We start from the raw sequence: 57,671 nt of genomic DNA on the forward strand, positions 1-57,671 counted from the left end.
GGCTTGCGTTTGCGTGGGCCGGTGGATCGCGCAGCATTGCGCGCGAGCTTCGAGGCGATCGTCGCGCGTCACGAGACGCTGCGCACGCGTTTCGTCGCGGATGTCAGTGGGCGCGTCGAGCAATGGGTCGATTCGCAGAGCGGGTTGGATTGGCGTGAAGCGACGATTTCGGATGCGGAGGTCGATGCAGCCGCGCGCGCATTTGCCGCCGAACCGTTCGATCTGCGCGAAGGCCCGCTGCTGCGCATCGCGTTGTTCAGCGCGAGTGAAGACGATCATCTGCTCGCGCTGGCGATGCATCACATCGTCTCGGATGGCTGGTCGATGCAGGTGCTGCTTGATGAACTGGTATCGCACTATCGCGCTCAGACCTTGGGTGAAGCATCGAAGCTCGCAGCATTGCCCGTTCAATACGCCGACTATGCCGCGTGGCAACGCGACTGGCTCGACGCGGGCGAGCGCGACCGGCAACTGAGCTACTGGCGCGCCACACTCGGCGATGAACATCCGGTGCTTGCTCTGCCCACCGATGCACCGCGTCCGGCGCAGGCGGCGTATCACGCGGGACGCTATCGGGTGAGCGTGCCCGCCGCGCTCGCCGAAGCGGTTCGCGTGCGCGCGCAGCAAAGCGCGATGACGCCGTTCATGGTGCTGCTCGCCGCCTTCCACGCGCTGCTTTATCGCTACACGGGACAGCAGACGGTGCGCGCGGGTGTGCCGGTGGCGAACCGTCATCGCGTGGAAACGGAAGGGCTGATCGGGTTCTTCGTGAACACGCAGGTGCTGCAAAGCCGTATCGATGCCGCGACAAGCACGGAGACGTTGCTCGCGCAAGTGCGTGAAGCGACCCTGGGCGCGCAGGCGCATCAGGACCTGCCCTTCGATGCGCTGATCGATGCACTGCGTCCCGAGCGAAGCCTTGCGCACACGCCGCTGTTCCAGGTGATGTTCAATCATCAGCGACGCGACTGGCGCGTGTTGCAGCGTCTGCCGTCGCTGGAGATCGAGCCGTATGCGCTGCCCGCGCAGATGGCGCAGTTCGAACTGCTGCTCGACACACGCGAGGAGAGCGACGGATCGATGTCGCTTGAATTGAGCTATGCGCGGGAGTTGTTCGAAGCAGATACGATCGCGCGCATGGCCGAGCACTATCAGGCGATGCTTCGTGCGGTTGTTCAAGGAACGCAGCCTGTAAGCGCCGTGCCGCTGCTAGGCGATGCGGAGCGCGACGAGATCGAAGGATGGAGTCGCAACGCGCAACGTTACGAACACGCGGAACCGGTGTTTCGCGGCTTCGAACGACACGCGGCGAGCTATCCCGATGACATTGCGCTGGTCTTCGGCGATACGCCGGTGAGCTATGGCGAACTCAATGCCCGCGCAAATGCACTCGCGCATTCGCTCATTGCACAAGGCGTAAGCGTCGAATCGAAGGTTGGCATCGCGGCTGAACGATCGATCGAACTCGTCGTCGCGCTGTTCGCGATCGCGAAAGCCGGTGCCGCGTATGTGCCGCTCGATCCTTCCTATCCGGCGGATCGGCTCGAAGCGATGCAGCAGGACGGCGGTATTCAACTCGCGCTGTGTCAGTCCGGAATCACCCTGCCTGAAGTCGAAGGCGTGAGACACGTCACGCTCGACGCAAGCCACGAAGACGCACGCAATCCCGGCGTCCGACTGCACGGCGCGAACCTCGCCTACGTGATCTTCACCTCAGGCTCGACGGGGCGTCCGAAGGGCGTGGGCAATCGTCACGATGCGCTGTTCAATCGTCTGACGTGGATGCAGCAGGCGTATCCATTGCAGCGCGGCGAAACCGTGTTGCAGAAGACGCCGTTCAGTTTCGACGTTTCGGTGTGGGAGTTCTTCTGGCCGCTGATGGTGGGCGCGCGTCTGGCGATCGCCGCACCGGGCGCGCATCGCGATCCGTTGCAACTGGCCGACACCATCGTGCGTCACGAGGTCAGCACGCTGCATTTCGTGCCGTCGATGCTGCAGGCGTTCATCGACAGCGAGCACGCGGCGCGATGCACGCTGCGCCAGATCATATGCAGCGGCGAGGCCTTGCCCGATGAACTGCAACGCAAGGTGTTCGAACGCTTGCCCAGCGTCGAGTTACACAACCTGTACGGTCCTACCGAAGCGGCGATCGATGTCACCGCATGGCGCTGTCGTGAAGAAGGGAAAGCGGTGCCGATCGGCGCGCCGATCGCGCACACCCAAACCTGGGTGCTCGATGAGCGCATGGAGCCGGTGCCGCGCGGGGTGGCAGGCGAGTTGTATCTGGGCGGTGCGGGCCTTGCACGCGGCTATCTTGGCCGACCCGGTTTGACGGCGGAGCGTTTCGTCGCCGATCCGTTCGCGCGTGAGCCAGGTGCGCGTCTGTATCGCACGGGCGATCTGGTGCGCTGGCGCGCGGATGGCGTGCTCGATTATCTGGGGCGTCTCGATCATCAGGTAAAGCTGCGCGGATTGCGCATCGAATTGGGCGAGATCGAAGCGCGGCTTGCGCAACTGGAGCACGTGCGAGAAGCCGTGGTGATAGCACGCGAGGGCAAGTTGATCGCTTACGTGACGAGCGACGCATCATTCGATGTGCAGCACGCGAAGGCGCAACTCGCGACGACGCTGCCGGACTACATGGTGCCGTGGCGCATCGTGGTGCTGGAAGCTTTACCGCTGAACGCGAACGGCAAGGTGGACCGCAAGACGCTGCCCGCACCGTCGGCGGAGGTGGATGAAGCGCAATGGGAAGCGCCGCAAGGCGCACTCGAAACGCAACTCGCGGCGATCTGGTCCGAGCTGCTCGGGGTCGAACGCATCGGCCGGAACGATAACTTCTTCGAGCTGGGCGGCAATTCGTTGATGGCCGTGCGGCTGAATGCGCGCATCGGTCTCGAATTGAACGCGAGCCTCGCGCTTGCCGTGCTGTTCGATGCGGCATCGCTGGGGGCGCTTGCGCAGGCGATCGAAAGCGCGCGCGACCGAAGCCCGGGCGATCAGGCGCTGGACGAACTCGACACCTTCCTCGACACCCTTTGAGCACGACTCATGGATAAGGACAAGGCTACGCGCATCGCGCGCCGCTTCATCGAACTCCCGCAGGACAAGCGCCGGCTCTTCTGGCAAAAGATGGTCGAGGAGGGCGTTACGCCCGCGCAACTACCGATTCTCGCGCGCGAAAGAGCGGCCCCCGACGCGCTTCCGGTTTCGTTCGCGCAGCAGCGTCAATGGTTCCTGTGGCAGTTGTCGCCCGAGAGCAGCGCGTATCACGTGGCGGGTGGCTTGCGTTTGCGTGGGCCGGTGGATCGCGCAGCATTGCGCGCGAGCTTCGAGGCGATCGTCGCGCGTCACGAGACGCTGCGCACGCGTTTCGTCGCGGATGTCAGTGGGCGCGTCGAGCAATGGGTCGATTCGCAGAGCGGGTTGGATTGGCGTGAAGCGACGATTTCGGATGCGGAGGTCGATGCAGCCGCGCGCGCATTTGCCGCCGAACCGTTCGATCTGCGCGAAGGCCCGCTGCTGCGCATCGCGTTGTTCAGCGCGAGTGAAGACGATCATCTGCTCGCGCTGGCGATGCATCACATCGTCTCGGATGGCTGGTCGATGCAGGTGCTGCTTGATGAACTGGTATCGCACTATCGCGCTCAGACCTTGGGTGAAGCATCGAAGCTCGCAGCATTGCCCGTTCAATACGCCGACTATGCCGCGTGGCAACGCGACTGGCTCGACGCGGGCGAGCGCGACCGGCAACTGAGCTACTGGCGCGCCACACTCGGCGATGAACATCCGGTGCTTGCTCTGCCCACCGATGCACCGCGTCCGGCGCAGGCGGCGTATCACGCGGGACGCTATCGGGTGAGCGTGCCCGCCGCGCTCGCCGAAGCGGTTCGCGTGCGCGCGCAGCAAAGCGCGATGACGCCGTTCATGGTGCTGCTCGCCGCCTTCCACGCGCTGCTTTATCGCTACACGGGACAGCAGACGGTGCGCGCGGGTGTGCCGGTGGCGAACCGTCATCGCGTGGAAACGGAAGGGCTGATCGGGTTCTTCGTGAACACGCAGGTGCTGCAAAGCCGTATCGATGCCGCGACAAGCACGGAGACGTTGCTCGCGCAAGTGCGTGAAGCGACCCTGGGCGCGCAGGCGCATCAGGACCTGCCCTTCGATGCGCTGATCGATGCACTGCGTCCCGAGCGAAGCCTTGCGCACACGCCGCTGTTCCAGGTGATGTTCAATCATCAGCGACGCGACTGGCGCGTGTTGCAGCGTCTGCCGTCGCTGGAGATCGAGCCGTATGCGCTGCCCGCGCAGATGGCGCAGTTCGAACTGCTGCTCGACACACGCGAGGAGAGCGACGGATCGATGTCGCTTGAATTGAGCTATGCGCGGGAGTTGTTCGAAGCAGATACGATCGCGCGCATGGCCGAGCACTATCAGGCGATGCTTCGTGCGGTTGTTCAAGGAACGCAGCCTGTAAGCGCCGTGCCGCTGCTAGGCGATGCGGAGCGCGACGAGATCGAAGGATGGAGTCGCAACGCGCAACGTTACGAACACGCGGAACCGGTGTTTCGCGGCTTCGAACGACACGCGGCGAGCTATCCCGATGACATTGCGCTGGTCTTCGGCGATACGCCGGTGAGCTATGGCGAACTCAATGCCCGCGCAAATGCACTCGCGCATTCGCTCATTGCACAAGGCGTAAGCGTCGAATCGAAGGTTGGCATCGCGGCTGAACGATCGATCGAACTCGTCGTCGCGCTGTTCGCGATCGCGAAAGCCGGTGCCGCGTATGTGCCGCTCGATCCTTCCTATCCGGCGGATCGGCTCGAAGCGATGCAGCAGGACGGCGGTATTCAACTCGCGCTGTGTCAGTCCGGAATCACCCTGCCTGAAGTCGAAGGCGTGAGACACGTCACGCTCGACGCAAGCCACGAAGACGCACGCAATCCCGGCGTCCGACTGCACGGCGCGAACCTCGCCTACGTGATCTTCACCTCAGGCTCGACGGGGCGTCCGAAGGGCGTGGGCAATCGTCACGATGCGCTGTTCAATCGTCTGACGTGGATGCAGCAGGCGTATCCATTGCAGCGCGGCGAAACCGTGTTGCAGAAGACGCCGTTCAGTTTCGACGTTTCGGTGTGGGAGTTCTTCTGGCCGCTGATGGTGGGCGCGCGTCTGGCGATCGCCGCACCGGGCGCGCATCGCGATCCGTTGCAACTGGCCGACACCATCGTGCGTCACGAGGTCAGCACGCTGCATTTCGTGCCGTCGATGCTGCAGGCGTTCATCGACAGCGAGCACGCGGCGCGATGCACGCTGCGCCAGATCATATGCAGCGGCGAGGCCTTGCCCGATGAACTGCAACGCAAGGTGTTCGAACGCTTGCCCAGCGTCGAGTTACACAACCTGTACGGTCCTACCGAAGCGGCGATCGATGTCACCGCATGGCGCTGTCGTGAAGAAGGGAAAGCGGTGCCGATCGGCGCGCCGATCGCGCACACCCAAACCTGGGTGCTCGATGAGCGCATGGAGCCGGTGCCGCGCGGGGTGGCAGGCGAGTTGTATCTGGGCGGTGCGGGCCTTGCACGCGGCTATCTTGGCCGACCCGGTTTGACGGCGGAGCGTTTCGTCGCCGATCCGTTCGCGCGTGAGCCAGGTGCGCGTCTGTATCGCACGGGCGATCTGGTGCGCTGGCGCGCGGATGGCGTGCTCGATTATCTGGGGCGTCTCGATCATCAGGTAAAGCTGCGCGGATTGCGCATCGAATTGGGCGAGATCGAAGCGCGGCTTGCGCAACTGGAGCACGTGCGAGAAGCCGTGGTGATAGCACGCGAGGGCAAGTTGATCGCTTACGTGACGAGCGACGCATCATTCGATGTGCAGCACGCGAAGGCGCAACTCGCGACGACGCTGCCGGACTACATGGTGCCGTGGCGCATCGTGGTGCTGGAAGCTTTACCGCTGAACGCGAACGGCAAGGTGGACCGCAAGACGCTGCCCGCACCGTCGGCGGAGGTGGATGAAGCGCAATGGGAAGCGCCGCAAGGCGCACTCGAAACGCAACTCGCGGCGATCTGGTCCGAGTTGCTCGGGGTCGAACGCATCGGCCGGAACGATAACTTCTTCGAGCTGGGCGGCGATTCGATTCTCGGTTTGCAGATCGTGGCGCGCGCGCGTCAGGCTGGATGGATGCTGAGCGCGCGTCAGGTCTTCGAGCATCAGACGGTCGCGCAACTAGCCGCCGTCGCGAGCGAATTACCGCAGGAACAAACACAGCAAACCGACGACACCGACGGGCCGTTCGCGCTCCTGCCGATCCAGTCGTGGTTCTTCGATCAGTCGATGCCTTCGCGACAGCACTGGAACCAGTCGGTGTTGCTGGAACGCGCGGCGAAGCCCGATCTCGCGCATCTCGAGGCGGCGCTTCGAGCGCTCGTCGTGCATCACGACAGCCTTCGGCTGCGCTTCGAGCACACGCGCGCGGGTACTTGGCTTCAGCGCCATACTGAGTCCGAATCCGTGTCGATACTCTGCATCGCCGATGCGGTCCGCAAGCGTGATATCGAACGCCTGTGCGACGAGGCGCAACGAAGCCTCGACCTCGAAGAGGGCCCGCTGATTCGCGCTGTCGTCATGTCGATCGATGACGGCACGTGGCGACTCTTCGTCGTCATCCATCACCTGGCGGTGGATGGCGTCTCGTGGCGCATCCTGCTCGACGATCTTCAGCTCGCCTGCGCCCAGTTGGCAGCCGGCCGGGCGATCGCGTTGCCGCCGCGCACCACTTCATACCGCGCGTTCGCGCGCACTGTGCAAGCGGCCGCGCGCTGGCCGTCATTCGCTGCACAGCTCGACTACTGGCGCGATGTGACAGGCGTTCCCGCAACGCTGCCGCGCGCAGGGAACGATGCGCCCGCGTCCGTGCGCGCAACCGCAACGCTGGACCGCGACATGACCCGCCGCCTGCAGCAGGACGCGCACGCCGCCTACCGCACGCAGATCAACGACCTGCTGCTCGCGGCGACGGCGCGCGTGCTGTGCCGCTTCGCCGCCGTCGATGCGCTGCGCATCGACCTCGAAGGCCACGGACGCCAGGCGCATCTTGGCGATGCCGACCTGAGCCGCACCGTCGGCTGGTTCACGTCGCTCTATCCGGTCGTGTTGCGCACCGCCGCCGATCCGGCATCCACGATCAAGCGCGTGAAGGAAACCTTGCGCGCCGTGCCCGACGCGGGCCTAGGCTTCGGCATGTTGAAGTATCTCGGCGATGACGCTCAACGGGCAGCACTCGGCGATGCGGGCAATAGCGACGTCGTCTTCAACTATCTGGGTCAGTTCGGCGGTGCACTCAGCGCTGAATCGCAATGGCGCCGCGCGTGCGAACAGACGGGCGCGTCGCAGAGCGAGCAGGCCGTGCCTGCTCACGCGCTCGAAATCCTCGCGCAGGTGATGGACGGGGAGCTGTCGATGACCTTGCTGCATCGCGAGGGCAATCGTTACGATGCGGCGACGCTCGAACGCCTCGCGCGCGACTTCGAAACCGAGTTGCACGCGTTGATCGCGCATTGCACCAGCGGCGCGCGCGGCATCACGTCTTCCGACGTGCCGCTCGCCGCGCTCGATCAGGCCACGCTCGATGCATTGCCGCTCGATCCGGCGAACATCGCCGATGTCTATCCGCTCGCGCCGATGCAGACGGGCATCGTATTCCACAGCCTCCTCGGCGCGCAGGCGCACGCGTATGTAAATCAGTTGCGCGTCGATATCGACGGCCTCGTTTGCGCGCGCTTCCTCGCCGCGTGGGAGACGGTCGTCGCGCGCCACGACGCGCTGCGCACGGGCTTCATCCAGCTCGATGACGCGCCGCGCCAATGGGTCGCGCGCGCTGCGAGCCTGCCCGTCATCGAAGAAGACTGGCGCGGTCGCGAAGCGCTGGAGGCCGCACTCGATGCGCTGGCACATGCGCAACTCGCTCAGGGCTTCGATATCGTGCGGCCGCCGCTCATGCGCATCGCACTGGTGCGCACGGGCGAGCGCCGGCATCACCTGGTGTGGACGTTTCATCATGCGCTGCTCGACGGCTGGAGCATGGCGCAGGTGCTCGCCGACGTGCTGCGCCTCTACGAAGGCGCAAGCGTCGATGCGAAGCCGCGCCGGTATCGCGACTTCATTGCGTGGCTGCAAGCGCGGGATGCGGCGCGAGCGGAAGCGGACGGCTGGTGGCATACGCTGCTTGCGCCGCTCGAAGGACCGACGCATCTGGCCGCGTCGCTGCCGCGTCCGCCGGCGAGTGCCGATGCGTCCTTCGGCGATCTGCCGTTGACGCTCGACGCCGCACGTACCGCGCGTCTCACGCGCTTCGCGATGCGTCAGCGCGTAACGCTGAACACGCTCGTGCAGGCCGCATGGCTCATGCTGTTGCAGCGCTATACCGGCGCGCGCACCGTGAGCTTCGGCGCGACCGTGGCGGGTCGGCCCGAAGCGCTCGAAGGCGTCGAAAAGATGGTCGGGCTTTTCATCAACACGGTTCCCGTGGTCGCATCGCCGGAGCCGAACGTGAGCGTCGCGCAGTGGCTCGACGCGATTCAGCGCCAGAGTCTCGCATCGCGCGAGCACGAACATGTCGCGTTGTACGAGATCCAGCGTCTCGCGCGGCTGGAGGGCGGCCAGGCGCTGTTCGACACCATCCTGGTGTTCGAGAACTATCCGCTCGACGACGCCTTGCGTGGCGCAGCGCACGGCGGCCTCGCGTTCTCGGGAATCCGCGCGCGCGAGCAGACGAGCTATCCGCTCACGGTATCCATCACGCAGCGTGCCGGCACGTCCGATGCCGGATTGCGCATCGACTTTTCCTTCGCGCACGATGCATTCGATGAAGCGAGCATCGCCGGTATCGCGCGGCATCTGTCGAATCTGCTCGACGCACTCGCGTTCGACCCGTCGCGCGCGCTCGCCGATGTTCCGATGCTCCATGCAAGCGAACTCACGCAATTGCAGCGCATCGGGCAAGGCAGCGCGCAAGCGCTCGACGCGACGCCGGTGCATGAACGCATCGCGGCCATCGCGCGGATATACCCCGACGCCTGCGCACTGGTGGCGGGCGCGGAATCGATCAGCTACGGCGAACTCGAAGCTCGCGCGAATCGCGTCGCGCATGCGCTGCACGCGCATGACGCCGGTGCGGAATCGCGCGTCGGCATCGCGCTCGCCCGTTCCATCGACATGATCGTCGCGCTGCTCGGCGTGTTGAAGTCCGGCGCCGCCTATGTGCCGCTCGATCCTTCGTATCCGGCCGACCGGCTGGCCTACATGGTGCGCGATAGCGGCGTGCGCATCGTGCTGACATCAGCGTCAGCGATGGCGACAGGGGCGGCGTCGCTCGACGGGCTCATCGCGCTCGATGTCGCGCGCTGCGGCGAGCGCTTTCCCGACGCGGCTCCCGCCATCGCCGTGAACGGGACGCAGCTCGCGTACGTCATCTACACGTCGGGATCGACCGGCGAGCCGAAGGGCGTCGAGATATCGCACGCGGCGCTCGCGCAGCACACGCAGGCCGCGACGAAGCTGTCGCGCATACAGTGCGACGACCGCGTGCTGCAGTTCTCGACCTTCAGCTTCGACGCGTTCGTCGATCAGCTTTTCCCCGCGCTGTGCGCGGGCGCGGCAGTCGTGCTGCGCGACGACGCATTGTGGGACAGCGCGCGCTTTCTGCGCGAGGTCGAGGCCCATCGCATCACGATCGCCGATCTCACGACCGCGTATTGGAGCACGCTCGCGCTCGATTTCGCGAACGACGCGCGCGCACGCGATGCGCTGGCGACGCTGCGACGCGTTCAGGTGGGCGGTGAAGCGATGTACGGCGACGGCGTGCGCGCATGGAAGGCGGCGGGGCTCGGGCACATCGAACTGGTCAACATGTACGGCCCGAGCGAAGCCACCGTCACCGCGATTGCATTCGATTGCGCGCCGTATCTGCGCGAGATCGCCGATGCGCCTGCACGCATACCGATCGGCACGCCGCTCGACGGCCGCCGCGTCGCCGTGCTCGATGCAGGACTCGCACCGGTACCTGTCGGCGTCGCGGGCGAGCTTCACATCGGCGGCGAATTGCTCGCGCGCGGCTATTGCGGCAGACCCGCGACGACCGCCGAGCGCTTTATTCCCGATCCCTTCTCGGCGTGTGGCGGCCGGCTGTATCGGACGGGCGACATCGTGCGCTGGAACGCGCGCGGCGAGCTCGACTATCTCGGACGCGTCGATCATCAGGTCAAGGTACGCGGCTATCGCGTGGAGCCGGGCGAAATCGAGGCGCATCTGCTGCGCATGCCCGACGTTCAGGAAGCCGTGGTGGTCGCGCATGCGACGGCGGGCATGACGCGGCTCGCCGCCTTCGTCAAGGCCGATGCCAGCGCGACCGATCTGCGCGCGCGTCTCGCGGCCGAGCTGCCCGATTACATGGTGCCCGCGACGCTCACGGTGCTTGACGCGATGCCGTTGAATCCCGCCGGCAAGATCGATCGGCAGCGCCTGCCGCTCGACGAGGCGCACGACGACGAACGCCCGTTCGAGCCGCCGGCAGGCGAATTCGAGCAGGCGCTCGCGCAGGCTTTGAGTGATGTTCTGCACGCGCCGCGCGTAGGTCGTCACGACACGTTCTTCACGCTGGGTGGCGATTCGCTTGCCGCAATGCAGGTGCAGGCCGCGCTTCGTCGTAGAGGCATCGAAGCGCCCTTGCCCGTGCTGATGAGCAATCGCCCGCTGCATGACGTGGCGAGGACGCTGCAGGACGCGCAAGGCACGAACGATCGGAATGCAGCTGATGCGGCCTCGATGCTCGACTTGATTTCGGCGCTTTGAGCGAAGTCATGAAGCAACAGATTCCTCGATTAAATGCGAATCATTTGCAAGTAAGGGCGCTCCTCGGTTATAGTCGCCGCGGGTGTTTTCCGAGCATTTCTATCCGTTTTCGCGGCACGTTAGCTTCCATTGAGGCCGCGATGACTTCATTAATGTAAGTTATTTGAAAAGAAAGGCTGGGCATGAAAGCGCGCAGGCATAAGAACGTCATGGCAAGAGGAGAGCGGGCCAATCAGGCGCACATCGCGCGAGGCTTGCGCAAGCGCAATATCACAATCGCCGCGCTCGTCCTGTTTGGCGGCGCCGCGCATGCGCAGAGCGCGGGTTCTGGCATCGATCCGGCAGCGCCTCAGACCGCGCAGCCCTCGAATCCTGGCGGTGCGAATCAGCAACTCAATCCGGTGATCGTCACGGGCGAGCGCGAGAACGAAACCGCGACGAGTCCCGTCGATGGCTACGTGGCGAGGCGCAGCGGCACGGGCACGAAGACCGATACGCCAATCGTCGAGACGCCGCAGTCGATATCGGTCATCACCGCGGACCAGATCCAGGCGCAAGCCGCGCAAACGGTGGGCGAAGCGCTGCGCTACACGCCCGGCGTGGTCGGCGAGCAGTTCGGCGGCCTGGACACAACGGTCGACTACTACACCGTGCGCGGCTTCCAGCAGACGATGCCTTTCGTCGACGGCCTTTCGACCCAGACTTTCTTCACTGTGCTCTCGCCGACCTACAACACGTACGGTCTCGAACGCATCGACGTGTTGCGCGGGCCTGCGTCCGTGCTGTACGGTCAGAACATTCCGGGCGGTATGGTGAACCTCGTCAGCAAGCGGCCGACCGCCGATCCGCTGCATGAAGCGTCCATCGAAGTGGGCAGCCGCGGGCTCATCGGCGGGCGCGTCGATCTATCCGGTCCAGTGAACAAGGACGGCACGCTGCTTTATCGCTTCACCGCCGATTCGAGCAGCGAAAGCACCCAGACCGCTTTCGTGCAGGACAAGCACATTTTCGTGGCGCCCGCGCTGACGTGGAAACCGAACGCCGACACGACCTTCACGCTGCTCTCGCACTTCAGCTATCGCGACACCGGGCGTCAGAACGTCGACTTGCCTGCCATCGGCACGCTGTACGGCAGTCCGTTCGGACGCATCGGCACGGGCACGTTCCTCGGCGAACCGCAGTTCAACGAATATCGCCGCACGGACGAGGCGATCGGCTACGAACTGGAACATCGCTTCAGCGATATCCTCACCGTGCGCCAGAATCTGCGTTACTCGCATACCCACCTCAACCAGAAGATCGTCGGCGATGCCGGCCTCGAAGACGATCTGCAGACGCTCGACCGCTATGCGTACGCGGCACGTGCCAGCTCCAACGTCTTCTCCGTCGACAACCAGGCGCAGTTCAAGTTCGGCACGGGGCCGGTCGAGCATACGGTGCTCGTAGGTCTCGACTACACGCGCTCGCTGGATAGCTGGGACGAGCTCGATGCGCTCGAAGTGCCGTCGATCAACGCCTACGCACCGGTGTATAGCGGCGCGAGCAGCATCGTGTTGCCGGATGCGCCGGACTTCAGCGTGCACGACACGCTAAATCAGGTCGGCCTTTATGCACAGGATCAGATCCGCTTCGGCAAGCTCGTGGCGACCCTCGGCGTGCGGCAGGACTGGACCAGCACGAAGCAGTACGACAACGTCGCCGGGACGAACACGCAGGACAACGACGCGAACCGCTTCACGTACCGCGCGGGTCTCGTCTATCTGTTCGACAGCGGCTTCGCGCCCTATGTGAACTACGCGACTTCGTTCCAGCCGGGCTTGGGCACGACCTTCGACGGTTCGGCGCTCAAGCCGACGACGGGGCAGAGCGTCGAAGTGGGCGTCAAGTTCCAGCCGAAGAACCAGAAGAGCTTCGCGATGCTGTCGCTGTACAACATCAAGCAGAAGAATGTCGTCGAGCCGGACTTCGATCACCCGGACGGCAACTTCGTCGTGCAAACGGGCGGCGTGCGCGTGCGCGGCGTCGAATTGTCGGGCGTCGCGGACCTCGGCAGCGGTCTTTCGCTCACCGCCGCCTATACGTACATGGACGGCAAGATCACCGACAGCGATCAGGGCTACGCGGGCAATCGTGCGGCGAACGTGCCGCACAACATGGCAAGCCTCTGGCTCGACAAGACCTTGCAGACGGGGCCGCTCAAAGGGCTTGGCTTCGGCGGCGGCATTCGTTATATCGGCTCGCAGTTCGGCGATCAGGCGAATACGCTGAAGCTCGCTTCGACCACGCTCGTCGATGCCGCGCTGCATTACGACATTCCGCACTGGCGTTTCTCGGTCAATGCGCAGAACCTGTTCGATCGTATCTATGTGAACTGTCAGAGTGATACGTACTGCAGCTATGGCCTGCGCCGCAGCGTGATCGGACGCGCGACGTATCAGTGGTAATCTGCGTGCTTCGCGCATGGCAGCCTCGCAGTTGAATACTCGAGGCCGGCGCAGGTTGCCGGCATCAGAAGGAGAGCATGGATGTCGCTAATCTGGTATTTGATCCGCAATTCGCGCTCGACCCTGCTTGTCGCGATGGTCACGAGCGTCATCAGCGGCCTCGCAAGCGCGGGGCTCGTCGCGCTCATCAATCAGGCGCTCGGCGCGTCGCGCGAGACGCTCGGCGAGCTCGGTCTGAAGTTCCTGGCGCTCAGCGTTCTGGTGCTCGTCACGCGAGCGGTGTCGTCGACACTCTTCATGAAGCTCGGCCAGAACGCCAAGGCGACGCTGCGCATGGGCACGATCCGGCGCATCGGCGCGGCGTCGTTTCAGCATCTGGAGAAGCAGGGCGCGGCCCGCGCGTTGTCGGTGCTGACCGCCGATCTCGACTCCATCGTCGTGTTTTTCGTGAGCCTGCCGAATCTCGCGATGCAGGGCGCGGTCATCGCGGGTTGCCTGATGTATCTCGGCTACCTGTCGTGGCAGATCCTGCTGTTCGCGCTCGTCACGATCTTTCTCGGTTCGCTGGGCTTTCATCTTGCGAACACGCGCGCGGAGTTCCATTTGCGCGCCTCGCGCCGCCGTGAAGACGACCTCGTCAAGTATTTCCGCGCGCTCTTCGACGGCGCGAAGGAACTGAAGCTGCATCGTCAACGCAAGGAAGCGTTCATCGACGACACGCTCGCGACCAATGTCGAAGCCGTGCGCGTGCAGAGAACGCGGGGCTACGTGCTGTATGCGGCCGCAGCAAGCTGGGGCAGCTTCATCTTTTTCGCGTTCATCGGCTGCGTGCTGTTTCTGCTCACGCGCTTTTATCCGGTGCAGGGGCCGGTGATGTCCGGCTACGCGATGATCTTCCTCTACATGATCATGCCGATCGAAGGGCTGCTCTCCGCGTTGCCGAGCATCAGCTCGGCGAAGGTTGCGATCGAGCGCATCAATGCGATCAACGCCGACCTGCCGCCCGAAAATACCCTGCCCGCCAGCGAAGCCACCGCGTTCGACAGCGTCGTGCTGGAAGGCGTCACGCATCGCTATTACCGCGAGCGCGAGGATGAAGTGTTCACGCTCGGGCCGATCGATCTTTCCTTCGTGCCGGGCGAACTGGTCTTTCTGATCGGCGGCAACGGCAGCGGCAAGACCACGCTCGCGAAGATGCTCGTCGGTCTCTATGCGCCCGAGGGGGGCCGCATTCTGCTCAACGGCAAGCCCGTCGGCGAAGCGGAGCGCGATATCTACCGGCAGCATTTCTCGGTTGTCTTCAGCGACTTCTATCTATTCGAAGCGCTGCATGGGCTGAAGCTCGACGGCCTCGACGCGCGTGCGCATGCGTTGCTCGAAGCGCTGCATCTGGATCACAAGGTGAAGATCGAGAAGGGCGTGTTCTCGACCACCGATCTCTCGCAAGGGCAGAGAAAGCGTCTTGCGCTCCTCGTCACCTATCTGGAGGACCGCCCGTTCTATGTGTTCGACGAATGGGCCGCCGATCAGGACCCGGTCTTCAAGGATGTGTTTTATCGCCGGCTGCTGCCGGATCTGAAGGCGCAGGGCAAGACGGTGCTCGTCATTTCGCACGACGACCGCTACTTCCATCTTGCCGACCGCTATATGAAGCTCGATTACGGTCAGCTCGTCGAGGAAGGGCGCGGTGAGCAGTTCGCCCATGAGCACGGTGCGGGTCACGCGCGGGAACGCGTTTCGCTGGGATAACACCGCGCAGTGAAGACTTGTCATTCCCCGCAGAACCCGCGACGTCGCCGCGTGTTGGGCGCGCTCGCGTGTCTGCCGTTGGCAACGCGTGCGCACGCGGGTGCGCCGTCGCGCGTCGCATCGCTGAGCTGGGCGGGCGCGCAGATTCTCGCGTCCATCGGCGCGTCCCCGATCGCGCTCACCGAGCTCGACAGCTATCCGGAAGTCGGCGCGCTGCCACCGATGCCGCCGGGCGTGATCGAACTCGGATCGCACAGCGAGCCGAATCTCGAACTGCTCGCGCAGCTCAAGCCGGATCTCATCGTGCTCGATCAAGACCAGTCGAATGTCGAAGCGCAACTGCAACGCATCGCGCCGACATTCACGATCGATATCTACGATGCGCAGCGCGGCAAGCCGCTCGCGCGCGCGGTCGAGGAAACCGCACGGCTCGCTGCGCGCCTTGATCGGCTGGCACAAGCGCGCGCCTATCTCGATGAGGTCGACCGGCATCTCGCCACGCGCGCCGCGACGATTGCGACGCTCGACGTGCCGCCTGTGCTCGTCGTCGATCTCTACGACGACGGCCGCCGCTTTTTCGTTTATGGACCCAACAGCATGATTCACGACGTCATGACGCGGCTGAAGATCGCCAACGCGTGGCGCGGCGACACCGACGCCGGCTGGGTGCTGCTCACCGTCGAGGATCTCGCTCCGATGGCCGATGCGCAGATGTTCTACATCAGCCACGGCGCGCGAGACCGGATCGCGCTCTCGAACCTGGTGCGCAGCCCGCTATGGCGCAGCTTGCCCTTCATCGCGCAGGGGCGCTTCCACCCGCTGCCGGGCTTTTTCACCTACGGCGCGGCCTCGTGCGCGATCCAGTGCGCCGATGGCCTCACGCAGGGGCTTGTCGCGACAACGCACAGCGGGAGCGGCGCACGTGGCTGAGACCGTTGCCATGAACGCCGCGCCGCGCCGTTTCCACATGCATCCCGCGTGGCTCGTCGCTGTGCTGACCGGCTGCGCGTTCGCGCTGTCGCTACGCCACTTCGCCCAGCTTCTGCCCACGAACCTGTGGTGGCGCGCGCTCGTCGATCCCGACCTGCGTGATCTGCGGCAGATCGTCGTGCATGAAAGCGTCGTGTCGCGCATCGCCGTGTGTCTGCTCGGCGGTGCGCAGCTTGCGCTCGCGGGCGCGATCTTCCAGCAAGTGCTGCGCAATCCGCTCGCCGAACCGACGACGCTCGGCGTGTCGGCGGGCGCATCGCTCGCACTCACGGTCGCGACGCTGTTCGCGCCGCAGTGGCTTTTCGGCGGGCAGGAATGGGTCGCGCTCGCCGGCGCGGTCGCGTCCGTGCTGCTCGTGCTCGCGCTCTCGTGGCGGCGTCGGCTCGCGCCGGTCGCGCTGATTCTCGCGGGGCTCATCGTCACGTTCTATTGCGGCTCGCTCGGCGCGGTGCTCACGCTGTTTCATCGCGAGACGCTGCAATCGCTCTTCATGTGGAGCGCGGGGTCGCTGTCGCAGAACAACTGGGACGCGCCGCGCACGCTGCTGCCGCATCTCGCCGTCGGCGCGGTGCTCGCGGCCATGCTCGTGCGGCCGCTCACGATGATGTCGCTCACCGATGCCGGCGCTCAGTCGCTCGGCGTGTCGCTGCGCGTGGTGCGCTTTGCGGCGCTCGCGCTGGGCGTGTTCCTGAGCGCATCGGTGGTGGCGTCGGTCGGCGTCATCGGCTTTCTCGGCATGCTCGCGCCACTCGTCGTGCGACTCGCAGGCGCACGGCGTTTTCGCTCGCGCCTCGTGTGGGCGCCGCTGTTCGGTGCGGCCCTGTTATGGATCACCGACGAACTCGTGCAGATGATCCCCGGCGGGCGCACCGGCTTGCCGACCGGCGCGGTGATGTCGCTCGTCGGCGCGCCCTTCGTGTTCTGGCTGCTGCCGCGTCTGCCCGCGCTGCCCGATACGGTCGATCTGTCGGCGGGAACGGTCGGGTTCCGGCGGGTGCATCTGCCGCGCTGGATCGCGCTCGGCATCGTGCTGCTCGCGGTGGCTGTCGCGCTCGGATTGACGCTGGGCGGCTCCCCGGACGGCTGGACGTGGGCGCACGGCGCCGGCTTCGATGCGCTGTTGCCCTGGCGCGCGCCGCGCGTGGCCGTCGCGCTCGCGGCCGGCGCGATGCTCGCGGTCGCAGGCGCGATCCTGCAACGTGTGACCGGCAACTCGATGGCGAGCCCGGAAGTGCTCGGGATCTCCGCGGGCGCGTCGCTCGGCGTGATCGCACTCGCGTTCGTCGCGCCGGAAGCGGGACGTGTGCTGCAGACCGGCGCGTCGGGCGCAGGCGCGTTTGCCGCGCTGGTCCTGATGCTCGCGCTGGGTCGCCGCTATCACTTCGCACCGGAGCGCATGCTGTTGCTCGGGGTCGCGCTCGGCACCGCGTTCAGCGCACTGGTGAGCGTGCTGCTCGCCACCGGCGATCCGCGTCTCACCAATCTGCTCGCGTGGCTCTCCGGCTCGACCTACGGCGTCACCGCCAACGCTGCGACGTTCGCGTGTGCCGCGCTCGCTGTGCTGCTCGCCGCGGCGCTGTGCTTTGCGCGCTGGCTCGATATCCTGCCGTTTGGCGAGACGCTGTCGCGCAGCCTCGGCGTGGGGCTCGGCGCGAGCCGCATCGCGCTGATGCTGCTCGCCGCCGCGCTGACAGGGGCCGCCACGATGGTGGTCGGCCCGCTCAGCTTCGTCGGCCTGATGGCGCCGCATCTCGCGCGCATGCTCGGCTTCCGGCGTGCGTCGGCGCAGCTTGCAAGCGCCGCGATCCTCGGCGCGCTGGTGATGGTCGTCGCCGACTGGCTCGGGCGCAACATGCTGTTTCCGTATCAGGTGCCGGTCGGGCTGCAGGCGACGCTCGTCGGCGGGCTTTATTTCATGTGGCTGATGCTGCGCGGACGCACCGCGCTCTGAACTATCGATGACCTCGAATCTCGCGACTTACGACGCCCCGGCGCCCGACCACCTTATCTATCAGATCGACGACGCGTCGTTCTCGCTCGGCGCGCGCATGCTGCTGCATCCGCTGCGCCTCACGCTGCCCGCGCGGCGCGTGTGCGGGCTCATCGGTCATAACGGGTCGGGCAAGAGCACGCTGCTCAAGCTGCTCGCGCGGCAGCAAACGCCCACTTCCGGCGAGATCCGTTTTGCGGGTAAGCCGCTTGCGGACTGGGAGAATCGCGCGCTCGCGCGCAAGGTCGCCTATCTGCCGCAGCAGCCGCCTGCCGCCGATGGGATGACCGTGCGCGAACTCGTTTCGCTCGGGCGGTATCCGTGGCATGGCGCGCTCGGGCGTTTCGGCGTGCGCGACGGCGCGAAGGTACTGGAGGCGATGGAGTTGACCGATGTGGTGCGCTTCGCCGAGCGCCCCGTCGACAGTCTTTCGGGCGGGGAGCGTCAGCGCGTGTGGCTCGCCATGCTGGTGGCTCAGGACAGCGACTGCCTGCTGCTCGACGAGCCGATTTCCGCACTCGATATCGCGCATCAGATCGAAGTGCTCGGCCTCGTGCGCGAACTGAGCCAGAAGCGCGGCCTGTCGGTCGTCGTCGTGCTGCACGACATCAACATGGCGGGACGCTTTTGCGATGACCTCATCGCGCTGAAAGGCGGCCGTCTTCTTACAAGCGGACCGTCTGCGGATCTGATGCGTGCGGATACGCTCGAAGCCATCTATGGCATTCCAATGGGCATCGTCCCGAACCCGCGCGACGGCACGCCGATCAGCTTCGCGCATTGATCACGAGCTTATGCATCGACTCTTCTTTGCACTTTGTGCAGCCGCGTTGCTGTGCGGCTGTGCCTTGCAACACGATTCATCGGACAAGGATTACCACGCGAGCATCTGGCGTACCCAGGACGGTGTGCCGCATATTCGCGCCGGCGATTGGGGCAGTCTGGGCTATGGCGTGGGCTATTCTCAGGCTCAGGACGATCTCTGTACGCTCGCGGATTCCTTCGTGACCTGGCGCGGCGAGCGCGCCGCGAACTTTGGTTCCGATGCGCGCGCGACGGCTCCGTCGTCGTTTGGCCAGCCGCGCAATCTCGATTCCGACTTCTTCTTTCGCCTGATGGCCGACGATGCGGCCGTGCAGCGCTACAAGTCCGCGCAGCCGCAGAAGCTCCGTCAATTGATCGACGGCTTCGCCGATGGCTACGATCGCTACGTCGACGAGCTGCACGCCGGCCGCTTTCCCAGCGCGCACGCGCAATGCGCGAACGCGCCTTGGGTCGGGCACATCAGCAACGACGATCTGTATCGCCGTCTGATCGCGCTCAGCCTCGCGGGCGGCGCAGCACGCTTTCTCGAAGGCATCGCGAATGCGGCGCCTCCGGGCGCGCGCAAACCCGATGAAACGCCTAAACAGCAGGTGTCGCTGAACGTGGGCGGGCACGTCGGCATCGGCAGCAACGCGCTCGCTTTCGGCGGTAGGGACACACGAGACGGGAAGAGCCTGCTCTTCGGGAATCCGCACTGGTTCTGGAACGGCCCGGACCGCTTCTATCAGGCGCAACTGACGATTTCTGGACAACTCGACGTGGCCGGCGTGTCGTTTCTCGCGGTGCCGGTGATCGTGATCGGCTTCAACGGCGACATCGCATGGACACACACGGTATCGAACGCGCGGCGTTTTGGCGTGTTCGAGCTGAAGCTCGCGCCCGATGATCCGACACGCTACATCGTCGATGGAAAGACCGAGCCGATGCAGCCTGTGCGCATAACCGTGAAGACACGCGATGGCGCAGCGGTCACGCGTATGCTGTACCGATCAAGCTACGGTCCGCTCGTCGATCTCTCGTCGATGGCGCCGCAACTCGCTTGGAGCGCTCAGCACGCGTTCGCGTTACGCGACGTGAATGTCGACAACCCACGCGCCTTCGCCAATTTTCTTGCGTGGAACCAGGCGAAATCGCTCGATGAGTTCGTGTCCATTCAGAAGCGCTTCGCGGCGATGCCCTGGGTCAACACATTTGCGATCGGACGCAATGATCCGCGTGTCTGGTTTGCCGATATTGGCGCAGTGCCGGATGCGCCGGATTCGCTCGTCGCCGCATGCACGACGCCGCTTGGCCGTGCGTTCGACGCGAAGGCGCCGGGCGTACCGTTTCTCGACGGTTCGCGCGCCGCGTGCGCCTGGGGGCAGGGCGCGCGTAATTCGGTGCAAGCCGGCGCGCTGCCCGTCGAGCGCATGCCGAGCCTCATGAACACCGATTATGTCGGCAACTTCAATGGCAGCTACTGGCTGACCAATCCGCGCACTCCGCTCACGGGCTTCGATCGCGTGATGGGCGAGACCGGCACGCCACAGTCGCTGCGCACGCGGCTCGGCCATGCGCTTGCCGCGCAGATCGTCGATGAACCCGCAGGCGCGACGCGCGATTCGCTGGAGCGCGCCGTGCTCGACAGCACATCGATGTCCGAGCGAATTGTCCGTCAGCCGTTGCTCGATTCGGTGTGCAAGCCGGGAAGCGAGCCGCGCGCGGTCGAGTTGAAGGAGAAGGGCGCACAGCCTGCCGTGGTCGATCTGAGTGTGCCGTGTCGCGTGCTGCGTGACTGGAATGGCACGGCAGCCGTCGACGCGCGCGGCGCGAATCTGTGGGATCAGTTCTGGCGCCGTGCGAGCGCGATCCCTGACGTGCAGCTATACGCCGAGCCTTTCGATCCGCAGCGGCCTCTCGTGACGCCCGCCGGATTGAAGCGCGCCAATCTCGAGATTGCGCGCGCGTTGGCTGCCGCAGCCGTCGCACTCACGCGCAACGGTTTCGCGCTCGACTCCGCGCGAGGGGACGTACTCTACGCGCTCGATCGTGGCGGCGCAAAAATTCCGTTGTACGGCGGATGCGATCCGGAGGGTTACTTCACAGTGGCGTGTCCGCTGCATGGCCTCGACAAACGTGGCCTCGTACTCGATCGCGATGCGCACGGTAACAGCTATGTGCAGGTGGTCGGGTTCGGCGACGACGGCCCGCATGCCGATACGCTGCTCGCGCATTCCGAATCGGACGATCCGGTGTCCCCGCACTATCGTGATGGCACCCAGCGCTATGCGCGCAAGGCGTGGTTACGGTTTGCGTTTTCGATGCACGATATCGAGACGTCGTCCGGCGTGAGCGAGACGGTGCTCGAAGCCCGCCGCGGGCGCTGAGCTCGCGGCGTTTCGCGGCGCGATCGGCGGTAGTCTATGTTCGAGGAAGCCCCGGTGGAAACATACGGAATGAGTCACGTGTGGTCGCAAGGCGATTTCGTGACGCGCGGCATTGCGCTGACATTGCTCATCATGTCCGTGCTTACGTGGACGGTCATTGTCATCAAAGGCGTGAGCGTGATGCGCCTGAAACGTCTGGCGAGAAACGCCGAGCGCGCGTTTAGGCAATCCGGGGACGTTGCCGACCATATCAGGGAACTCGCCACCGACACCGTGTTAAAGGGGGACAACCCGTTTCGTGCGCTTGTTTTGGCGGGTGAGGCGGCGCTGGAGCTTCATCACCAGTCCCAGCCGCACTTGCATGATCGGCTCGACGTTTCTGACTGGATCGCGAGGAGCCTGCACGACACGATGGACGATTGGTCGGCGCGCATGCAGCGCGGGCTTGCGATTCTCGCATCGATCGGCAGCACGGCGCCTTTCGTCGGTCTATTCGGTACCGTCTGGGGCATCTACCACGCGCTCGTCAGGATCGGTGTGACGGGACAGACCTCGATCGACCAGGTCGCGGGACCTGTCGGTGAATCTTTGATCATGACCGCGTTTGGGCTGTTCGTCGCAATTCCCGCCGTGCTCGGCTACAACGCTCTCGTTCGCGCGAACGGTACCCTTATTTCAAGGCTCAATCGCTTTTCACATGGCATACATGCAGTTTTTGTCACGGGATCAGGCCTGGCGTCAGCGCGACAGTGAAATATGCCTCGCCCGGCCGCCGAAGAATAAACCGGTCAACTGAATTTGCCAAATCAGACGCGAAGCGAAATGATTTTCGTTGCGGGTAGCATTCACGTCGCGGCCGTTTGAAACGTCTATCCTCAATCACATGGCGTCGTGAATCAGGAGGGTGAGATGCAAAGCGATCCGAAAGTCATCCAGTATCTGAACGCGGAACTGAAGTACGAGCTAACAGCCATTAATCAATACTTTCTGCATGCGCGCCTCTACAAGCATTGGGGTCTCGACTCGATCGGCAAGCACGAATATGACGAGTCGATAGAAGAAATGAAGCATGCGGACAAACTGATCGAGCGAATCTTCATGCTCGACGGGCTGCCCAACCTGCAGGATCTGGCCAAGCTTCTCATAGGTGAGGATGTACAGGAAGTCTTGCAATGCGACCTGAAGCTCGAGCAATCCGCGCAGGCGCATTGCAAGGAAGCGATCACGTACTGTGAGTCCGTGAAGGACTTTGTGTCGCGAGAGATCTTCGTTGAAATCCTAGACGACACCGAAGATCATATCGACTGGTTGGAGATACAGCTTGCCCTCGTGGACAAAGTGGGCATCCAGAACTATCAGCAGTCGGCCATGGGTTCGCCCGGTTGAGCCTTCGGAGGCAAGGGCTTCAAGATGTCCACAACTGGAGTAACTGGATCGTTGGGCAGCGTCCGGACTCGATGTTGTATCCGCAAGCTGATGTCGAACTTCGCCTATCTGCCGACATCCGGGCTGATATCCGCCCGGGCGTCGGCGCACACTTAGAAGTCAGTTCGCACAGCCAACATGACGTTACGTCGGTCACCGAACACGCTGTAGAACTGGCCGGGTGGACGAATGTAATAGCCTCGGTCGAAGATGTTGTTCAGTTGCAGCGTCGCTTCGAGATGCTTATTGAAGCGATAGCCGACCTGCGCATTGAAGATCGCGTACGCGCCTTGTTCGACACCGCGCGATATGCGTGTCTGGGCGAGCATGCCGCCGCCAACCGACACGCCGCGCATCACGCCCTGCGAGAATTGATAGCGCGTCCAAAGCTTGAAGAGATGCTTCGGGTCCGTGCCATCGGTGAGGCCAGGGACATCGTTCTCGAAATGCTCGTTCAGGTACGTGTAGCCTGCGTAGACGTTCCAATCCCGCATCGGCTGTCCGGCGACTTCGAGTTCGACGCCCTGACTGCGCGCCTTGCCGGCGGCGACGTAATAATATTGATGATCGGGATCGTCGACCGCGCGGTTATTGTCGTTGATGCGGAACAGCGCCACGGTCGTACTCAAGCGCCCGCCGAGCAGGCTGCTCTTCATGCCGACTTCGTATTGCTCGCCTGAGCGGGGCGGAATGCCCGCGCCGGAGAACGTCGTTTGGGTCTGGGCATCGAGAAAGCGTGCGTAATTCGCGTACGCCGTGAGCGCCGGCAAGATATCCCAGACGATCCCCGCCGACGGCAGAAAGCGATGGTTGATCTGCGAATTCGTCGTCCAATCGGAGACGTCGGGCAGCGTCGATTGCGTGCGATCCTGCACGAACGCTTCGCGCGCGCCGAGCAGGAGCGTCAGCGGATTCGCAAGCTTGATGCGCGCCTGCACGTAAATGCCGTACTGCACGGTGCGCTCGTTGGTGCCGAAGTTGAATGGCGTATCGACCTGCGGCACGGCGTTCGGATCGAACAAGCTGAAGGTGCCGCCGTCGAACGGGCCATCGACGGACTGGAATCCGGAAAGGGCCGTCGAGGACATCACCGAATAATTCGCGCCGACCGTCAGCGTGTGCGTCTGCCCGAAAAGCCGAATGGGACCGGACACGTTGCTGTCCGCGCCGAACCAGTCGTAGCTATTGCGCTGGTTCTGATCGCCGTAATAGCTGAGTCCATCGGCGGTTGCGCCCGGTCCCGAGTACGCGTAATACGCTCGCGTCAGCATGTGCCGGTAAAACAGCGTAGTCGACGACTGCCACCCGCTTTCGAAGCGATGCACGAGGTTCGCGTTGGCCTCCTGAATCGATGTGTACGACGTGTTCCAGCTCGGGCTGAAGTTCTGCGCATACGAACTGGGCACGCGACTGACGAGCGCGGTCTGGTCCGCGTTGAGCGCGCCGCTCGCGCCGTAGTCCAGACCGTACATCGGCAGGACTTCGTAGCCGCCGGAGAGCGAGAGTGTCGTGCGCGGCGTGAAGTCGTAGTCGATGGCGCCATAGGCCATGAATTCCTTCTGGCGCGCCCGGTCGATGGATTCATGCCCCGCCTCGCCGACGATCACCGCGCGCCCGCGCAGGCTGCCGTCCTTGTTGAGCGGACCGGTGACATCGATCGTCTGCCGCACGCTGCCGAAGGAATCGACCTGCGTGTCTGTTGTCAGATGGAATTGATTTTGCGGCCGCTTGCGCACGAGATTGACGATGCCGCCCGGCTCGCCCGCGCCATCGATGACACCGGCCGGTCCACGCAAGACTTCCACGCGGTCATACATCGCGAGATCGAACTGCGTCAAATACTGCAGGCCGCTGACGATAGGCGTGCCATCGAACTCGATGCCGAGCTGCGAGCCGCGCGCGCGGAAGTAGGCCGTGCCGTCACCGTAGCTGACGGAGCTGACGCCGGTCACGTAGCGCAGGGCGTCCTCTATCGTCGTGTCGTTACGGTCGTCCATTTGCTGGCGCGTGACGATGGAGACCGAATACGGCGTTTCCTTGACCGACTGCGCGCTCTTGCCCGCGATCGTCGCGTTTCTGGCTGCGTACGAGCCGGTGTCCTCGGTCGTTGCATCGGCGCCGGTGTTGTCGGTCACTGTCACGGCGGGCAACGTCACGTCGCCGCCCGCCGGCGTCGCGGGGTTGGCGCTCTGCGCGCGCGCGAGCGGCGACATCGAGCCGAGCATCGTCAGAAGCGCGAGCGCCAGCGGCGTCATGCACGGCACGCGAGCGCGCCATCCCGTCATCGGCACAGGCATCGCGCCGCGCTGGTCTTTCTTTATTCTCATGTTTCTCATCCCATCGTTGAATAGACAAACGGCGTCATCCCGCTGTGTGCGGGCTCGAATCGGATGGGGGACGTTCGTTTTATGTATCGAGGCACGTGTGGCCTCGTTCTGGTTCAACTCGATGTGCAACCTTCAGGTGCGCCGCGCGCCGCGCAGCAGGATCAGCGTGACGAGCCACGGACCGCCGAGCAGCGTCGCGACGAGACCGGCCGGAAGTTGCTCCGGATACGGAATCTGCCGTCCCAGCCAGTCCGCGACGACCATCAGCAACGCGCCGAGCATCGCCGCGAGATAGAGTTGCGGCAATGGACGCCGCCCGCCCGACAGCCGCGCGAGATGTGGCGCGATCAGCCCGACGAACGACAGCGGCCCGACCACGAACGTCGCCGCCGCCGTCGATAGGGCCGCGAGCAGCAACAGGCCGAAGCGCGCGCGCCCGACCGGCACGCCGACACTCGCCGCCACCTGCGGACCGACGCCGAGCACCGCGAGCCATCGCGCAAACAGCGGCGCCACGGCGAGCGCCAGCACCGCGAGCGCGGCCATGACGCTGGCCATCGCGGGTTCGATGTAATAGGTCGAACCGATGAGCAGATCGAGCAGCACGCCCGCGCGCGGATCGCCGCTCGCCATCACCGCACCGACGACGGCCTGAAACAGCGCGCTGATCGACAGTCCGACGAGCAGCAGCCGCTCCGCCGCGAACTGCGCGCGCCGCCCGAGCCAGAGCAGCAAGCCGAGCGTGACGCAGGCGCCGGCCACGCTTCCAGCGAACAGCGCGGCCGGTTCGACGTTGCCGGCAATCAGCAGCACCGCGACGACGCCGAACATGCCGCCCGAGCCGACGCCCAGCAGATCGGGGCTTGCCATCGGATTGGCGGTCATGCGCTGCAGCAGCGCGCCCGCCGTACCGAGCAGGCTGCCCGCCGCGAGCGCGGCCAGCAGATGCGGCACGCGCCAGAACATCAGTGCGTCGATATCGGCGAAGCGCGCGAGACGCCAGCCGTCGGGTCCGCGTGTGACGACGAACGACAGCGCGCACGCGATCAGGAGCAGCGCCGCCCACACGAACGGCATCGCGCGTATCCCGTGCAGCGCGGTGCCACGGTCGTGGGCTTCGTGCATGTCCGGCGTGGTGCGCAGGCGCGGCAGCAGCGCGACCAGCAGCGGCACACCGATCATCGACGTGACCGTGCCGGTGGGAATCAGATGTGCCGAGAACAGCTCGCCTTGCGCGACGACGCGCACGAGTTCGTCGGTCAAAAAGAGGAGCGTCGCACCTACGAGCGGCGCCCATACGAGCCGTTCGCGCAGGCGGCGCGCGCCCGCGAGCCGCGCCAGCAGCGGCGCAGCTAATCCGACAAACCCGATCACGCCGACCTGCGCCACCACACTCGCCGTGAGCGCGACCGCCACCAGGAGCGCCGCGACGCGCATCCAGCCGACCGCAACGCCGAGATTGCGCACGGTGGCATCGCCGGCATCGAAAAGTTGCAGCGGGCGATGCAAGAGCGCCGACGCCACCGCGCAGCCGCCCACGCTCGCCGCGACACGCGCGGCGGGTTGCCAGCCAGTCTGATCGAGCGCGCCGCCTCCCCAGATCTGCAATCCTTGCAGCAGATCGAAATGCATGACGCCGATCGCGAGGCTGATCGCGCCGCAGTAAAGATTGACCACCATGCCGGCGAGAATCACGGCGAGCGACGACAGGCGTTGCAGCCACGCGAGGCCGAGCACGACGGCCATCGCCAGCGCACCGCCCGCGAGCGCGATGGTTTCGCGGCCCGCCACGAGCCACGCTGGCAGCCACACGCTGACAACGGCGAGCCCGAGGTACGCGCCAGGGAAGATGCCGAGCGTCATCGGTTCGGCAAGAGGATTGCGCAGCACTTGTTGCACGAGTACGCCCGCGAGCCCGAGCGCCGTGCCGCACAGCAGGGTCATCGCGATGCGCGGCAACACGCTCTCGTGCACCAGCACGTCGCGCATATCGGTGAGATCGGGTGAGACGAGCGCCTTCCAGAACGATGCGCCTTCGAGCGCGCCATGCAGATGCAGCGCGGCGAGGCACACGGCGGGCAGCAGCAGGCCGGCAAAGAGCGCGAGCCGCCGGTCGCGCGGCGGCGTCGATGGGCAAGTGAGCGCGGCTCGGCTGCTACGCAAGGCCGCCTCCACCGTTGTCGATGGTGGCGCGTGCATCCGCCATTGCCGTGGCGAAGCGTTGCATCGAGATCAGGCCGCCGTACGGCGCGATCACCGGCAACAGCGCCACGCGTTTCTCGCAGACTGCGGGCAGCGCGCGCCAGAGCGGGCTCGCTGCCAGCGCCGCGCGGACGTCGGGCGCTAGCGGTTGAGTGAGCGCGAGATCGGCGTCGGCGGCAGCGAGGAGGCGAGGAAGCGGCACGACCGCGGAACCCATCGCGTTGGTCGTCCAGCGCGCGCGTGCATTCGCGGCGTTCGACATGCCGATTTTAGCGAGCACGGCGTCGAAGAGACTGCCCGCGCCGTACACGCGCAGATGCCGTTCGTCGATGACGTCTGCGACGATCACCGGCCGGCCGCGCGGCACGCGCTCCGCGACATCGCTCAATACGCGCGCGGTGGAAGCGAGAAGGGCGTCGGCCTGGGCTCGGGCGTCGCAGGCGTCGGCCATCGTGCGCGTTTCGGCGCAGAGGCTGGCGTAGGGATGCGCGCCGGTCATATACGCGCCAAGCGTGAGCGTCGGCGCGATGCGCTGTAGCGGCCTGAGCAGCGCCGCATGCGCAGGCGTGACGATCAGCAGGTCCGGCGCGAGCGCAAGCAGCGCGTCGAAATTGGGCTGATACAGCAGGCCGATATCCGCGACATTCGAGGGCAGCGGCGGCAGCGCGACCGTGTTCGTGTACCACGCGGGCAGCGGAATGCCGACCGGCGCGCGCCCGAGCGCGAGCAGCGTCTCGGTCAGCTCCCAGTTCAATACGACGATGCGGTGCGGCGCGGGTTTGGCGGTGGCGCTCGCGGCACGCGAGAACGCGAACAGTGCGGCGGCGCCTCGAAGCAGCGTGCGTCTGCGTGGCGATCTCATGACGGAAAACCCATGCGACGACCGGTGGCGGCATCGGTCGTGACTGACATCGGCACGCCATAGATGGCTGCGAGCCGCGCCGAATCGACGATATCCGCTGTGTCCCTGCGCATCAGCAGCCGCCCTTCGCACAGCGCGACGAGCCCAGGCAACCCGCGATCACCGCGCCCTGCATGGCGATCGACGGCAGGCTTTTAACGTACACGACGATGGTGTAGAGATACTGCGTCAGCGCGTTGAGGGCGCGCGAGGCGCTGCATCGTTCGAAATCCCGGTACGACGCGCCCGCGATACGGCCGATCGTCTGCAAGCGCAGACGCGCTTTTGCGTGCTGTCCGAGGTACGTAGACTGCATTTGCGAAACCGCACACGTGACAAGCACCACGAGGCCCAGTGCGGCGAAGCGCAGGTCGAGCGTAAGCAGATCGTCGCCGCTTGCGCGCAGCGCGTGGTTGATCAGAGCGACGAGCGCCGCGTTCGCCGTGCCGCTAACCATGCTGCTCGCCAGCGCGACGGGCAGCAGGCCGCGCGATCTGGGGCGCGACGCGGCTCGCAGCGACACGAAGCGCAGACCGTCGGTGAAGCCAGGTGTAGCAGGGGGGTGCCCGCTCAGACCTTGAGAGGAGCGATTCCGTTGAGACAGAGGCAATGTGAGAATACGAATCGTTAACATTTCGACCGATGTTTCGGTGCAAGCCCTTGAGTGGGCACAAGTCTAGCGGTTCGCTGAAACAGCAGGCCGACACCGGATATCGAATTTTTGACAAAACGTTGTCAATTCGCGATATTGCGTCCATCCGACTTTTTCCTGGCTATGAAAGATTTCCTACTCAAACGCTATCCGATGGAGCGCGTTCCGATGTCGCGAGACGTGATCGCAAATCTCTTCGACTATCGCCACGGCGAACGTGTGACGTGGCATCAACACAAGCATGGACAACTGGTATTTGCGGTGCAGGGGGTCGTGCGCGTGCTCACACCCGCGCGCACTTGGACATTGCCGCCGTCACGTGCCGTGTGGCTGCCGTCCGATGTCGATCACGAACTGCACGCGGTCGGCGAAATGCAACTGTGCAGCGTGTATTTCGAACCCCGTGTATTTCCCTGGTCATGGCATCAACCGGCCGTGATCGCCGTGTCGCCGTTGATGAGGGAGTTGGCTATTGCGCTTGGCGGCGCAGGCGAGCGATACGCCGAGGGGAGCCGCGCTGCGCTCTGCGCGCCGCTATTGCTGAAAGTCTTGAAAGAAACGCCCGCTCTCGCCGAGCCGGGTGTGCCATTACCGCGAGACGCACGGCTGCTGCAGATATGCGAGCACATGATGAACGATCCGGCGAGCGAACTGACGCTTGATTTCTGGGGCGAGCAGTTCGAGACCAGCGGCCGGACATTGGCGCGCTATCTGAACGCTGAGACGGGACTGACGTTTGGCGCGTGGCGCCAGCAAATACGCGTTGCGGAGGCAATCACGCTGCTTACACTAGGACAACCAGTGACGCAGGTGTCAAAGAAGCTCGGTTATCGCAGCGCCAGTGCCTTCATCGTCATGTTTCGCCAGGCTACGGGAGAAGCGCCACAGCGTTATCTGGCGTCGCGCTCGTCGGCCAGTTGAACACATCCTTAAATGAGACGCGAGTACTACCTCGCGTGTAGGTCGTTACTATTCTTTACGGATCGTCCCGATAAGCCCGTGCGAAGGAACTAGCGGAAGAGCCACTTTCGTCACTTGCGGCGCTGGCTAGGTTCCTCCGAACCGGCCGTTCGCGACAGCCGCTATGGTCGACCGCGGCGGCGAGGCAACGGGCGCTGTGTACGATCCCAGGTCAACCCTCTGTACGCGCTAAAGGCGCAGTGCGACAGGTCCTTAACTTTTCAGATATCCAGTCACGAGGCGAGTCGCCTCCTCGATGAGCGCCTCCATCATTTCGTCCGAAAGCATCTTGGAATAGTGCAGCACTGCGTTGTGCGTCAACGCCTCAATGGCCGTCACGCATACAAATGATGCGAGCCTCAGGTCGTCGATACGCAGTTCGTCGCGGTGCTTCTCCAGATAAGTGATGAACAGGGTGAAGTTCTCACGATTGAACGTCTCCAGTTTCTCGAGCTTGCCCACGCGCGGAATCTGCTCCGCGAGCACGCGATGCAGTTTGGGATCGACACGGTGAGCCTTAACCGCAACTGCGACGAGTTTGTGCACCGCTTTGTCGACCGATTCGGTCAAAACCCCCGCCAATTCGCCCCGAACCATCTGCATGATCTCCTGCTGGTGGCGTTCGATGACGGCGGCAACGAGTGCCTCCTTGCTGGGGAAATATTGGTAGAGCGAACCAACGCTCACTCCCGCCACTGCTGCGATGCGGTTGGTACTTGCCTTGTCGAAGCCTTCCTTGACGAGAATGCGAGCAGTCGCTTCAACCAGAGCGGCAACCGTCGCGCGCGATCGCTGCTGGGTGGCGACTTTCCTGGGTTTTGTGAGCGGTCTGCGTGCCATTCTTCCACGCCGCCAATGCGAGTATAAAAAGCGAATGATAGCTCGTACATTACCCAACATGGAAATGCAGGGCAGAACCTTGCGCAACGGGCGCGACGCGCAAAACTCTTGGGAAATCACGACATGCACGACACCTTGCAACATCTGTTTCGATACAAGGCCTGGGCGAATGACGAGCTACTCACTACGCTGGCCACGCTTGGGGCTTGGCGTCGACTCACCCTTACCCGACTTGCCATCAAGGCTTTGAGCCACAGCTATGTCGTCGACCGGATCTTCGCCGCACATATGCAGCGAAAGTCTCATTCCTATACGTCGTCCAACCTGAACGAGTTGCCAACGCTGGACGATCTGGCTGCAGACATCAGGACGTCCGATCAGGAATACATCAATTACGTGTCCTGGCTCGATCGCGACGCCCTAGTCGAACGGATCGATTTCGTATTCACCGATGGTGCACCGGGCTGCATGTCCCGCGAGGAAATGCTCATGCACGTCGTCAACCACGGAACCGGCCACCGCGGCCAGATCAGCGCCCTTATGCTGCTCAACGCCGTTTCACCGGCGAGAGACGGCTTCACGACCTATTTGCATAAAGCGGAGGCGTCGATGAGAGGGCGAAGCTGACGCGCGAATGAACACCCAGTCGCGGCGATTCCGTGACTCGGCGAATCTGATGTTATGGCTTCGCGGGCGTACCCCTACCGTCGGCATGGATACGTCGGCGAATCAGTTTCCTACCGCTCACATCAGAGGATTGGCTGGCAGGTTGATTTAGCCTCAACGCGTCCGGGTGGATGTGGTGCCCAAATAAGCTGTTGTCAGGACATCCGTTGCCGAGCCTGAAAGCTGTCATGTATCTACGGCCGCAACGGGTCCGAAGCCAGTCCGACACTAGCGTCCATGCGCCTTCCGTTTGCAGGCTCCAGGAAAGCATGTTGGTTACGTCATCAGCACGGTGCGCGCACGGCCTTCAGCGTTTGCCAATTGCGAAGCGATGTCGGCAAGCGGCGCGGTGTGCGTCGCGATCTGCAAACGCGCGGGTATGGCTGCGTGCAACACCTCTTTCACGCTCTGCAATAGCCGTGTGAGCGGCACGCTGCCGATGCCGCTGCCCATCAGCGTGATCGCTGATGCGCGCAAGGCGGCGCCCGGCAATTCGAGTGCGTCGCCCCCGATCGAGCCGATTTGCACGAAGCGAAGCGGATATGCATCGGGCAGCGCCCTCGCCGCGCCAACGAGCAAGGCGCGCGCGCTCCTGCCACATAGATAGTCGAGCACCACGTCAACCCCTCCGCGGAAATGCGCTTCGAACGCGTCGCTCAACGCGCGTTCGTCCTGCTCGAGCGAGATTACGCTGTCGGCACCAAGTGCCTTCAGCGCGTCGAGCGTCGGTCGATGTCTACCGGTCGCGATCACCTTCGCTGCGCCAAGATGCTTTGCGATCTGCACGGCGAGACTGCCCGACGCACCGGTCGCGCCGTTGATCAACACCGTCTCGCCAGCGATAAAGCGAGCGCGCTCTTTGAGCGCCGCCCACGATGACATCCCCGGAATCGCAAGCGCGGCGGCCGTGCGGTGCCAGCGCCTCGGGCAGCGCCACGCAGTGCGCGTCAGGGACGAGCGTGCGCTCGGCGAGGCCGCCGAACGGTGCGGTCGGCGCGAAAAAATAGACGGGCGAGCCGTCCTTCCGCCGTCCGACTCCATCCACACCCGCCACAAATGGAAACCCGCCCGAGGACGAATAGTGCGTGCCGGAGGCGCGCGCACGGGTGACGTGACTCAACGCCGAAGCGTTGACGTCGATTAACGTATGGCCTGCGTACGGGGCAGGTTCGTCGAATGACGCATATACCGGGGTAGCGCCCTTGCGCGTCACGATTGCGGCTTTCATGCGCGCACCTCGTTGGCCGGGTGTTGGTCGATCAACGCGCGCAGCGCCGGATCGCGGACGTCGAACACGTCGAAAAGCCCGAGCGCGCGCAGCGCCGGCACCGCCTCGACGATATCGGACGCGGCGTTTGCGCGCGCCGCATCGTCGGCGCCTTGGTCGGTCCACACGCGTGCGTTGACGAGGAAAGCACCGACGGTTCCTTTGCGAACGGTCACACCGTTGAAATCGCCCGCATTGAGGTGGTCGGGTAGTAGCTGGTCGGCCCGCATCGGCGTTCTCCATGGATTGGGATGCCATCAGTCTAGGCGTGCAGTATCGGCGCGACTCCGGTATAAGTGACATTCGATACCGTTTTCTGGCCACGCTGCGATGCCCGATCCGATCCAAGCGCCATCAACGACCCAGCCCCTGATCCGCCCCGACCTCGTGCTATCGCCCGAAGGTCCGTTTCTCGCGGGGGCTGAGCTTAGGCAGAGCGAGCCCCGCGAAACGTCGATGCATCACCATCCGCGCGGCCAGTTGATGGGTGCGTTGAGCGGGCTGGTTTCGGTGGCTGTGGAGCGTGAGCAGTGGGTTGTGCCGGCGATTCACGCGATCTGGATTCCACCGCATTGCGCGCATGCCGTGCGCTCCCACGGACCGTTCTCCGGATGGAGCGTATTCATCGAGGAGGTGCGCTGTGCGGATTTGCCAGCGGTGCCACGAGCGATCCGCACGACGGCGCTGTTGCGCGAGGCCGTGCATCGCGCGGCGAGCTGGCCGGGCGCGACGCTCGACGTGCAACAGACACGCATTGCCGAAGTCATCGTCGATGAAGTGGCTGCCGCGCCCGCTGAGCTATTGCGCCTGCCGAGCCCTCACGATGCGCGGCTCGCGCGCGTCACCGACGCGCTCGCGTGCAATCTGTCCGACGCGCGGCGTCTGGAGGAGTGGGCTGCATGGGCGGGCCTGTCGGCGCGGACGATGAGCCGCCGTTTCATCGCGGAGACGGGAATGAGTTTCGCGCAATGGCGTCAGCAGGCAAGACTCTTACGCGCGCTAGAACTGGTCGCGGATGGCGTTAGCGTGACGGCCATTGCATTCGAGCTTGGTTACGACAACGTCAGCGCGTTCATCGATATGTTTAGGCGAGCGACTGGGCACACGCCGGGACGCTACAAGGCCGACAAAGCAGCGACTCGACCGGCGCTGCTCCTTCGAGGAGGCGCGCGACGTTGAATAGTGCAAGGAATGGTCGCCGGACCGGTCGCCGCGAGAGCTGCTTGCATTCACTTGTTGCTGCGATTTCGCCCGAATCGCAGAGGTTGTTTCCGAGGCGACGCCGTTCGAACAGCGGGGTCCGGCCGGGCTGACCCGATGGCTTAAGGCGGAGGTCGGCCCAGACCGTGTCAAAACGCACAGCCACTCGAATTGACGAAACGCCGTATCGGTGCAACTCACAATCTTTCGTTGCGCATGCCGAATTTGAAGTCGCGGGCGAAGTTATCGCCGAGTGTTCAACTCCTGCGGGCATCACGCCCGTATCGCCTTCATAACAACGTCTGAACCAAGTATGTTAGTCACTCGCTTGATGTTGTATGCAAGCACGTGCAAGTCATTTCCGTGCTCACCGCTCAATGGTTCGAGTCAGGAAATGAGTGGCTCCCATCCATGCCTTGATCGTGCCAAACGGGTGCTCGACGGTTTGTCGCCGGATCCGCATCATTTCAGGTGCATGATCGAGACGCGTCTGCATATCCGCAAGATCAGCTTCGTGTTCCCAACGGGCCACGCGACGTTGAGGACTGGGCGTGCAGTTCTCCTTCAACGGACATTGCTGGCAATTCGAACTCCAGTATTTACTGATCTTCAAGCCGCGTTCAATGGTAGAGAATCGCCAAATAAGTCTCTCCCCTGCCGGGCACCGATATTCGTTCGTCTTTGCGTTGTAAATGAAGTCATCCTTCCCGAAGCGGCCATCAGCAGTGGCCATCGAGGTCACCGTCTTCGGAACAAACACCGTTATTCCAGCCTCGTGGCATGCGAGTATCTGTTCACTCTTGTAATAGCCACGATCCGCAACAGCAGTGATCTTTTCGACGCCCATTTCAGCACGAGCAAGCTTGGCCGTCGATGTCAACTGATCGCGATCAATACCATCGTTAGTGACGACGTGCGCGACGATTAGATGGTGCTTCGTGTCGACGGCCGTTTGTACGTTGTAGCCGACGACCCCCGTGCCGCGCGTCTTCATCGAACGCGCATCCGGATCGGTGAGCGATATCTGTCCGTCGGGTGCCGCCTTGAGTTAGACCTCGATCTCCTTGAGACGTTGCATCTGCTCCTTCAAGGCTGCAATCTTGTCCTGCAGTCGCTCCGTCCTGGCCTTCGCGATTGCAGGCTCCTGACGATCGGCTGTGTCCATCGCCTGAAGATACCGAGCAATACTTGACTCGATGTCGCGCATGCGCCGTTCGAGCTTGGCGTTCGTGAAGTTGCGGTCGCGATGGTTCACCGCCTTGAACTTGCTGCCGTCGATCGCGACGATTGCTTCAGCAAAAAGGTCCAGACGTTGGCATACGTCACAAACTGACGGCAGACGTTGCGGATAGCTTTGCCGTTGTCTTTACGGAACCGAGCTATGGTTTTAAAGTCCGGAGCCAGTCGACCAGTGAGCCACATCAGCTCGATATTTCGCTGCGCTTCGCGTTCAAGACGACGACTGGACTGAATGCGATTGAGATACCCGTAGATATAGATCTTAAGCATCACCTCAGGATGATAAGCCGGCCTTCCAGTCAACGCAGGCTGTACTCCCTCGAACCCCAGATCATTAAGATCAAGTTCTTCTACAAAGACATCGATCACGCGGACGGGATTTGTGTCAGTCACGTAATCATCAAGTGCTTCGGGAAGGAGAGAGCTCTGGTTACGATCGTCGCCTCGAACGAACCGCTTCATTTGCTTGTCCTCCGCCGTCGGATAGCAAAATTTCAGCGCTCCAAAAATGCGTTTTGACACAATCGGGCCAAGAGTTGCCGTTCGCGCAACACTGACTGCCGTCATTCCAATGGCCGGTCTACTTCGAAATCTGCCGGATGCCCGTTGGAAGCTTGTCGGCTTCAGCTGACGTTCGGTGACCGGAGGGGATGCGCCGACTGTCGCCCGGTTTTCTCAGGCTTGAGGCGGGGCGAGCGGAATACCACAGCGTTTTATCGCCTGTGCAGACACTGCGCGCCTCTGTGCACACAGCTAGCCGAATGGACTAACTTCAACATTCGCCACGCACCCCCTTGGGGAGCGCCACCATGCCGAATTCTCGAGTTCTACCTCGTGTTCAATCGAAAGGAAAATCTCCACAAGTGAAGGATCAAATGCACTCCCTGCTTCGGCTTTTATGATCCCGCACGCGTGGCTGTGGCTGCAGGCAGATTTGTACGGCCTGGGGCTCACGATAACGTCATAGCAGTCCACTATCGCCATCATGCGTGCTGTCAGCGGAATCGCTCGGCCGACCAGTGCATGGGCGTATCCGTGGCCCTCCCATCGTTCGTGATGGAGCGCGGCCGCTTCAAGTGCGCACCGCAATGCAGGGTCAGGTACGCGCATCATCCGTAACAGGCTGCGGAAGTACCGCTGAAACGCGTCATCGCGCAGGGTTCGTGAAGCGTTGATAGAAGGAGCCCAACTACCCGATGAAGATTATGCGCGGCGCCGACACATTCACCGAGAGTCTGTTTTCCATGCGCAAGCTGGACGACTTCATTCCGCCGTCACATCCGCTGCGTGCGATTCGCGTCATGGCGAACGAAGCACTCGCGAAGATGGATCGGCTGTTCGCCGGCATGTACGAAGCCGACATAAAGGGCGGGCGGCCGAGCATCGCGCCGGAGAAGCTGTTGCGGGCGATGCTGATCCAGGTGCTCTACAGCATCCGCTCGGAGCGGCAATTGATGGAGCAAGTGCAATACAACCTCCTGTTTCGTTGGTTCATCGGCCTGGCAATGGATGACATGGTGTGGGTGCCCACGGTCTTCACGAAGAACCGCGAGCGGTTGATCAAGCACGATGCCGTGATCGAATTCTTCAACGAAGTGGTGGCCATCGCTCAGAAGAAGGATCTGCTTTCGGGCGAGCACTTCAGCGTAGACGGCACGCTGATCCAGGCGTGGGCGGGACACAAGAGCTTCGTTCGCAAGGACGATGACGATCAGGATGACGAAGGCAGCAGCGCGGGCGACTTTAAAGGTAGCAAGCGCAGCAACGAGACGCATCAGTCCAGTACCGATCCTGATGCGCGGCTCTACCGGAAAGGCAAGACGGGCAGCGAATTGCGATACATGGGCCATACGCTGACCGATAACCGGCACGGTCTGGTGGTCAACGCGCGCGTGACACGCGCTGACGGGCATGCTGAGCGTGAAGCGGCCAAGATCATGATCAACGACGCGCGGCAAGCACTAAAGGATGCGGGCGCAGAGATCACGTTGGCCGCGGACAAGGGTTACGACGCACGGGAATTCATCGAGGCCTGCCACGAGATGAAGGTCACACCGCACGTAGCGCAAAACACCTCGGGGCGGCGTTCGGCGGTGGCCGATACGATTTCCTCGAGCGCGGGCTACGCCATTTCCCAGCGAAAGCGCAAGCTGATCGAACAAGGCTTTGGATGGGCGAAGACCGTGGGACGTATGCGCCAGGCAATGGTGCGCGGGTTAAAGAAGGTGGATCAGATGTTCGTGTTGAACATGGCCGCATACAACCTCGTGCGCCTGCGATCCTTGGCACAAGTCCGTCTGTAGTGACGGAAAACGCGGAAATGAGGCCAGGAACTGGCCTCAAAACGCTTGAAGGGACGTTGAATTCGCATTGGATCTGCACAATGCGAAAAATCTTGCGACGAGAGTCGCGTAATTGGAGCGGGGCCTCTTTAACTCGGGTGTACTTCAGCAGCCTGGTAAGGCTCGACGCGCCATTACACGGCCCCAGGTGACATGGGACTGAACGATGGTTCGCTCGTCTGCGGTCAATTGGCGGGGTGCAAGCAGCAGTTCGGCAGGGACGCATAGTTTTCCGATGTCATGGTAGACGGCCGCAAAGATGAGGTTGTTCACTTCAATGGGCAAGCCGGTATGGTCGCGTACCGCTTTCCCAAAGACACGCATGCAAAGACCGCTTCGGAGCCCGTGCTCGAACATTTCAATCGCGGCTGCGCGCCGCCGGGCAGGCAGCTCGTTCAGGCAAGCTGCCCGTCTGTTCGCAATGTCGAGCACCGCAGCCCACAGAGCCTTGTGCGCCGATCTGAGTTCGCTGACGGTTTCCATGATCAGAACCGGTAGAGGAAGCGTGCCTTGACGCCATGGCTTTGGTTACCTCCGCCGATCTGTCCGCTATACCCGACGCTGACCTTGGCATTCTTTCCGACTATCGCGTCGATGTTCGCCTCAACGACGGCTGCGTTGCGTGCGATCGGGACGCCCGTGACGATGTACGGCGCGCTGCCCGCGAACACGATCGTTTGCGCTGGGACGAGCGAGCCGTACGCATGACGCCAGCCGAGCGTGCCGGCGGTGGTCAACATGGTCGGGCCGATCGCGAAGTCCGATGCGCCGCGCAGGCCTAGGGTCGAGAACGCCGTGTTGCTGCTGCCGGACTGACCAGAGAGCGCTGCGGCGCCTCCGCTTTCACGGAACGCATCTGTGTGCAGGTTCACGAGCGCCACGTTGGCAAACGGCTCGATTACGACGGGCCCGGCGCCGAGCTTGTAGCCGATATCGCCAAAGACCTGCGCGGTAGCACCTCCGTGATCGCCACGGAGCGCGTCGGCATAACCGGGCAGGACGACCGAGCGATCCATTGCAAGTTGATGCCACGTATAAGCCGCGCCGCCGCGAATGCCGAGCTTGCCCATGTCCGTCCCCGCATACATGCCGACATGGTAGTTGTCGCTGTTCGCGCCGGATGCGCGGGCGTTTAAATCGAGCGTCGAATGGCTGTAACCACCCATCACCCCAATCGTGACGGCGTCGCGGATCGTGCCGTCGGCACCGATGAAGACGCCGCTCACCGACGTGTCCGCCGCCGCGGCGCCGTTTCCGCCGCTCATGCTGCCCCAGTCGCCAAAAGCTTGTGTCCAGACCTCGACGGGCGTGGCAGCGGCAGGTGTCGCCTTGTCGGGACGGGCGGCCTTGTCGCGCAAACGCTGGTTCATCGCGTCGCGCACGAAGCGGCTGTCTTCTATCATCGCGGTTCGAGCTGTTGCGTAGGCCTCGCCGGAAAGCTGGTCGAACGTCTGCGCGGCGCTCGCCGCGCTGGTGGCGCGAGCCACCGATTCGTACGCCGCGTTGCCGAATGTCAGCGTGTCGAGTGCTCGCGCGGTCGCCGCCTGGTTGGCCGTCTGCGCGGCAGCCGCGTATGAGGTGCCGTTGCGGTCGATGATCAGATTCACGTCGTTCGATCCATAGCTCAGGCGCGGTGCGAGGAACAGATAATCGGGGCGATCCCACGTTACCTGCGACGCGTCGAACATCGTGCCGCCGAATCCGCCGGAGGCCGTCATGATCAGATAGGGGTGACCGAGCTTGTAGGCATCGGTTGCGCTGACGCGCACACCGCCTGCCAGTGTTGCCACGTCGCCGACATTTACGCGGTCGGACGCGCCCGCCGCCGTGACTTCGACGCCATACATCGAACTCGGCGACAGCGTCAAATTGCGACCTACGCCGATTACGCCGATTGAATTGCCCGGGCTCAGATTGCCACTGCTGACAAGATCGCCGGCGATTTGCCAGTTGCCGCCCATATCCGAATGTGCATCCGCGCTGACATTGCCGCCGACCTTGATCGGGTTGGTGACCGAACCGCCCGTCGTGGTCGACTGAAGAAGCGCTACGTCTCCGCCAATGTGCGTCGTGTGGGACGGGTCGGCACTAAAGCCTAGCACTGCGTTTGATCCGCCAACCGATTGCCCGATCGTCGTGTCGCCCTGGAAGGCAACAACGGCGGGATTATCGGCAGTGCCTTTCGCGGAAAGCGAGCCGCCAATCTGCGCGCTCGCCGCCACCAGCGTGGGTGTACGCGGCGTGCTGGCGCTGGACACGGCAACCACATTGCCAGAAGTGCTGCCGATCGTCTGGCCGCTCTGGATCAGTTCACCAGAGGCGAGATCCGCCCAGTAGGTCTGAAACGAAGTCACGCCGTTGTTGCGTCCCTGCAGATACATCTTCCAGAACTGCTGCGGCAGGCTGCCGTCATCGCCGGAGGGGTTGGCCCTGTGTAGACCAGGGAACCGTTGAGGTAATACTCGATCTTGCCCTCGCCGGGGAGCAGCCGCATGTCGATTGAATTCCATGACCCGTAGTGGATCAGTCCAGCGGTCTCGGGCAGATCGAGCCAGCCGCTGTCGGGATTGACCGTGGTGTCCCATACCTCGAGTCGTCCGACACCGTCCTTGTTGGTGAAACTCATGATCGGCATGGACGTTTTGCTATCCACGTATTTGCCGCTGGCCACGGTATCCGAAGGCATGGCGGCACCCCACATGCCCGTGCGGACATAGTCCGTGCTGCTGCCCGTTTGCCAGGCCGGCTTGACCCACAGGTCGCCGCCGATGAAGCTGTTGCCGGCGGCCGCATGCGTGCTCGTGTTGTAGCCTTGCCAGTTGTAGAACGAATGCACTGACGCGGGCGGGTCGATGCCGAACGTGAGCACGTTGCCGCGGCCCTCGTATTGACCGATATTGTTCAGGTTGCCATACGGTGCCTGTCTGTCGGATGACCAGTCGGACACATTCGTGCTGACGGGATGCGCGACATAACCCGCATCTGTTTGCGCAAGCGCCGGCATAGTGACGGCGCCCAGACTGGCCAGGATGCAGAAGGTGAGTGGGCGAAGGTTGACGCGGATGTTCATGATGCACTCCTGAGCTGAATTGATTGGGCCGCAAGGGCCGGCGAATTCAGAATAGGAGTGCGACCGGCAGCGTTCTATAGGCGAACACTGCGGCTAGCATAGGAAAATACTGCGGCCCACTTGGACCGCCTGGAAACCTTATTTGTGTACGGGTATTCGCAGCGTGATTGATGTTGACAAGGCGCTTGGCGCGCGATGCTGCATGGAGCCTTTGAGAAGTTCGACGGCCGCGCGGCATAAGGACAGATTAAGCTCGATTCCCGGGCCCGCGAGAGGGTCCACGGGTTTGTCGCCGTGTGTGGCGTCGAACTGGAAGGCAATATCACGCTGGCCGTCGCTGCGCGTAATCGTGATGGCGGACATCGTGACTTCGCCCCCGGGATGGCCGACGACGCACTGACGCAGCAGCGCTCGCAGCAGACGTCCGACGTGTACGGGGTCGACCATCATGTCCTCGTCAGGCAGATCTTTCCGCGCGCGCAAGGCGACGCCGAGATGGGATGCGTACTCAGCAAGTGATCGCATGATGTCGTCGATCAGGGCACCAACGTTTGTCGGCTGCGGCGACAGACTCAGTTCGCCTTCCTCGAGCCGCATCATGTCTTCGATACCCTCGATCAATCCACTCAGTCGATGGATCACCTCCGCCGCAGCTCCGATGCGTTCGTTCAATGCAAGGGGTGAAGCCTGGTCACGCAATTCGGCCAGCATGTCGGATAGCACGCCTACCGCGGGACGCATCTGGGCGCAGATCGCAAGGAAAAGCTCGCTCTTGCGCCGGCTCGCCGATTCCGCTTCCTCGCGTTGGAGCCAAAGCGCGCGGGCCATATCGGAGCGGCCGGTTACGTCGACCGACCCGCACGCTACGCCGAGCAGATCGCCTTGTGCATTCCGGAACGGATGGGCCCATGTATGCAGGATGACCCGCTGGCCATGGCGCGTGGTCTCGACATCTGCCTGCATGGCACTGCCGGAGGCCAGCCGGTTCATATAGCGCGCATGCAACGACTGCGCGATATGCGGAGGAAACCAGTCCACGTCCGTCATGCGTTTGCCGACGACCGCTTCGAATGTCGTGCCGTGCAGTTCCAGAAACGCCGCGTTGCAAGCTATCAACCGTCCTTCAAGGTCGCGGATATGCAACGGCAGCGGCGCGCCGTCGAGCATGGCGTGCATGGCATCTATGTCGGCCGCCGAAAGATCGATTTCTGGCGACGGCTTCACACTTTCCGGCGCAACGATTTCCATCAGCCCGTGCTGTCTGGCAATCTCAAGAAGGTCCACCAGCGAACCTGCATGCAACTTGCGACGCAGGTGGCTGCGATGCGCGCTCACGGTTTTTTCGCTGATCGACAGTTCACGCGCAATCGCGTTGTTCGGCATGCCGCGCGCGAGGTATTTGAGGATGGTTAGCTCCCGGTCCGAGAGCAGCGCAAACGGTGACCTGCTGGCCGGGGCGGCGAGCGTGGCGGAATCGGGCAGCGGGAAATAGCGCCGGCCCGCCAATGCGTCTGCGATTGCGCGGTGCAGTATGGCCGGGTCCTGATTCCGAGGTACGAGGGCATCCGCGTCGGCGTCCATGCAGCGTTGCACGAGCGCTTCCGCGGCGCTGGCGCCCAGGATGATTACCTTGACCGGCAGTTTTCGCGTTCGGACCCGCTTGAGCACCTCCAGCCCGCTAAGCCGGGGGAGATCGAGGTCGAGCAGCATGACGTCGGCGCCGACCCCGCGCGCAATCTGATATGCGTTGTACCCGTCCGCGGCTTCAACAACGACTTCATGCCCGGCATCGACAAGCCACTGACCTAGCGCCCTCCTCGTGAGGGGTTCAACGCTCGCCACTACCATGCGCGCCATCGCAATCCTCCAACGGTCCGCCTCGGACTGAGCCTCAAAGACGAACCGAACGCAGTGGGGCGATTGTACTGGACCGGCGGACGGCCGCCCGTAGGGGTTTCTAACCGCGAACGTCGGCTTTTGCCGAACTGCTGCCCCCTGAGAAGTCGGCTCGGATGACCGGACCACTCCGTTAGCTCCCCTTGAATCCCTGACAGTGCGACCGGCGGCAGTGGGTCGAAACCGCTCATCGATGGTAGGCGTCCGCCTCATCGAGCGGGACAAGGTGAGAGCTCGCGTTGCTGTCTGGCTTTCGGGGGTTCGATAAGCAGCGGGACGTCCATCTCCACGGTCTGAAGGGCTCCCACGTCAGGACCGGCCGCTCGAAACTTTCCAACGAAATGCAACTAATCGTCTGCCGCTCTAACCCCAGAAAACCTTCGTCCGGATCCTGGACAGCACACGGTGTCGACCGAAGCAATCAATCTTTAGCAAAGTCGGTCGCAGTGAGCTCGAGATGCTTCGAGGGATGCGCCAGGAGTTTTCGCTCGGCGATGGCATGAATGCGGCCAAAGCCATCGCGGAAAACCTTCAATGTCCGAGCATCGTCCGCGCTCGGCGCGAGCCAAAAATACGCTTCGAGGGCTGCGCGTGAAACGACGCAGGTCACGGGTTGCGCGCGCCAGTGCATGACGAAGGTGAGGCTGCGTTTATCCGCCGAGATGAGTGGTTCCGGTGGGGGCGCTTTCATGGCGGTCTTGCTTGTGTCGGGGTGGCGTTGTAGTCAAAGGTTGCGCGCGAGCGTCACCAGTCTATCCGATGCTTTTCGTCGGTCTCTTGATGGCGTCGGTCGTCATCGATGTGCAGGTAGAGGCTCGTCGTCGTCAGCGATGCATGCCCGAGGTTGTCGCGCACGAGGCGCAAGTCGACTCGCTGGTCGGCCATGTGCGAGCCCGCGCTGTGCCTCAACCAATGCGCCGAGGCTTTTGCCAACAGGTCGGCCCGTGCGGCAGACGTCTCGTCGCGCTCGCGGAGTCGGGCGGCGGCCTGCGCGAACACTTCTTTGACGATCGCATGCAGTGCGGCGCGCGTCAAAGGGGCGCACGTCTGCGTGCCACCGTTCGCTGCCGTCGCGCCAATGGGCAAGACCAGCGGCGTGTCTTCATTGGGCGAGGGGAGCGCACTCAGCCCGACATGCTGCCGGTATCGCGAGAGCTCCGTCATCATTTCACGCGTCGCAGGCACAAGCCGTTCCTTGCCGCCTTTTCCGTGCACGGTGAGCCACCATCGCATTACGCCGTCGGCATCGCGCCGAACAAAAAACTGCCCCATCGTATTGCCACCGACCTCAGCAATCCGCAGGCCGCCCAGATAGAGCAGCGTGAAGAGCCACCGCACACGAGCGGCATGAGCGATCTGGCGTGGCGTATCGCTTGGCATGGCCGCGATGGTGTCCTTGACCTCTTGCCAGATGCTCGGCTCCAGATAGCGGGTGATGCGCGGGGCCGCGTGTCGGGTACGCTGTCGGGATAGCGAGAGCGGATTGCCCGCCAAGTAGCCCGCTTGAACCAGCCACGAAAACAGCGCATTCAGAATCACGATCGCCTGGCGCTGACTCGCAGGCGAGAGCGGTCCGTAGAAAGGACGCCAGCGCGCGTCGCTGCGGGCGTGCTTACGCCCGCCACCCGCAACCCAGCTGGCCGCCGGTTGCGGATCGGCCAGGAAGTGTTGATAGCGCAGGCCGTCCTCGTGCGTGAGCGAGGAGAGCGGTTTGTTGAGCACGACGACGGACCAGAGCAGGAGGCGCTCGGCTTCCTTGCGGTAGTTCTCAAAGGTGGTTCTGGTGTCCGTGAAGCGCGAGAGCCACGCCCGGATCGCATCGAGATCGTTGTTCGCGGCGATCTGTGCGCGACCCGTCACGACACGATTTAAACCCGTGCTGCCGTCCAACTCCGACGGAATGACGAGCATCTCCAGTGCCGCAGGCTGAAGCGCGACGGAGGGCGGCGAGGGCAGTGCGGGCTTCAAGATCGGGCGATTTGGAAAGCGGCTTTGAGCCATTTTAATCGACATTATAGGACTAATGTCAAATTGATAGTCGCTCTGGATTGGATCTATAGCGGATTACGTTGTAATATGAGCGCACTGCTTATCCTTTCGCGGCCATGTCCGACGTTCTCTCAGACGAAACCCGCCTGGCGGCCGATATCGAACGCCTCAAGGTCGAATTCCCGAAAACGCGCGAGCTCTATCGCGAGGTCTGCGCGCTGCTGTTCTTCCGCTTCGGCGTCGCCCCAACCGCCAATCGCCTCTACAACCTAGTGCGACGCGGCACCATGAGCACGCCGGCGTCGGTATTGAGCGAGTTCTGGGCGGAATTGCGCGAAAAGAGTCGCGTTCGCATCGAGCATCCCGACTTGCCAACGGATCTGAGCGAGGCAGCGGGCGAGTTGATCGGGACGCTTTGGACGCGGGCGACGACGTCCGCGCACGCCGAGCTGACCGCACTGCGCGACGAAGTCGAAGCACAGCGCGCCGAGGTGCAGCAAAAAATGGTTGCGGCGCGCGAGGAGTTGGGTCGGACCGAGACGGCGCTCGAGCAACGCACCGCCGCGTTGCTGGCGGCGCAGGTCGCGATCCGCGAACTGGAGCGGCAGCAGGCCGAAGAGGCCGCCACACGCAAGGCGCTTGAGGCGGAGATCAAGCGGCTCGGGGAAGAAGCCGTTGCGCGCGAGCGAGAACTGGAGAAGGTACGCCACGCCTTCTCGCGCGATCTCGAAAAACTCCGGGAGACGGCAGACCGAGCCGAGGAGCGCTTACGCGCATCGGAAAAGCGCGCCCTGTTGGAGATCGATCGGGAACGTAGCGCGCTGGCAAAGGCCCAGAGGGAATTGGCCGAGGCGGGCAAACGTGCCGACAAGCGAGAGGCCGAGCATCGTCGCACCGTCGAGGCGCTGCAGGAGCAGCAGGGCGATGCCCGCCATCAAACCGGGGTACTGCAAGGCAGGCTCACCGCGCTCGAAGCGGCGCACAAGTCACTTCAAGAGCAGTTGAAGTCGCTCCGCGGAACCACTCGCCCCCCGACGCGGCGCGTGTCGACGTCAGAATCCAGTCCGCCAGTCAGGCGAGCCGCTCGGAAGGCCGCCGTTGGCAAAACGGCGAGAGCGAAAGCTCGAATCTAGATAATGGCCGGGTGGCGCCGGCTAGCGGCGCAACCCACGGACGGTTGTTGCCTCAGTTGCGCCGACGGTCAAAAGGAGCAACCAGGTGAGAAGATCGGCAGAAAATAAATTGCGGGTCGTGGCGGTGCGCATCGACCCGATTATCGAACAGCGATTACGTGTGTTGGCAGAGGCCACGGGGCGGAAACAGTCCTACTTCCTGCAGCGGATGATTGAAGACGGCATCGAAGCGATGGAAGAGACCTGGCTGTCGCCAGAGACGCTGGCCAAGGTTCGCAAGGGTGACTTGCCCGAGCTGCTCGCTGAACACAGCACGACCTCGGATCTGTTCGAACTGGATGCGACCGATGCTGCTGCTTAGCCGCGCCGGTTTCGTGTTTTTGTAGTGGTTCGGTAAGATCGGGTTCGTTTTCAATAGAGAGGAAGAGACGCCAATAAACAAGCAGGAATTGATTGACGCCGTTGCGTCGCAGTCGGGGACGAGCAAGACCGCCGCGGAAGAGGCGATCAATGCGGTGTTTGAGACGATTTCGAAAACGGTGGCCGCGGGCGACGCCGTTCAACTGATCGGGTTTGGATCGTTCGGGACCGGGGAACGCGCCGCGCGGACCGGTCGGAATCCGCAGACCGGTGAGACGATCGAGATCGCGGCGGCCAAGACAGTGAAGTTCACCGCCGGGAAAAGTTTTAAGGACGCTGTCAACCAGGCGTGAGCGCAACGACGACCGAGTGACGCGCGACGGCCGCAGGCGGCCAGCTTGCCAGCGCATCACCCGGTCGATAGGTCGCGTTCGGTCAGTCAGAAAAGCTGAGTCTCGAGCGGCATGAGGTTCACCCACTTCACCGCGGTGCGGCGCTCTCGTCCGTCCGGGTGAATGGAGCGAATCATGACGCGTTGTCCGCGGGCTTCGCCCAGAACTTCCGCGATCCGGTCTTCACAGCGCACCAGGGTGCCGCGCGCCGGCTTGCGTTTGAGTTTCGTGCGACGAGGCAGAGCGGACATTTCTAGACAGGCTGACATGCGATGATGCGATTATCGCCTGTCGTCACACCAACACAGATTTTTTCGTTCCTTGTCACGCTAGAGAGTCAACCATGCGCCGCATTGCCGTCCGTCACTCGCCCATTCATGGTCGTGGTGTGTTCGCCGCGGCGACTATCTCCGTCGGTGATGTAATCCTCGAGTACAAAGGCGAGATCATCTCGGCGAAAGAGGCACAGCGCCGGTATGCGCGGTCCACTGCTGAAGACGGGCATACCTTCTTCTTCGGGCTCGACGACGGACGCATGATCGATGGCGCACAAGGCGGTAACTCCGCGCGTTGGATTAATCACAGTTGCGCGCCCAACTGTGAAGCCGAACAGGAAGGCGACCGGGTCTTCATCCGCGCAACACGCACGATCGAAGAGGGCGCGGAGGTCTTCATCGACTACGCGCTCGACGTCGAAGGGCGCCGAACGGCGGCGCTCAAACGCCTTTACGCATGTCGGTGCGGCGCTCGCCGCTGTCGCGGCACGATGCTGGATGCGCGTCGGTAGCGTACTTGTTGTGAGGCGCACCTGGCACACGGTGATCCATGAAAACATCGTCGAAAGCGCCGGCATCCGCTTCCTCCACGCGCTGAAATGAATTAGCCTGATCGCTCTTCACGACGACATTCCTGAGCGCGACGACGATGCAGCAAAGCATGCAACAGCTCGATATATTTGCCGACAGCCGCGACGTGGTACTGCGCAACGACGTCGTGGAGCAGTTGCAGCGTCGCCATGCGGGAGGCGCGCGCGCCTCACTGACGCAGCTCGCCAGCGAATACCCAGCAGACAGCGCGCTGCCTGCGATGACGGTGCTTGTTCGCGAACTCGAGATCGAGTCAAGCCTTCCACTGGCCGACCACACGGAGCTAACCGCAGTCCGCCGACACCTTGAGGATGAAGTGACGCCTGCCGCCCAACGGGTGATGCCTGCACAGGACGCTCATGCATGGTCGACACCGTGCTGGCGCTCGCTCGCCGAGCGCGCTGCACCGCTGGTCTTTTGCAGGAGCCACACCGAAAGCCACGCCGCGCCGCTATGGCTCCGCGCAGGGGACTGGGCGGCAGCCACTGACGCCGTCAACACGATCGAATCGTGGTGGCGCATCCCGTCGCCACTCGCCTGGATGACCGAAGCGCGCTATCGAGGAGCCGGTCTCGATGCGGCGTGGCCGCTGTTAGTGGAAATGGCGTGGCTGGCACCGTCACGATTCGCCGCATTGATGGCCATGCTTCGGGACGCTTTGCTGGATGTGCTGCGTCGGCGCTTCGATGCTGAGTTTCCCGGCACAGGCGAAATCGAGGACTATGTTTGGTTTCCGGCCTGGCTACTGGTTGTCAAGCCAGCGCTCGCGGGTCAGCTGGGGGAGGCGCGCGTGCAGCGAGAGCTACCTGCGTCGCGTGCCACGGCCTTGCTCGGGGAGATTTTGCGTCGCGAACATGAAGGCGACCAGCACGAGTTGGTGAGCTTACGCGAAGAACTGAGTCGGCTGCATACTGGCCTGTTTGACGCATACATGGCAACACGGAAAGTGCAGCATCGATGACCGGAGCCGCTCGCTTCACCGGCATGACCTTCACTTGCGAGTCAGCGGCCTTCGTAACAGGCGAGTTCGCTGAATTTCGTACCGTGCTCCCTTCGGCTGGATCTCGAAGCGCCTCCGACGAACTGCCTTTGTCCGCCTGCCGAGCGACCATCACCCGCGCGGCGCGGACAGCGGGCGCTGCGCGTAAAATACGAGGTCAGCCGCACCCGTGGGAACGGACCTGAACCGGTGCCAGCTAGCGAACGGTTCGTGGTCCGCTAGGATAGGCGATACATAGCGGTAGAAAATTAGAGAGACTCGGGTGTACGGGATGGCCGCGTCCGCCGAAGTGTGGCGAGAAAGAGGCGTGAGGTGTGCGACGGTCGTTCATCGCGTATGCTTTCCAGCTTTGTGCACACTCAACATTGACGACCGATTGGCTCGCTCCCCCTCCAAAGAGACGCGTGGAAACAAAAAAGATGACCGATGTGCTCGTGCCTGAAAGCGCCTACAGGGACACGCTCAGCGATGTGGTCGCGCTCCTGGAAGACGGCCGGGGTGCCGCAGCGCGGAGCATCAATGCACTGATGACTGCGACCTATTGGTTGGTCGGCCGTCGGATTGTCGAATCGGAGCAGGGCGGGCAGGGGCGCGCTGAGTATGGGCAGGCGCTCTTGCAACGCCTGTCAGGGGATCTGACGAAGCAGTTTGGAAGGGGCTTTGGCGCTGACAATTTGGAACTGATGCGCCTCTTCTACCAGAGCTATCCGCCGAGCGAGATTACCGAATCGGTGATTCGGAAATCTACGACCCGCGCCTCGCGAACAAAATCCGAATCACCGATTCGGAAATTCTCGCTCCAGCAGTTGGCTGAACGTTTTCCATTGTCCTGGACGCATTACGTGCGACTAATGCGACGGACGCGATCGCCGGAAGAGCGGTCGTTCTACGAAGGCGAAGCGCTGCGTGGTGGATGGAGTGTGAGACAGCTCGAACGCCAGATCGGCAGTCAGTTTTACACCCGCACGTTGATGTCCAACGATAAGCGCGCAATGCTCGCCAAGGGCGCCGTCGCAGCTCCGGGCGACACGATGAAGCCCGAAGAAGCGATCAAAGACCCTTACGTTCTCGAGTTCCTTGACTTGAAGGACGAGTATTCGGAAAGCGACCTTGAAGACGCCCTCATCCACCGGCTCGAGGACTTCTTGCTTGAGCTGGGCGGCGACTTCACGTTCGTAGGGCGGCAGCGGCGATTGCGCATCGGAGACAGCTGGTTTCGTGTAGATCTGCTCTTCTTCCATCGACGACTGCGCTGTCTCGTAATCATCGATCTCAAACTGACCGAGCTGAATCATGCGGATGTCGGGCAGATGCACATGTACTGTAATTACGCGAAGGAACACTGGACACTGCCGGGCGAAAACCCGCCAGTCGGCCTGATCCTTTGTGCAAGAACCAACGAAGCGATCGCACGCTATGCGCTCGACGGCCTGCCCAACAAGGTGCTTGCCGCCGAGTACCACACAGTGCTTCCGGACGAAAAATTGCTCGCGGAGGAGTTGGCGAAAACCCGTAGGGAATGGGAAGCGCAACATCCCATTTTGCGCGACGGAGGCGATCTCTCTCCGGACTGACAGACCGATAGCAGAGTTGTCATCTGCTCGCTGCTCCCAACGCATTAGTCGTTGGTCTCTTGGTCGGCCTAGCGCCACCGATCCGAAAACGCTCATCCGCGCGGCGCGAGATTACGAGGCGACGCAGGCGCAGTTTGCGATGGAGTGTGCCCTGTCCGCGCTGCATTGATGGAGGCCGGCTACGGCTACGAAATCCCGGTAATTGACGTCGTCGATGCCTAGATGCCCTCGTCGCCGCGGCGCTCGCGGGTCGCGTTCCGAAGGCAGCGGTGGACGATTGCGTGCGACGCCTGATTCGCAATGCGGATTCGCTGGTGGGCGAGCGTTGCACATGCGCATGGAAGCCGCCGGGCCCTGAAAAAGAGGAAGGGTGTCGGCCGATGCAGCGCTTGCGCTGCTCACGCCTTCGCGTGAGTCCGGCATGGCCCATCGTTCACAGCCAAGGCCCCAAGGCCGGTTACGCGCCCGCATCCTTCCTTGACTTCTCGAGAGCCTCGATACGCTGGTCTCAATGGATCAGGAGATGCACAGCGTATGAAGACAATCGCAGTTGACCGAAAACATCACGTCCCCGCTACTTCGCCCGGCGTGCTCAAGCGGACCTCCCTGGAAGCCGATCGTGAGCTCGCTCATATACGGGAAGTTGTGACGGCAGTGCGTGCAACATCAGCTTCGTTGCCAATAAGCGTTCCGTACTGGAGGGCACGCCTGCATGAGCTGCGCATCGCCTACGCATTGCTTCCCGTCCAACTTGCCCGGCTGTCTGCGCTTGAGCATGAGGTCGAACAGCTCGCCCAGAAACAGGTCGACGTCGGAGCGAGCGACGGGCGCCGCGCGGCGTAGATTCGCCGCGCCAATTGAGGTACTAGAAGAGTCGATATGTAGTGCTTATGAGTATGGCCGATGGACTGCCGAATGGACTGGCTCCGACGAAGCTAGTCGCCAGTGGCAAGCCACCGCCATTAAACTCAAGCGTGCTAATACGACTTATCACGCATGGAAAGCGCCGAGACGTCGCTGATTTTTGGTCGGCTTGCGTCGTTCCGCGGAGCCCGCAAGTCCGAACCGCGTTGCCGGGCAACTATCTGGCGTCCCTTTGCCCGCTGTGCCCCTTTCTTAAGCGAACCGCGGAGATCGAGTGCTAGACAGACGGATCGCGTCGACGCGACAGGCGATTCCGCGCGTCGTCGGTGCCGGTCGCCGAGGCCGTAGCCTAGCCGCGGCGGTTCATTGAAATCGCGGGGCGTTGCGCCGGAGGGTCGGCAAACCGCAAGCTGGTACTGCTGCCTCCGCGCAGCGTAATCATTCCGCGGCGCCGCGCGACGCTTACCTCAACGTTGGTGCGACTGTGCCATCTGCGCACGCGCAACCATAGCCGTGCACCTTCCAGGCACTTCCCCTCGATGCGCCTCACGGCGCGCATGTATCAATCGTTACACGCGTTGAGCTGGGCGCTCGCCGGCGTCCGGTAAGATGACAGTCGATTTCAAAGAGGAAAGCCGAATGAACAAGCAGGAACTGATCGACGCGGTCGCCGCACAGGCGGGAACCAGCAAGGCCGCTGTGGAAGAGGCGATCAACGCCGTGGTGAGCACAATCTCGCGCGAAGTGGCCGAGGGGAAGCCGGTTCAGTTGATCGGGTTCGGGGGTTTCTCCACCGGCGCGCGTGCGGCGCGGACCGGCCGGAACCCGCGGACCGGCGAAACGGTTCAGATCGCCGCCGCGAAAACGGTGAAATTCACGGCCGGCAAAGCGTTTAAGGACGCAGCTAACGGCGTGTAAGGCAAAAGGGGTGGGGAGGCTTCGCCCCGTTCGTCAGAAGAGCTGGCTGTCCAACGGCAACAGATTCACGAGCTTGATCGCCGTGCGCCGCTCGGTTCCGTCCACGTGGACGGACCGGATCATGACGCGTTGCCCGCGCGCTTCGCCGAGCACCTCGACGATCCGGTCTCGGTAGCGAGCCAGTGTGCCGCGAGGTGGCTTGCGCTTGATAGGGCGATCAGCGGAGCGGGGCATAGGCGTATTGCAATACGGGCTTGACCGATTATCCAACGTTGCGCGATTCACCGCGACCATTTTGTTCTTGTCTCTTCAGATTCGAGCCGACCCGCCGTACTTCTGACCGGTCTTCCTTCGTCCACGGCCGCGGTGTGTTCGCGGTCAGCGTAAGCGCCCAATTCACCCCACAACGGGCATATTCATGCGAAACGCATGGGCGGTCAGAATGGCATCTCGTCGAAGTGGAGGGCTGCCTGCCGACGTTTCAGGTGCTTCAACCAGCCTTTGAATTGCTTGGGATCTTCAAACACGAGCAGATCTGCTTCCAGATCACGCATGCTTTGCCGGAGCCCGGCGATGTCATTCGAGAGATTGCGTAAGACGGTCGCGGGAGATACTTCAACGAATGGAGGAACTCCGTAGGCATGCCTGAAGCCGGCCTCGACGTGCAGAATTTCCTGATCCAGTTCGCCGAGCTGCTCCCTGAGAATCTTGTTGTAACGCTTTAGTCGGTCTTCGCTGATGTCATTGATGGCGCGCTGGTCGATGTGCTCGAGCTCCAGTTGCAATTCCAGCAATTTCAGGAGATCGTTTTTGCCGTAAGCCTGGTTGGCCCGCTGCATCAGCCCGGTCTTGCGTTCGCGTTCCTGAGGATCCGCTTCGCGATCAGGATGTAAAGCGCTGGCGAGTTTTCGATAGACCTCGCGGATAGACTGACTCAACTCTGCCTGCTCTGCTTCCTGCTTGGCTTGCGCGGCGAGCTGTTTTGCCGACTTCTTCCGTTTGGCGCGTCGCGCTTCCCGAGCCTGATTTGCGGCTGCTTCCTGCGTGTGCTGCTCTTCCATTCTGGCATCCGCGCGCTGCAAGACTTCGTCGGGCGAACTCATGTCGATGTCGTCACCCAGTTCAACGCCGAGCATTGCCTCGAGCGCCAACTTCATATCCTCGAGTTCGGCCGCCGCTTCGCTGTCGTAGTCGGATTGGCTATGTCTGTTGTAAATGACTTTCAACTGCGCATCGTCGCTTTCTTCGATCAGATCGCCAGCCAGGCCGGCGATCAGCTCCGAGATGGTGCGCCGCTCGGCCTTGGTCAGTCCTTTCTGGTCGAAGGCACCATCGAGCCGATAAACCATCTTGACGTGCAGACCCGTCAATTCCCGGTCGAGAGGCAATAGCTCGTCAATGTACTTTTTTTGGAACGCCGGCATGACGGCCTCCCAAGCCCGCAGACGATTACGGCGCTTCTCGATCTGTCTGATCAGGGTGTTGAATGCCTTCTGTCCCCGGGACAGGCTAGCCTTGTTGTGGCCCGGCGCGATGCTGACGGCCTGGCGGATCGCATTGGTCATGAGAGAGCTTCCGGTTGTCGCGGGAGTCAATACCAGGGCGATATTTTAGCCGGATGCCGGCTGCCCAAGAGAGTTGTGTGGTTCGAAGTTTCAAGGGCAGCAGACCACGGATATCGGTATCAAGCTCGCGTCACGGTGCAGCCGCATCGGACGGCGGTGCACTGCGTCAATGTCGATGCCGTTGAGCAGCCAATGCAACTGCTCGGTCGTCAGCTCGATCACCGCCTGTTACGACGTGGCCAGACGATGTTCCGGACGTCCCTGTTATAGCAGGACGGCTTGTTGCAATAGCTCCAACGCTTTCAGTTCGTCCAAGCGACCGGTGCGTGCCTTGCCGGCGAGCGTCTTCAAGAGCGCCTCTGCGATAGGTGCGATTCCATCAAGACCGGCTAAGCTGGTTCCCAAAGGGGCGGAGGGTGGCGTGGCTGTAGGCTTTGCCATCGAGAATGCGGGCAGGGACTCCGCCGGTGCGGCGATGGCTGCTGGCGTTCCTGGCTCGGCGCGTTCGACGAAACCGTCGTCGCGGGTGACGGATGGATTGATGACGTTTTCATTGTGAACGCGTGCTGCGCTGTCGTCCTCGCCCGCGGTATCGGCTGGCAATGCTTCACTGTTCGGGTCGCTCGAAGAGCTGGGCAGGGCGCGGTCGATCTCGCCGGTCGGAGCGGCGGTGGCTTGGGTGTCCTCATACGGTGCCGCGGCGGTCGGTGCGGGTGCTTGGCCCGGCGCGCGCACGCGTGATGCGGGCGCTAGCAGCAGCGCGACTGACTCGGGAATGTCGGCTTCAGAACCCCCCGGCGTCATAGTAGTTGTCGCCTCTGAACTTTCTTATCAAGAAGAGTCAGAGGTACAAGTTGAAGGCGAAACAAACGTATTCTGTTGAGTTTAAAGAGCAGGCACTGTCGAAGGTCCTGCAGCGCGGTGACCGAACAGTTGGAGCGGTGGCCGACGAATTGAATGTGAACGTACTGACATTGAGGAAATGGATGAGAGGGGCCGCCGCCGCGAACCGGAGCTCGAGCTCCGGACACGCAAGACGTCCGGAAGACTGGTCGCTGGAAGAACGGCTGAAGGCCTTGCAGGAGAGCCACGGGTTAGTCGACGAAGCGTTGAACGGCTGGTGTCGCGAGCGCGGCCTGTTCGCGCATCATCTCGCGCAGTGGCGAGCGGATTTTTGCAGCGTCGGTGGAACTGGGATCCGGCGCGAGAGCGCCCAGGAAGTGCGGGATCTGAAGCAGGCCAATCTCGAGTTGCAGCGCGAACTCAAACGCAAAGAGAAAGCGCTGGCTGAAGCTGCGGCGCTGTTGGTGCTGCAAAAAAAGCACCGTGCGCTGTTCGGGGGCGAGGCCGAATGACGGTCCCTGAAGAGCGCAAGGCATTGATCGGCCTGATCAGCGAGGCGACCCTGGCCGGGGCTCGCCAGGCGCGTGCGTGCAACATTCTGGGGCTCAGTACCCGAACGGTTCAGCGCTGGCAGCGCGGCGAACCTGATGCGGTGGACGGGCGCTCGTTACGGCACCATGAGCCGCGTCACAAGCTCTCTGCCGCCGAACGCGCCGAGCTTCTGGCGATCGCAAACTCGCCCGAATTCGGTCATCTGCCGCCAAGCCAGATCGTGCCTCGACTGGCAGACCAGCAACGCTATATCGCCTCGGAATCGACGTTCTACCGGGTCCTGAAGGCCGAGAAGCAACTCGCCCATCGGGGCAGCGAACGGCCGGCACAGGCACGCAGCAAACCCCGTTCAGTTTGCGCCGATGCACCGAACCAGTTGTATAGCTGGGACATCACGTACCTGCCGACCACGGTTCGTGGGCAGTATTTCTACTTGTATCTGTTTCTGGATGTGTTTAGCCGCAAGATTGTCGGCTGGCAGGTCTATGCCGAGGAAAGCAGCGTGCTGGCCAGCGAAGTCCTCAGGGATCTCTGCGCGCGCGAGGCGATACAGCCCGCCCAGGTGATTCTGCATTCGGACAACGGCGGCCCGATGAAAGGCGCGACGATGCTCGCTACCCTTCAGGCGCTGGGCGTCATGCCGTCGTTGAGCCGCCCGGGCGTGAGCAACGACAACCCTTACTCCGAGTCGTTGTTCAAGACCCTGAAGTACCGACCTGCTTACCCGCTCAAGGCATTCGATACCCTGTTGGCCGCGCGCACGTGGGTGGGCGCACTGGTGCGCTGGTACAACGAGGAGCATCGTCACAGCGCGATCCGGTTCGTGACGCCGGCGCAGCGTCATGCCAACCTCGATCAAGACATTCTGGATCGACGCGCGGCGCTCTACGAGAATGCCCGGCAATGCAATCCGCTTCGATGGAAAGGCCGTACGCGCAACTGGCAACGCGTCGATGCTGTGCACCTGAACCCGGATCGAATCGACAACCAGAGCGACGCCCCACAACACCGAAATCAAGACAGAGAGGCTGCCTGAAATCTAATCGTTGAGGCGACAACTACCTTGCAAATTTCCGGAACGAGGTGTGTCTAGCCAGCCCGCAGGCAGACCAAGCCCCGCGGTGAAGCGCTCGGCTTCAGCATCATCCATGCGCTTCTTTCCGTGAAGTCGGTGCGCCATATTCGATCCGCTCAGCCCCAAGACTGCGCCGAGCTTGACCTTTGAACCGTTGCGCGTGGTGAGAACGTGAAGGTTGGCCTGCCTGATACTCTCTACTGTCGCACCGCCGTTTGCTTGGGCCTGCTTCCGCCCGGCCGCTTGATGCGGTGGGTGCGATTTGGGCGAATCTCCTGCTCCGGAAGCTTGACCGCTTGCCTGCTTCGCAAACTTTTGGGGGCGGGTCTTGGGCGCGCCCGACGCTTCTTTCGAACTCTTAGACGGCATTGTCGTGTCCTCGGACAAACTGCTGGCAAGCAGCGAAGGCTTCTGCGCACTCGGAAGGACGGGTGCTTTCCCGACGTCACCTTCATCGCTGATCTCGTCCGTATGGACAAACTCGAGCGGCATCTTCAGGCGCGCAATCGTCTCCGACAAAAGAAGTGGATGAGATTGGTCGAAAAAGCCGGACGGTAGCCCAAGCGTAGTTTCCATATGGAACGCGGTCTCGGGGGTGAATCTCTCTCCTCGCAGCAGTTCTGCGATCCGGGCCAAGCTGGACTCAAGTGCCAAAGCAATATTCTCCGCGCCGACTGCATCGACGAGGAATTTCAACGAACGAGTCTTGATAATGGACGCCTGCGCGGGCCCGTCGTCAAGCGCTCTTGAAGGAGGTTGGCCTCGTGCTGCGCGATTGGGGCTCGTCAGGTGATGAGGTTGGCGCCGACTGTTTGGCTTGCCCCGATATCCCGCATTTGGTCCGCGGGTTTGACTCATAGGAGAACTCCGGTGCAATGCGTAAGATTCCGGCAACTATTATATCGGCCGTCGTTCACGTGAACGACTCTTGTGGATCGCGGGTAGCGGCGGGGTGATGGCGCGTTCGTTACTGGATGACCTTATCGCCGTCAGTGGCGCGACGCGGTGGGCCTGAGCGGCGAGGCGCGCGCGCTGGCGGCAAACTGCTTGAGCCTGTCTCGTGCATCAGCATGAACGTACTTTGGCGCGCTTGCTAGTTGGCGGTCGGCCTGTTGCAGCACCGCTTGAAACAACGGTAGCTCGGCCGCCTCAAGTTCCCACAGTCGCTCGACTTCGGCGCGTTGCAAGCCGCGCTCGAGAGCCGCTTCAGCGCGTGCATAGATGATTAAATCCGTGTCGCCATAGCCCGCATCTTGCACAAAGAAGGTGACGTAGACGAGTTGGACAAGCTCATTGAAGAGATACGCCGATCCAGCGCCGGATTGACACGCCGCGAACGTCAAGTGGTTCGATAAAGCGACGGTCCGCGCCGCTGACGAAGGGAGGGGCAGTAACATCTCTTTGCTGAGAGGTTTTCGAAACAGCGACCGGGCAGTTCGCGAGGAGGGGCGGCGGGATGACATCGGCGAAGACGGAACGAAAGTGTACTCAACGGGTGCGGCGAAATAATATCAGGCCACTGGACGCGTTACTGTGGCGCGCGCCGCGTTACCCCGCGGACTGAACGCCTATCCGGGCGTCGGCGAACTTGAGCGCATTGAAATACGTCGCTTTCGGCAGTCGATGGATCGACGCAGGGTTGCGTTGGGACGTCGTCAGGCTGAGTGGACGACCACTGTGAACGGGACCGGCGAAGCGAAGCAGCGCGGAACTGCTCCCTATTCGGCCTTTGCGGACGTTCGGGTAGCTAGGCAAATGCGGCTGCAAGCCACCGAAAACCGGCCGTTCTATAAAAGCCATGGTTGAGCGACGGCTATTCGCGTCAACGAATGCGTATGGTCAGCTCACAACGCATGGGTCGATGGCCGAACAAAAAGCGGCATCGCCAACAAGAACGGTCGGGCTATCGCTGAGGTTTCTTTGTTGTCCGCCATTGAACGTAGCCGGCGGAATCGATGTTCAGCTTGCGAGCGGTCACTCTTTGGCGCAGTTCGCTCTCAGAGCATCGCTCGGTTGCGACCCGCTTTGGCGAAGTGAGCTTGGCCCGCGTCGTGTAAGTTGCCGGCCGGTTCTTAATCGTCGACATTTCACTGCTCCTTGAGGAAGCGGCGAATCGCTTTGTCGTCAATACTCTTGAGGCAAAACGCATTTATCCGCTGTAGGGTTTTCGCGGTCTGTCGCGTTGCCTCGGAGACCATGCCGACGCCTACCTTGAGTCGGTACGTGCGCTCTTCGTCTTCCTTGGTCCAAACGCGAGAGCCATCAGCTTCCACCGTATAGCACCAGTCCAACTCATTGCCCTCTATTGCGGCGAGTGCATTCGAGACCTCAA

At 62.9% G+C, this 57,671-nt stretch carries 41 protein-coding genes and 3 pseudogenes (1 of these 44 running past the window's edge); 23 read left to right on the forward strand and 21 right to left on the reverse strand.

The window, feature by feature from the left end:
- From NCS28_RS32320 to bfr, 10 genes are all read left to right on the forward strand, one after another.
- Positions 1-3,042, forward strand: a 3,042-nt coding sequence (locus tag NCS28_RS32320; protein ID WP_250517850.1) for a non-ribosomal peptide synthetase, incomplete at its 5' end; no start/stop codon positions are given.
- A 9-nt stretch (positions 3,043-3,051) separates the two neighbouring features.
- The gene (locus tag NCS28_RS32325) at positions 3,052-10,857 is read left to right on the forward strand and encodes a non-ribosomal peptide synthetase (protein WP_250517851.1); all 7,806 of its coding nucleotides are present in this window, start codon (positions 3,052-3,054) and stop codon (positions 10,855-10,857) included.
- A 209-nt stretch (positions 10,858-11,066) separates the two neighbouring features.
- Positions 11,067-13,301 carry a TonB-dependent siderophore receptor gene (locus NCS28_RS32330; protein WP_250517852.1) on the forward strand — a complete coding sequence of 745 codons (2,235 nt, stop codon included), beginning with the start codon at positions 11,067-11,069 and terminating at the stop codon, positions 13,299-13,301.
- Positions 13,302-13,382: 81 nt separating this feature from the next.
- Positions 13,383-15,050 (forward strand): cyclic peptide export ABC transporter, encoded by a 1,668-nt coding sequence (locus NCS28_RS32335; RefSeq protein ID WP_250517853.1) that lies wholly within the window; start codon positions 13,383-13,385, stop codon positions 15,048-15,050.
- Between the two features lie 51 nt (positions 15,051-15,101).
- Positions 15,102-15,980 carry an ABC transporter substrate-binding protein gene (locus tag NCS28_RS32340; protein ID WP_250517854.1) on the forward strand — a complete coding sequence of 293 codons (879 nt, stop codon included), beginning with the start codon at positions 15,102-15,104 and terminating at the stop codon, positions 15,978-15,980.
- Complete coding sequence (fhuB, locus tag NCS28_RS32345; RefSeq protein ID WP_250517855.1) at positions 15,973-17,991, forward strand: Fe(3+)-hydroxamate ABC transporter permease FhuB; 2,019 nt, start codon at positions 15,973-15,975, stop codon at positions 17,989-17,991. Before NCS28_RS32340 ends, fhuB (NCS28_RS32345) begins: the two co-directional genes overlap by 8 nt.
- Before the next feature lie 7 nt (positions 17,992-17,998).
- Positions 17,999-18,814, forward strand: coding sequence for an ATP-binding cassette domain-containing protein (locus NCS28_RS32350; RefSeq protein WP_250517856.1), 816 nt, complete (start codon positions 17,999-18,001; stop codon positions 18,812-18,814).
- 10 nt (positions 18,815-18,824) lie between these two features.
- Entirely contained in the window at positions 18,825-21,221 is a 2,397-nt protein-coding gene (locus NCS28_RS32355; RefSeq protein WP_502801270.1) for a penicillin acylase family protein, read from the forward strand.
- Between the two features lie 54 nt (positions 21,222-21,275).
- A complete protein-coding gene (locus NCS28_RS32360; RefSeq protein WP_250517934.1) occupies positions 21,276-21,974 on the forward strand; it encodes a MotA/TolQ/ExbB proton channel family protein in 699 nt (232 codons plus the stop codon).
- 156 nt (positions 21,975-22,130) lie between these two features.
- Positions 22,131-22,607: a bacterioferritin gene (bfr, locus tag NCS28_RS32365; protein WP_250517858.1), complete on the forward strand. Its 477-nt coding sequence runs from the start codon at positions 22,131-22,133 to the stop codon at positions 22,605-22,607.
- Between the two features lie 152 nt (positions 22,608-22,759).
- Here bfr and NCS28_RS32370 read toward each other — a convergent pair whose 3' ends face one another.
- The 4 genes from NCS28_RS32370 to NCS28_RS32385 form a co-directional block, all read right to left on the reverse strand.
- Entirely contained in the window at positions 22,760-24,973 is a 2,214-nt protein-coding gene (locus NCS28_RS32370; RefSeq protein ID WP_250517859.1) for a TonB-dependent siderophore receptor, read from the reverse strand.
- A 132-nt stretch (positions 24,974-25,105) separates the two neighbouring features.
- Positions 25,106-27,136, reverse strand: a complete 2,031-nt coding sequence (fhuB, locus tag NCS28_RS32375; RefSeq protein ID WP_250517860.1) for a Fe(3+)-hydroxamate ABC transporter permease FhuB — start codon at positions 27,134-27,136, stop codon at positions 25,106-25,108.
- Positions 27,129-28,037: an ABC transporter substrate-binding protein gene (locus NCS28_RS32380; RefSeq protein ID WP_250517861.1), complete on the reverse strand. Its 909-nt coding sequence runs from the start codon at positions 28,035-28,037 to the stop codon at positions 27,129-27,131. Before NCS28_RS32380 ends, fhuB (NCS28_RS32375) begins: the two co-directional genes overlap by 8 nt.
- Positions 28,038-28,149: 112 nt before the next feature.
- Positions 28,150-28,533, reverse strand: coding sequence for a hypothetical protein (locus NCS28_RS32385; RefSeq protein WP_250517862.1), 384 nt, complete (start codon positions 28,531-28,533; stop codon positions 28,150-28,152).
- A 363-nt stretch (positions 28,534-28,896) separates the two neighbouring features.
- Between NCS28_RS32385 and NCS28_RS32390 the strand changes: the two genes are divergently transcribed.
- Positions 28,897-29,649: an AraC family transcriptional regulator gene (locus NCS28_RS32390; protein ID WP_250517863.1), complete on the forward strand. Its 753-nt coding sequence runs from the start codon at positions 28,897-28,899 to the stop codon at positions 29,647-29,649.
- 252 nt (positions 29,650-29,901) lie between these two features.
- Here NCS28_RS32390 and NCS28_RS32395 read toward each other — a convergent pair whose 3' ends face one another.
- Positions 29,902-30,528: a TetR/AcrR family transcriptional regulator gene (locus NCS28_RS32395; protein ID WP_250517864.1), complete on the reverse strand. Its 627-nt coding sequence runs from the start codon at positions 30,526-30,528 to the stop codon at positions 29,902-29,904.
- Between the two features lie 123 nt (positions 30,529-30,651).
- Here NCS28_RS32395 and NCS28_RS32400 point away from each other — a divergent pair, with 123 nt between their 5' ends.
- On the forward strand, positions 30,652-31,155 hold the full coding sequence (locus tag NCS28_RS32400; protein ID WP_250517865.1) for a DinB family protein: 504 nt from the start codon (positions 30,652-30,654) through the stop codon (positions 31,153-31,155).
- Positions 31,156-31,470: 315 nt separating this feature from the next.
- Here the strand turns inward: NCS28_RS32400 and NCS28_RS32405 are convergent.
- Both NCS28_RS32405 and NCS28_RS32410 read right to left on the reverse strand, forming a co-directional pair.
- Positions 31,471-32,422 (reverse strand): annotated as a pseudogene (locus tag NCS28_RS32405) (quinone oxidoreductase family protein).
- The gene (locus NCS28_RS32410) at positions 32,419-32,691 is read right to left on the reverse strand and encodes a hypothetical protein (RefSeq protein WP_250517866.1); all 273 of its coding nucleotides are present in this window, start codon (positions 32,689-32,691) and stop codon (positions 32,419-32,421) included. Before NCS28_RS32410 ends, NCS28_RS32405 begins: the two are co-directional and overlap by 4 nt.
- 100 nt (positions 32,692-32,791) lie before the next feature.
- Here NCS28_RS32410 and NCS28_RS32415 point away from each other — a divergent pair, with 100 nt between their 5' ends.
- Positions 32,792-33,640: an AraC family transcriptional regulator gene (locus NCS28_RS32415; RefSeq protein WP_250517867.1), complete on the forward strand. Its 849-nt coding sequence runs from the start codon at positions 32,792-32,794 to the stop codon at positions 33,638-33,640.
- Between the two features lie 294 nt (positions 33,641-33,934).
- Here the strand turns inward: NCS28_RS32415 and NCS28_RS32420 are convergent.
- Together NCS28_RS32420 and NCS28_RS33485 are read right to left on the reverse strand one after the other, a co-directional pair.
- Positions 33,935-35,362: pseudogene (locus tag NCS28_RS32420) on the reverse strand (IS1182 family transposase).
- Positions 35,363-35,653: 291 nt separating this feature from the next.
- Positions 35,654-36,013, reverse strand: coding sequence for an HD-GYP domain-containing protein (locus tag NCS28_RS33485; RefSeq protein ID WP_502801271.1), 360 nt, complete (start codon positions 36,011-36,013; stop codon positions 35,654-35,656).
- Between the two features lie 92 nt (positions 36,014-36,105).
- Between NCS28_RS33485 and NCS28_RS32425 the strand changes: the two genes are divergently transcribed.
- Positions 36,106-37,203, forward strand: coding sequence for an IS5 family transposase (locus tag NCS28_RS32425; RefSeq protein WP_250517868.1), 1,098 nt, complete (start codon positions 36,106-36,108; stop codon positions 37,201-37,203).
- 144 nt (positions 37,204-37,347) lie between these two features.
- On the opposite strand, the gene NCS28_RS32430 is transcribed toward NCS28_RS32425, so the two are convergent.
- From NCS28_RS32430 to NCS28_RS32455, 6 genes are all read right to left on the reverse strand, one after another.
- Positions 37,348-37,725 carry an HD domain-containing protein gene (locus tag NCS28_RS32430; protein ID WP_250517869.1) on the reverse strand — a complete coding sequence of 126 codons (378 nt, stop codon included), beginning with the start codon at positions 37,723-37,725 and terminating at the stop codon, positions 37,348-37,350.
- Positions 37,726-37,727: 2 nt separating this feature from the next.
- Positions 37,728-39,623, reverse strand: coding sequence for an autotransporter family protein (locus NCS28_RS32435; protein ID WP_250517870.1), 1,896 nt, complete (start codon positions 39,621-39,623; stop codon positions 37,728-37,730).
- Positions 39,593-40,312 (reverse strand): hypothetical protein, encoded by a 720-nt coding sequence (locus tag NCS28_RS32440; protein ID WP_250517871.1) that lies wholly within the window; start codon positions 40,310-40,312, stop codon positions 39,593-39,595. The genes NCS28_RS32435 and NCS28_RS32440 overlap by 31 nt, the downstream gene beginning before the upstream one ends.
- Before the next feature lie 138 nt (positions 40,313-40,450).
- The gene (locus tag NCS28_RS32445; protein ID WP_250517872.1) at positions 40,451-42,169 is read right to left on the reverse strand and encodes a LuxR C-terminal-related transcriptional regulator; all 1,719 of its coding nucleotides are present in this window, start codon (positions 42,167-42,169) and stop codon (positions 40,451-40,453) included.
- 460 nt (positions 42,170-42,629) lie between these two features.
- Complete coding sequence (locus NCS28_RS32450; protein ID WP_250517873.1) at positions 42,630-42,899, reverse strand: DUF1488 family protein; 270 nt, start codon at positions 42,897-42,899, stop codon at positions 42,630-42,632.
- Positions 42,900-42,952: 53 nt separating this feature from the next.
- Positions 42,953-44,119, reverse strand: coding sequence for a tyrosine-type recombinase/integrase (locus NCS28_RS32455; RefSeq protein ID WP_250517935.1), 1,167 nt, complete (start codon positions 44,117-44,119; stop codon positions 42,953-42,955).
- A 194-nt stretch (positions 44,120-44,313) separates the two neighbouring features.
- Between NCS28_RS32455 and NCS28_RS32460 the strand changes: the two genes are divergently transcribed.
- The 3 genes from NCS28_RS32460 to NCS28_RS32470 all read left to right on the forward strand — a co-directional run bounded on the left by NCS28_RS32460 (position 44,314) and on the right by NCS28_RS32470 (position 46,043).
- Positions 44,314-45,330 (forward strand): DNA-binding protein, encoded by a 1,017-nt coding sequence (locus NCS28_RS32460; protein ID WP_250517874.1) that lies wholly within the window; start codon positions 44,314-44,316, stop codon positions 45,328-45,330.
- 85 nt (positions 45,331-45,415) lie between these two features.
- Positions 45,416-45,691 carry a YlcI/YnfO family protein gene (locus tag NCS28_RS32465; RefSeq protein WP_250517875.1) on the forward strand — a complete coding sequence of 92 codons (276 nt, stop codon included), beginning with the start codon at positions 45,416-45,418 and terminating at the stop codon, positions 45,689-45,691.
- Positions 45,692-45,764: 73 nt separating this feature from the next.
- Entirely contained in the window at positions 45,765-46,043 is a 279-nt protein-coding gene (locus NCS28_RS32470; RefSeq protein WP_250517936.1) for an HU family DNA-binding protein, read from the forward strand.
- 86 nt (positions 46,044-46,129) lie between these two features.
- On the opposite strand, the gene NCS28_RS32475 is transcribed toward NCS28_RS32470, so the two are convergent.
- On the reverse strand, positions 46,130-46,333 hold the full coding sequence (locus tag NCS28_RS32475; protein WP_250517876.1) for a hypothetical protein: 204 nt from the start codon (positions 46,331-46,333) through the stop codon (positions 46,130-46,132).
- A 92-nt stretch (positions 46,334-46,425) separates the two neighbouring features.
- Between NCS28_RS32475 and NCS28_RS32480 the strand changes: the two genes are divergently transcribed.
- From NCS28_RS32480 to NCS28_RS32500, 5 genes are all read left to right on the forward strand, one after another.
- Complete coding sequence (locus NCS28_RS32480; protein WP_086973927.1) at positions 46,426-46,869, forward strand: SET domain-containing protein; 444 nt, start codon at positions 46,426-46,428, stop codon at positions 46,867-46,869.
- Positions 46,870-47,018: 149 nt separating this feature from the next.
- Positions 47,019-47,909, forward strand: coding sequence for a hypothetical protein (locus NCS28_RS32485; protein ID WP_250517877.1), 891 nt, complete (start codon positions 47,019-47,021; stop codon positions 47,907-47,909).
- A 458-nt stretch (positions 47,910-48,367) separates the two neighbouring features.
- The gene (locus NCS28_RS32490; RefSeq protein WP_250517878.1) at positions 48,368-49,522 is read left to right on the forward strand and encodes a PDDEXK nuclease domain-containing protein; all 1,155 of its coding nucleotides are present in this window, start codon (positions 48,368-48,370) and stop codon (positions 49,520-49,522) included.
- Positions 49,523-50,056: 534 nt separating this feature from the next.
- The gene (locus NCS28_RS32495; RefSeq protein WP_250517879.1) at positions 50,057-50,365 is read left to right on the forward strand and encodes a hypothetical protein; all 309 of its coding nucleotides are present in this window, start codon (positions 50,057-50,059) and stop codon (positions 50,363-50,365) included.
- A 630-nt stretch (positions 50,366-50,995) separates the two neighbouring features.
- The gene (locus NCS28_RS32500; RefSeq protein ID WP_284506410.1) at positions 50,996-51,304 is read left to right on the forward strand and encodes an HU family DNA-binding protein; all 309 of its coding nucleotides are present in this window, start codon (positions 50,996-50,998) and stop codon (positions 51,302-51,304) included.
- A gap of 437 nt (positions 51,305-51,741) precedes the next feature.
- On the opposite strand, the gene NCS28_RS32510 is transcribed toward NCS28_RS32500, so the two are convergent.
- Positions 51,742-52,869: a J domain-containing protein gene (locus NCS28_RS32510; protein WP_250517882.1), complete on the reverse strand. Its 1,128-nt coding sequence runs from the start codon at positions 52,867-52,869 to the stop codon at positions 51,742-51,744.
- A gap of 264 nt (positions 52,870-53,133) precedes the next feature.
- Positions 53,134-53,673 (reverse strand): hypothetical protein, encoded by a 540-nt coding sequence (locus tag NCS28_RS32515; RefSeq protein ID WP_250517883.1) that lies wholly within the window; start codon positions 53,671-53,673, stop codon positions 53,134-53,136.
- 50 nt (positions 53,674-53,723) lie between these two features.
- Between NCS28_RS32515 and NCS28_RS32520 the strand changes: the two genes are divergently transcribed.
- A protein-coding gene (locus NCS28_RS32520) for an IS3 family transposase (protein ID WP_250517884.1) occupies positions 53,724-55,300 on the forward strand; the annotation gives its coding sequence in 2 pieces (ribosomal slippage) (positions 53,724-54,192 and positions 54,192-55,300; 1,578 coding nt in all).
- Positions 55,301-55,339: 39 nt separating this feature from the next.
- Here NCS28_RS32520 and NCS28_RS32525 read toward each other — a convergent pair.
- The 3 genes and pseudogenes from NCS28_RS32525 to NCS28_RS32535 all read right to left on the reverse strand — a co-directional run.
- Positions 55,340-56,197 (reverse strand): annotated as a pseudogene (locus NCS28_RS32525) (hypothetical protein); the annotation flags it as partial.
- 131 nt (positions 56,198-56,328) lie between these two features.
- On the reverse strand, positions 56,329-56,682 hold the full coding sequence (locus tag NCS28_RS32530) for a hypothetical protein (protein WP_250517886.1): 354 nt from the start codon (positions 56,680-56,682) through the stop codon (positions 56,329-56,331).
- A gap of 744 nt (positions 56,683-57,426) precedes the next feature.
- On the reverse strand, positions 57,427-57,671 hold the 3' end of the coding sequence (locus NCS28_RS32535; RefSeq protein ID WP_250517887.1) for a serine/threonine-protein kinase. The gene runs 784 nt beyond the window's last position; the window shows 245 of its 1,029 coding nt (coding positions 785-1,029); its start codon lies off the right edge, out of view; its stop codon occupies positions 57,427-57,429.

It is taken from the genome of Caballeronia sp. INDeC2, from assembly GCF_023631325.1.
Classification (GTDB): Bacteria; Pseudomonadota; Gammaproteobacteria; order Burkholderiales; family Burkholderiaceae; genus Caballeronia.

What these genes read in the sequence shown, in the direction of transcription:
- NCS28_RS32325 (WP_250517851.1), top strand. Translation starts at nt 3,052, where the DNA reads ATGGATAAGGACAAGGCTACGCGCATCGCGCGCCGCTTCATCGAACTC.
- NCS28_RS32330 (WP_250517852.1), top strand. Translation starts at nt 11,067, where the DNA reads ATGGCAAGAGGAGAGCGGGCCAATCAGGCGCACATCGCGCGAGGCTTG.
- NCS28_RS32335 (WP_250517853.1), top strand. Translation starts at nt 13,383, where the DNA reads ATGTCGCTAATCTGGTATTTGATCCGCAATTCGCGCTCGACCCTGCTT.
- NCS28_RS32350 (WP_250517856.1), top strand. Translation starts at nt 17,999, where the DNA reads ATGACCTCGAATCTCGCGACTTACGACGCCCCGGCGCCCGACCACCTT.
- NCS28_RS32355 (WP_502801270.1), top strand. Translation starts at nt 18,825, where the DNA reads ATGCATCGACTCTTCTTTGCACTTTGTGCAGCCGCGTTGCTGTGCGGC.
- bfr (WP_250517858.1), top strand. Translation starts at nt 22,131, where the DNA reads ATGCAAAGCGATCCGAAAGTCATCCAGTATCTGAACGCGGAACTGAAG.
- NCS28_RS32370 (WP_250517859.1), bottom strand. Translation starts at nt 24,973, where the DNA reads ATGAGAATAAAGAAAGACCAGCGCGGCGCGATGCCTGTGCCGATGACG.
- NCS28_RS32380 (WP_250517861.1), bottom strand. Translation starts at nt 28,037, where the DNA reads ATGAGATCGCCACGCAGACGCACGCTGCTTCGAGGCGCCGCCGCACTG.
- NCS28_RS32385 (WP_250517862.1), bottom strand. Translation starts at nt 28,533, where the DNA reads ATGGTTAGCGGCACGGCGAACGCGGCGCTCGTCGCTCTGATCAACCAC.
- NCS28_RS32390 (WP_250517863.1), top strand. Translation starts at nt 28,897, where the DNA reads ATGTCGCGAGACGTGATCGCAAATCTCTTCGACTATCGCCACGGCGAA.
- NCS28_RS32395 (WP_250517864.1), bottom strand. Translation starts at nt 30,528, where the DNA reads ATGGCACGCAGACCGCTCACAAAACCCAGGAAAGTCGCCACCCAGCAG.
- NCS28_RS32400 (WP_250517865.1), top strand. Translation starts at nt 30,652, where the DNA reads ATGCACGACACCTTGCAACATCTGTTTCGATACAAGGCCTGGGCGAAT.
- NCS28_RS32410 (WP_250517866.1), bottom strand. Translation starts at nt 32,691, where the DNA reads ATGCGGGCCGACCAGCTACTACCCGACCACCTCAATGCGGGCGATTTC.
- NCS28_RS32415 (WP_250517867.1), top strand. Translation starts at nt 32,792, where the DNA reads ATGCCCGATCCGATCCAAGCGCCATCAACGACCCAGCCCCTGATCCGC.
- NCS28_RS33485 (WP_502801271.1), bottom strand. Translation starts at nt 36,013, where the DNA reads ATGATGCGCGTACCTGACCCTGCATTGCGGTGCGCACTTGAAGCGGCC.
- NCS28_RS32425 (WP_250517868.1), top strand. Translation starts at nt 36,106, where the DNA reads ATGCGCGGCGCCGACACATTCACCGAGAGTCTGTTTTCCATGCGCAAG.
- NCS28_RS32430 (WP_250517869.1), bottom strand. Translation starts at nt 37,725, where the DNA reads ATGGAAACCGTCAGCGAACTCAGATCGGCGCACAAGGCTCTGTGGGCT.
- NCS28_RS32435 (WP_250517870.1), bottom strand. Translation starts at nt 39,623, where the DNA reads ATGTATCTGCAGGGACGCAACAACGGCGTGACTTCGTTTCAGACCTAC.
- NCS28_RS32440 (WP_250517871.1), bottom strand. Translation starts at nt 40,312, where the DNA reads ATGAACATCCGCGTCAACCTTCGCCCACTCACCTTCTGCATCCTGGCC.
- NCS28_RS32445 (WP_250517872.1), bottom strand. Translation starts at nt 42,169, where the DNA reads ATGGCGCGCATGGTAGTGGCGAGCGTTGAACCCCTCACGAGGAGGGCG.
- NCS28_RS32450 (WP_250517873.1), bottom strand. Translation starts at nt 42,899, where the DNA reads ATGAAAGCGCCCCCACCGGAACCACTCATCTCGGCGGATAAACGCAGC.
- NCS28_RS32455 (WP_250517935.1), bottom strand. Translation starts at nt 44,119, where the DNA reads ATGCTCGTCATTCCGTCGGAGTTGGACGGCAGCACGGGTTTAAATCGT.
- NCS28_RS32460 (WP_250517874.1), top strand. Translation starts at nt 44,314, where the DNA reads ATGTCCGACGTTCTCTCAGACGAAACCCGCCTGGCGGCCGATATCGAA.
- NCS28_RS32475 (WP_250517876.1), bottom strand. Translation starts at nt 46,333, where the DNA reads ATGTCCGCTCTGCCTCGTCGCACGAAACTCAAACGCAAGCCGGCGCGC.
- NCS28_RS32480 (WP_086973927.1), top strand. Translation starts at nt 46,426, where the DNA reads ATGCGCCGCATTGCCGTCCGTCACTCGCCCATTCATGGTCGTGGTGTG.
- NCS28_RS32485 (WP_250517877.1), top strand. Translation starts at nt 47,019, where the DNA reads ATGCAACAGCTCGATATATTTGCCGACAGCCGCGACGTGGTACTGCGC.
- NCS28_RS32490 (WP_250517878.1), top strand. Translation starts at nt 48,368, where the DNA reads ATGACCGATGTGCTCGTGCCTGAAAGCGCCTACAGGGACACGCTCAGC.
- NCS28_RS32495 (WP_250517879.1), top strand. Translation starts at nt 50,057, where the DNA reads ATGAAGACAATCGCAGTTGACCGAAAACATCACGTCCCCGCTACTTCG.
- NCS28_RS32500 (WP_284506410.1), top strand. Translation starts at nt 50,996, where the DNA reads ATGACAGTCGATTTCAAAGAGGAAAGCCGAATGAACAAGCAGGAACTG.
- NCS28_RS32510 (WP_250517882.1), bottom strand. Translation starts at nt 52,869, where the DNA reads ATGACCAATGCGATCCGCCAGGCCGTCAGCATCGCGCCGGGCCACAAC.
- NCS28_RS32515 (WP_250517883.1), bottom strand. Translation starts at nt 53,673, where the DNA reads ATGACGCCGGGGGGTTCTGAAGCCGACATTCCCGAGTCAGTCGCGCTG.